At 58.0% G+C, this 57,239-nt stretch carries 54 protein-coding genes (1 of these 54 cut by a window edge); 29 read left to right on the top strand and 25 right to left on the bottom strand.

Features of this window, described 5'->3' with window-relative positions; genetic code table 11:
* The first annotated feature begins 51 nt into the window (after window positions 1–51).
* Both creD and AB6729_RS14100 read left to right on the top strand, forming a co-directional pair.
* Window positions 52–1,458, top strand: a complete 1,407-nt coding sequence (gene creD, locus AB6729_RS14105; RefSeq protein WP_371082262.1) for a cell envelope integrity protein CreD — start codon at window positions 52–54, stop codon at window positions 1,456–1,458.
* A gap of 89 nt (window positions 1,459–1,547) precedes the next feature.
* Window positions 1,548–2,042, top strand: a complete 495-nt coding sequence (locus tag AB6729_RS14100) for a hypothetical protein (RefSeq protein ID WP_371082261.1) — start codon at window positions 1,548–1,550, stop codon at window positions 2,040–2,042.
* Here the strand turns inward: AB6729_RS14100 and AB6729_RS14095 are convergent.
* From AB6729_RS14095 to AB6729_RS14085, 3 genes are read right to left on the bottom strand one after another with little or no spacing between them, the layout of a single operon-like run.
* Window positions 2,009–2,713: a hypothetical protein gene (locus tag AB6729_RS14095; protein WP_371082260.1), complete on the bottom strand. Its 705-nt coding sequence runs from the start codon at window positions 2,711–2,713 to the stop codon at window positions 2,009–2,011. The two genes, AB6729_RS14100 and AB6729_RS14095, sit on opposite strands and share 34 nt — an antisense overlap.
* The gene (locus AB6729_RS14090; RefSeq protein ID WP_371082259.1) at window positions 2,710–3,441 is read right to left on the bottom strand and encodes a hypothetical protein; all 732 of its coding nucleotides are present in this window, start codon (window positions 3,439–3,441) and stop codon (window positions 2,710–2,712) included. The genes AB6729_RS14095 and AB6729_RS14090 overlap by 4 nt, the downstream gene beginning before the upstream one ends.
* The gene (locus AB6729_RS14085) at window positions 3,438–3,998 is read right to left on the bottom strand and encodes an RNA polymerase sigma factor (protein WP_371082258.1); all 561 of its coding nucleotides are present in this window, start codon (window positions 3,996–3,998) and stop codon (window positions 3,438–3,440) included. The genes AB6729_RS14090 and AB6729_RS14085 overlap by 4 nt, the downstream gene beginning before the upstream one ends.
* 136 nt (window positions 3,999–4,134) lie before the next feature.
* Between AB6729_RS14085 and AB6729_RS14080 the strand changes: the two genes are divergently transcribed.
* On the top strand, window positions 4,135–5,532 hold the full coding sequence (locus tag AB6729_RS14080) for a hypothetical protein (protein ID WP_371082257.1): 1,398 nt from the start codon (window positions 4,135–4,137) through the stop codon (window positions 5,530–5,532).
* 73 nt (window positions 5,533–5,605) lie between these two features.
* On the opposite strand, the gene AB6729_RS14075 is transcribed toward AB6729_RS14080, so the two are convergent.
* From AB6729_RS14075 to AB6729_RS14055, 5 genes are all read right to left on the bottom strand, one after another.
* The gene (locus AB6729_RS14075) at window positions 5,606–5,830 is read right to left on the bottom strand and encodes a hypothetical protein (protein WP_156785143.1); all 225 of its coding nucleotides are present in this window, start codon (window positions 5,828–5,830) and stop codon (window positions 5,606–5,608) included.
* A 52-nt stretch (window positions 5,831–5,882) separates the two neighbouring features.
* The gene (rpsD, locus tag AB6729_RS14070) at window positions 5,883–6,506 is read right to left on the bottom strand and encodes a 30S ribosomal protein S4 (protein ID WP_371082256.1); all 624 of its coding nucleotides are present in this window, start codon (window positions 6,504–6,506) and stop codon (window positions 5,883–5,885) included.
* A 154-nt stretch (window positions 6,507–6,660) separates the two neighbouring features.
* The gene (plsX, locus tag AB6729_RS14065; RefSeq protein ID WP_371082255.1) at window positions 6,661–7,713 is read right to left on the bottom strand and encodes a phosphate acyltransferase PlsX; all 1,053 of its coding nucleotides are present in this window, start codon (window positions 7,711–7,713) and stop codon (window positions 6,661–6,663) included.
* A 27-nt stretch (window positions 7,714–7,740) separates the two neighbouring features.
* Window positions 7,741–7,926: a 50S ribosomal protein L32 gene (gene rpmF / locus AB6729_RS14060; protein WP_371082254.1), complete on the bottom strand. Its 186-nt coding sequence runs from the start codon at window positions 7,924–7,926 to the stop codon at window positions 7,741–7,743.
* Between the two features lie 121 nt (window positions 7,927–8,047).
* On the bottom strand, window positions 8,048–8,608 hold the full coding sequence (locus AB6729_RS14055) for a DUF177 domain-containing protein (RefSeq protein ID WP_371082253.1): 561 nt from the start codon (window positions 8,606–8,608) through the stop codon (window positions 8,048–8,050).
* A 955-nt stretch (window positions 8,609–9,563) separates the two neighbouring features.
* On the opposite strand from AB6729_RS14055, the gene AB6729_RS14050 reads away from it, so the two are divergent.
* From AB6729_RS14050 to dut, 11 genes are all read left to right on the top strand, one after another.
* On the top strand, window positions 9,564–10,610 hold the full coding sequence (locus tag AB6729_RS14050) for a response regulator (RefSeq protein WP_371082252.1): 1,047 nt from the start codon (window positions 9,564–9,566) through the stop codon (window positions 10,608–10,610).
* 73 nt (window positions 10,611–10,683) lie between these two features.
* Complete coding sequence (moaB, locus tag AB6729_RS14045; RefSeq protein WP_371082251.1) at window positions 10,684–11,202, top strand: molybdenum cofactor biosynthesis protein B; 519 nt, start codon at window positions 10,684–10,686, stop codon at window positions 11,200–11,202.
* A 14-nt stretch (window positions 11,203–11,216) separates the two neighbouring features.
* Window positions 11,217–11,498 (top strand): BrnT family toxin, encoded by a 282-nt coding sequence (locus AB6729_RS14040; protein ID WP_371082250.1) that lies wholly within the window; start codon window positions 11,217–11,219, stop codon window positions 11,496–11,498.
* A complete protein-coding gene (locus tag AB6729_RS14035; protein ID WP_371082249.1) occupies window positions 11,495–11,785 on the top strand; it encodes a hypothetical protein in 291 nt (96 codons plus the stop codon). The genes AB6729_RS14040 and AB6729_RS14035 overlap by 4 nt, the downstream gene beginning before the upstream one ends.
* Before the next feature lie 3 nt (window positions 11,786–11,788).
* The gene (locus AB6729_RS14030) at window positions 11,789–12,136 is read left to right on the top strand and encodes a cupin domain-containing protein (protein ID WP_371082248.1); all 348 of its coding nucleotides are present in this window, start codon (window positions 11,789–11,791) and stop codon (window positions 12,134–12,136) included.
* A 14-nt stretch (window positions 12,137–12,150) separates the two neighbouring features.
* Window positions 12,151–13,929 carry a DNA primase gene (gene dnaG / locus AB6729_RS14025; protein WP_371082247.1) on the top strand — a complete coding sequence of 593 codons (1,779 nt, stop codon included), beginning with the start codon at window positions 12,151–12,153 and terminating at the stop codon, window positions 13,927–13,929.
* A gap of 93 nt (window positions 13,930–14,022) precedes the next feature.
* A complete protein-coding gene (locus AB6729_RS14020) occupies window positions 14,023–14,454 on the top strand; it encodes a RidA family protein (RefSeq protein WP_371082246.1) in 432 nt (143 codons plus the stop codon).
* 23 nt (window positions 14,455–14,477) lie between these two features.
* On the top strand, window positions 14,478–14,852 hold the full coding sequence (locus AB6729_RS14015) for a RidA family protein (RefSeq protein WP_371082245.1): 375 nt from the start codon (window positions 14,478–14,480) through the stop codon (window positions 14,850–14,852).
* A gap of 18 nt (window positions 14,853–14,870) precedes the next feature.
* Window positions 14,871–15,458: a histidine phosphatase family protein gene (locus AB6729_RS14010; protein ID WP_371082244.1), complete on the top strand. Its 588-nt coding sequence runs from the start codon at window positions 14,871–14,873 to the stop codon at window positions 15,456–15,458.
* 35 nt (window positions 15,459–15,493) lie between these two features.
* On the top strand, window positions 15,494–15,721 hold the full coding sequence (locus tag AB6729_RS14005) for a hypothetical protein (protein ID WP_371082243.1): 228 nt from the start codon (window positions 15,494–15,496) through the stop codon (window positions 15,719–15,721).
* A 34-nt stretch (window positions 15,722–15,755) separates the two neighbouring features.
* Window positions 15,756–16,190, top strand: coding sequence for a dUTP diphosphatase (gene dut, locus AB6729_RS14000; RefSeq protein ID WP_371082242.1), 435 nt, complete (start codon window positions 15,756–15,758; stop codon window positions 16,188–16,190).
* A gap of 32 nt (window positions 16,191–16,222) precedes the next feature.
* On the opposite strand, the gene AB6729_RS13995 is transcribed toward dut, so the two are convergent.
* Window positions 16,223–16,792 carry a GrpB family protein gene (locus AB6729_RS13995; RefSeq protein WP_371082241.1) on the bottom strand — a complete coding sequence of 190 codons (570 nt, stop codon included), beginning with the start codon at window positions 16,790–16,792 and terminating at the stop codon, window positions 16,223–16,225.
* Between the two features lie 18 nt (window positions 16,793–16,810).
* Here AB6729_RS13995 and AB6729_RS13990 point away from each other — a divergent pair, with 18 nt between their 5' ends.
* The 7 genes from AB6729_RS13990 to AB6729_RS13960 are packed head-to-tail and all read left to right on the top strand — an operon-like array spanning window position 16,811 to window position 24,187.
* Entirely contained in the window at window positions 16,811–17,905 is a 1,095-nt protein-coding gene (locus AB6729_RS13990) for an aldo/keto reductase (protein WP_371082240.1), read from the top strand.
* A gap of 49 nt (window positions 17,906–17,954) precedes the next feature.
* Window positions 17,955–20,360 carry a phosphoribosylformylglycinamidine synthase subunit PurL gene (gene purL, locus AB6729_RS13985; protein ID WP_371082239.1) on the top strand — a complete coding sequence of 802 codons (2,406 nt, stop codon included), beginning with the start codon at window positions 17,955–17,957 and terminating at the stop codon, window positions 20,358–20,360.
* Window positions 20,357–20,794, top strand: coding sequence for an HI0074 family nucleotidyltransferase substrate-binding subunit (locus AB6729_RS13980; RefSeq protein ID WP_371082238.1), 438 nt, complete (start codon window positions 20,357–20,359; stop codon window positions 20,792–20,794). Before purL ends, AB6729_RS13980 begins: the two co-directional genes overlap by 4 nt.
* Window positions 20,787–21,131 (top strand): nucleotidyltransferase domain-containing protein, encoded by a 345-nt coding sequence (locus tag AB6729_RS13975; protein ID WP_371082237.1) that lies wholly within the window; start codon window positions 20,787–20,789, stop codon window positions 21,129–21,131. Before AB6729_RS13980 ends, AB6729_RS13975 begins: the two co-directional genes overlap by 8 nt.
* Entirely contained in the window at window positions 21,128–22,594 is a 1,467-nt protein-coding gene (purF, locus tag AB6729_RS13970) for an amidophosphoribosyltransferase (protein WP_371082236.1), read from the top strand. Before AB6729_RS13975 ends, purF begins: the two co-directional genes overlap by 4 nt.
* Window positions 22,595–22,596: 2 nt before the next feature.
* The gene (locus tag AB6729_RS13965; RefSeq protein ID WP_371082235.1) at window positions 22,597–23,010 is read left to right on the top strand and encodes a MerC domain-containing protein; all 414 of its coding nucleotides are present in this window, start codon (window positions 22,597–22,599) and stop codon (window positions 23,008–23,010) included.
* On the top strand, window positions 23,003–24,187 hold the full coding sequence (locus tag AB6729_RS13960) for an MFS transporter (protein WP_371082234.1): 1,185 nt from the start codon (window positions 23,003–23,005) through the stop codon (window positions 24,185–24,187). The genes AB6729_RS13965 and AB6729_RS13960 overlap by 8 nt, the downstream gene beginning before the upstream one ends.
* A gap of 9 nt (window positions 24,188–24,196) precedes the next feature.
* On the opposite strand, the gene AB6729_RS13955 is transcribed toward AB6729_RS13960, so the two are convergent.
* From AB6729_RS13955 to purD, 3 genes are all read right to left on the bottom strand, one after another.
* Complete coding sequence (locus AB6729_RS13955; RefSeq protein WP_371082233.1) at window positions 24,197–25,675, bottom strand: RNB domain-containing ribonuclease; 1,479 nt, start codon at window positions 25,673–25,675, stop codon at window positions 24,197–24,199.
* A 62-nt stretch (window positions 25,676–25,737) separates the two neighbouring features.
* Window positions 25,738–27,003, bottom strand: a complete 1,266-nt coding sequence (locus AB6729_RS13950) for an NAD(P)/FAD-dependent oxidoreductase (protein WP_371082232.1) — start codon at window positions 27,001–27,003, stop codon at window positions 25,738–25,740.
* Between the two features lie 70 nt (window positions 27,004–27,073).
* A complete protein-coding gene (gene purD / locus AB6729_RS13945) occupies window positions 27,074–28,330 on the bottom strand; it encodes a phosphoribosylamine--glycine ligase (RefSeq protein WP_371082231.1) in 1,257 nt (418 codons plus the stop codon).
* Between the two features lie 64 nt (window positions 28,331–28,394).
* Between purD and AB6729_RS13940 the strand changes: the two genes are divergently transcribed.
* Window positions 28,395–29,732: an Nramp family divalent metal transporter gene (locus AB6729_RS13940; RefSeq protein WP_371082230.1), complete on the top strand. Its 1,338-nt coding sequence runs from the start codon at window positions 28,395–28,397 to the stop codon at window positions 29,730–29,732.
* Between the two features lie 52 nt (window positions 29,733–29,784).
* On the opposite strand, the gene AB6729_RS13935 is transcribed toward AB6729_RS13940, so the two are convergent.
* Entirely contained in the window at window positions 29,785–31,707 is a 1,923-nt protein-coding gene (locus tag AB6729_RS13935) for a YXWGXW repeat-containing protein (protein WP_371082229.1), read from the bottom strand.
* 355 nt (window positions 31,708–32,062) lie between these two features.
* Here AB6729_RS13935 and AB6729_RS13930 point away from each other — a divergent pair, with 355 nt between their 5' ends.
* The gene (locus AB6729_RS13930) at window positions 32,063–34,876 is read left to right on the top strand and encodes an aconitate hydratase (protein ID WP_371082228.1); all 2,814 of its coding nucleotides are present in this window, start codon (window positions 32,063–32,065) and stop codon (window positions 34,874–34,876) included.
* A 48-nt stretch (window positions 34,877–34,924) separates the two neighbouring features.
* Here AB6729_RS13930 and AB6729_RS13925 read toward each other — a convergent pair whose 3' ends face one another.
* Window positions 34,925–35,152, bottom strand: coding sequence for a hypothetical protein (locus AB6729_RS13925; protein WP_371082227.1), 228 nt, complete (start codon window positions 35,150–35,152; stop codon window positions 34,925–34,927).
* A gap of 100 nt (window positions 35,153–35,252) precedes the next feature.
* Between AB6729_RS13925 and AB6729_RS13920 the strand changes: the two genes are divergently transcribed.
* Window positions 35,253–35,978: a hypothetical protein gene (locus AB6729_RS13920; RefSeq protein ID WP_371082226.1), complete on the top strand. Its 726-nt coding sequence runs from the start codon at window positions 35,253–35,255 to the stop codon at window positions 35,976–35,978.
* A gap of 30 nt (window positions 35,979–36,008) precedes the next feature.
* A complete protein-coding gene (locus AB6729_RS13915; RefSeq protein WP_371082225.1) occupies window positions 36,009–36,875 on the top strand; it encodes a Nif3-like dinuclear metal center hexameric protein in 867 nt (288 codons plus the stop codon).
* A gap of 4 nt (window positions 36,876–36,879) precedes the next feature.
* Here the strand turns inward: AB6729_RS13915 and AB6729_RS13910 are convergent, their stop codons facing one another.
* The 3 genes from AB6729_RS13910 to msrA form a co-directional block, all read right to left on the bottom strand.
* Window positions 36,880–37,515, bottom strand: a complete 636-nt coding sequence (locus tag AB6729_RS13910; RefSeq protein WP_371082224.1) for a hypothetical protein — start codon at window positions 37,513–37,515, stop codon at window positions 36,880–36,882.
* Between the two features lie 25 nt (window positions 37,516–37,540).
* Complete coding sequence (locus AB6729_RS13905) at window positions 37,541–39,310, bottom strand: VWA domain-containing protein (RefSeq protein WP_371082223.1); 1,770 nt, start codon at window positions 39,308–39,310, stop codon at window positions 37,541–37,543.
* A gap of 114 nt (window positions 39,311–39,424) precedes the next feature.
* Window positions 39,425–40,093 carry a peptide-methionine (S)-S-oxide reductase MsrA gene (gene msrA / locus AB6729_RS13900; RefSeq protein ID WP_371082222.1) on the bottom strand — a complete coding sequence of 223 codons (669 nt, stop codon included), beginning with the start codon at window positions 40,091–40,093 and terminating at the stop codon, window positions 39,425–39,427.
* A 548-nt stretch (window positions 40,094–40,641) separates the two neighbouring features.
* Between msrA and AB6729_RS13895 the strand changes: the two genes are divergently transcribed.
* Window positions 40,642–42,471 carry a 30S ribosomal protein S1 gene (locus AB6729_RS13895; RefSeq protein ID WP_371082221.1) on the top strand — a complete coding sequence of 610 codons (1,830 nt, stop codon included), beginning with the start codon at window positions 40,642–40,644 and terminating at the stop codon, window positions 42,469–42,471.
* A gap of 557 nt (window positions 42,472–43,028) precedes the next feature.
* Here AB6729_RS13895 and AB6729_RS13890 read toward each other — a convergent pair.
* The 4 genes from AB6729_RS13890 to AB6729_RS13875 form a co-directional block, all read right to left on the bottom strand.
* Window positions 43,029–43,913 (bottom strand): hypothetical protein, encoded by an 885-nt coding sequence (locus tag AB6729_RS13890; RefSeq protein ID WP_371082220.1) that lies wholly within the window; start codon window positions 43,911–43,913, stop codon window positions 43,029–43,031.
* Between the two features lie 61 nt (window positions 43,914–43,974).
* On the bottom strand, window positions 43,975–44,154 hold the full coding sequence (locus AB6729_RS13885; protein WP_371082219.1) for a hypothetical protein: 180 nt from the start codon (window positions 44,152–44,154) through the stop codon (window positions 43,975–43,977).
* 392 nt (window positions 44,155–44,546) lie between these two features.
* The gene (locus AB6729_RS13880) at window positions 44,547–45,164 is read right to left on the bottom strand and encodes an HNH endonuclease (RefSeq protein ID WP_371082218.1); all 618 of its coding nucleotides are present in this window, start codon (window positions 45,162–45,164) and stop codon (window positions 44,547–44,549) included.
* A gap of 82 nt (window positions 45,165–45,246) precedes the next feature.
* A complete protein-coding gene (locus AB6729_RS13875) occupies window positions 45,247–45,789 on the bottom strand; it encodes a ComF family protein (protein WP_371082217.1) in 543 nt (180 codons plus the stop codon).
* A gap of 728 nt (window positions 45,790–46,517) precedes the next feature.
* Here AB6729_RS13875 and egtB point away from each other — a divergent pair.
* Window positions 46,518–47,837: an ergothioneine biosynthesis protein EgtB gene (gene egtB / locus AB6729_RS13870; RefSeq protein ID WP_371082216.1), complete on the top strand. Its 1,320-nt coding sequence runs from the start codon at window positions 46,518–46,520 to the stop codon at window positions 47,835–47,837.
* An 8-nt stretch (window positions 47,838–47,845) separates the two neighbouring features.
* Window positions 47,846–48,868 (top strand): L-histidine N(alpha)-methyltransferase, encoded by a 1,023-nt coding sequence (egtD, locus tag AB6729_RS13865; RefSeq protein ID WP_371082215.1) that lies wholly within the window; start codon window positions 47,846–47,848, stop codon window positions 48,866–48,868.
* Window positions 48,869–48,917: 49 nt separating this feature from the next.
* Here egtD and AB6729_RS13860 read toward each other — a convergent pair whose 3' ends face one another.
* Window positions 48,918–49,319, bottom strand: coding sequence for a hypothetical protein (locus tag AB6729_RS13860; protein ID WP_371082214.1), 402 nt, complete (start codon window positions 49,317–49,319; stop codon window positions 48,918–48,920).
* Window positions 49,320–49,450: 131 nt separating this feature from the next.
* Here AB6729_RS13860 and AB6729_RS13855 point away from each other — a divergent pair, with 131 nt between their 5' ends.
* Window positions 49,451–51,766, top strand: a complete 2,316-nt coding sequence (locus AB6729_RS13855; RefSeq protein WP_371082213.1) for a GH92 family glycosyl hydrolase — start codon at window positions 49,451–49,453, stop codon at window positions 51,764–51,766.
* 143 nt (window positions 51,767–51,909) lie between these two features.
* Here the strand turns inward: AB6729_RS13855 and AB6729_RS13850 are convergent, their stop codons facing one another.
* From AB6729_RS13850 to AB6729_RS13840, 3 genes are all read right to left on the bottom strand, one after another.
* The gene (locus AB6729_RS13850; RefSeq protein WP_371082212.1) at window positions 51,910–55,191 is read right to left on the bottom strand and encodes a carboxypeptidase regulatory-like domain-containing protein; all 3,282 of its coding nucleotides are present in this window, start codon (window positions 55,189–55,191) and stop codon (window positions 51,910–51,912) included.
* Between the two features lie 168 nt (window positions 55,192–55,359).
* Window positions 55,360–56,268 (bottom strand): VOC family protein, encoded by a 909-nt coding sequence (locus AB6729_RS13845; protein WP_371082211.1) that lies wholly within the window; start codon window positions 56,266–56,268, stop codon window positions 55,360–55,362.
* Window positions 56,269–56,329: 61 nt separating this feature from the next.
* Window positions 56,330–57,239: the 3' portion of a glycerophosphodiester phosphodiesterase family protein gene (locus AB6729_RS13840; protein ID WP_371082210.1), read on the bottom strand. The gene runs 263 nt beyond the window's last position; only the last 910 of its 1,173 coding nucleotides appear in the window; the start codon falls outside the window, past its right edge; its stop codon occupies window positions 56,330–56,332.

Here is a 57,239-nt window from a genome sequence, read left to right as displayed (position 1 = left end):
TTTTTACTAGAAACTTTGTATTGCAAAGTAATTTATAGGAGAGAGTTTCATATGGCATCCACGTCCCCTGTATCACCTCTCAGTGCAACTGCTGGCCGTTTCTTCACCAGCGTATCGATGGGCATGAAACTTTTTGTCCTGACACTGCTCACACTTATCCTGAGCCTGTTCGCCATATGGATCAATGGTCTGGTGGAGGAACGAACGGATCGCAAAGGCGACGTTGTAAAGGAAATCAGCAGCAGTGTGGGTGGTGCACAAACACTGCTGGGGCCAACGCTGCTGATCCCGTATTCCATTCCCGCGGAAGAAAAGACGCCGGAGCGGCATGAGGTGTATTTCCTCTCCGCCACCGATGCCAATGCAACGGTGAAGACACAAACACAGGAACGGCGACGCTCGTTGTTTCGTGTGCCGGTATTCCAGGCAGACGCAGAGATGCACGCCACGTTTGATACGAGCCATGTAAGTTCGAATCTGCCGCAGAACGCACGCGTCGCATGGCAAAATGCAGAGATTGTCGTGGGCATGAGTGATGCGCGAGGCGCGCAGTCGGATGCCGTAGCGGAGTTTGATGGTGCGGCACACACGCTGCAGCCTTCGCGCATCTGGCCCCGCATGGCGCTTTCGTCAGAACAGAATGCGAAGTCCGTTGCACTGTTTGGCACGAGTGTCAGCAATGCGATGGAACGAGGTGCTGTCACGCCTGTAACGGTGAAGATGAAGTTGTCTGGCGCACAACACATCGCATTGCTTGCGTATGGACGATCAACACGCGTAACGCAAATGGGCGACTGGCCGAGCCCCGGATTTGATGGCGCGTTTGCGCCTATATCGCGCGAAGTAACACCACAGGGATTCCGCGCAACATGGAACATTCCCTTCACTGCGCGCGGAGTGGCTGCGGAAGGTATTGCGGGAAACATTAGCGGCCTGGACGGCACCACGATGGGGGTTTCGTTAGTGGAGGTGGCCGATCCCTATCAGTCCGTGACCCGCGCGCTGAAATATGCACCACTCTTTCTCGGCGTCATTTTTCTTTCCTACTTTGTGTTTGAAGCAACGACTGGGAGACGCGTACATGTGGCGCAGTATGTGCTGGTGGGCGTGGCACAGCTAATTTTCTATTTACTGTTGCTTTCATTCGCAGAACACATCGGTTTCAGCGGGGGCTTTGCACTAGGCGGTGGCGCTACCGTGTTGCTGCTGGCGACAAACGCGGGATTGATCTTCGCATCGCGAGTACAGGCGATACGTGCGCTAGGTGTATTTGGAGTGCTGTATTCCATGATCTATCTATTACTGCGGCTTGAAGACAATGCACTGATGGTGGGCGCGATTGGCAGCTTCCTGACCGTAGCCGCAGCGATGTACTTTACACGGAGCATGGATTGGTTTGGGAAGGTGAAGTCACCAGGAGAAACGGAAAATCCGGCACTGCGTGTGGGTGAATTGTGATCGCTGTCATGTAGGGCTTCCGTAGCAGTGTAAGGACAGCTAAGCTAGTTACGACTCTCATAAAAGAACATCTGCTGAAACGAATTCGCGTGTGGCTTACAGTGTTTATTGTTGGATTGGTGCTAAGTGGCGTCACGGCATTTCCGCTTGAGACAGAATTGCTCTGGCTTGTTCGCATACTGCATGGATCGCTGTTCTTCCCCGTGGCACAAGCAACACATTTGCTGCCTTGGGTTGAGTATGTTTCTGCAGCGTTGCACGCGACAAACACGAGCTATCCATTTCTTGCGTATGGCACGGACTGGCTCGCATTTGGGCATCTTGTAATTGCCGTGGCCTTCATCGGGCCATGGATTGATCCGGTGCGTAACAAGTGGTTCGTCACATTCGGATTGATCGCGTGTGCAGGTGTCATCCCTTTGGCAATGATTGCTGGCGCCGTGCGTGGCATTCCCTTTGGATGGCGGCTGATCGATTGTTCCTTCGGTGTGTTTGGATGTATCCCGCTGCTGCTGGTGCAGCGGGACATCCGAAAGCTTGAGGCGATGGGCTACTTCACAACTTCGACAAGCCCGTCGATCTGAAGCTGACGCGTGCTGCCGATGACATCGATGTTCCCGAGATGTTGCGGCTTGTTCAATGTCAGATTCACTACGCCATTGATCATACTTTGACGGATAAGTGGATCTGCTGCCAGCACACTTGTTTTTTCCTGTGCAATCGCAGAACGCTCTACTTTGGTTTGCAGGCGAACGCCTTCCGAACCGTAAGCAGTGACGGTTGCTTCGAAGCTAAAACCCACATCCACATAGCTGGTTTGCTTCGCGATGGGGTCAGTGCCAACCGTTCCCGTCATCACGGGAACACGGTCGCCCTCTTTCAATTGCATGCGTTGTGCGGGTGCGAGCACCATGCTGTACTGCTGGATGCCAATGCGCTTGCCGTTCTCAGTTTCCGTGAAGATATAGGTGAGGCGATAGAGCGGCGCGGGAACGTCAAGCATGCGGAGCAGTTGGCTTACCTGTTCGTTCTGTTCCGGCGATCCACTGACTACGATCTGGCTCTGGCTGGGGACCAGAAAAATTCTCATGCCCTGCGCACCGATGTTGCGGATGGCCGTGAGTATCTCGTTCTGTTCCGACTGCGATGTAGCGTAGTGGAGTTGATAGTTGTGGATGGCGTAGCTCTGTTGTGTGTTGGATTGTGCGATGGCCGCGGGCATTGCAATGGCCAGGACAAGGACTGCGAACTTCATTGGACTCCTCCGGAAATTTTCTGGTGATAGATGGGCTGCACGTAGATGGGTTGTCCATCGAGAGGCTGTGCGGCGAAGTAATCGTTGTAAGCCTGCGCGTCTTCGTGCAGATGGCGTGCACGTGCGTCGGGTGTGTATTCGGCAAGTTGCGGTGAGTTGTCACGATGCATCATGCGAATCACCAGGCGCTCCTGTTCGGTGAGTGGAAGAGGCGGTTCAGGAATGTATTCGTGCGTCAACACGGCCACTTGTTCATGCGTTGGCCGTGAGGGCATACTGCTCTGTTCTGCCGGCTTTGCAGTGTGACGTGCGAGGTGCGGCTCAGATGCTTTCGTTGCGTGAAGTGGGCTTGATGGTTGAAGTGACAATGCCTCTTCGTGTGCGACCGTCCGCATGCCTTGGGCCTTTGCAGGATGAACGTTTCGTGGAACGCGCACAGCAAGAGCAATGATCGCAATCACAGCGCAAGCAACCGCGCCTGTGGTTACCCAATGCATCTTCGTGAAGGGAAAAGAAAGCAGGTCCTTCGGCTTCGCTGCGCTTCGCTCAGGATGACGGATGCGGAGAGAGAGGTTTTGCTCACGATGGCGGTTGATGAAAAAGAAGCTTCGCTGTGGCTCCTGCGATGCGGCACGCAAAGCCTCTTGCATGCGCGTCTCATAACCCTGCGGTGGATCGCTGGTGCGAAGCGCGTTGAGTACAACGTCTATGGATTCATCAGGCTTCATGCGTTCCTCCTTTTCTGATCTCGGTGTTCCACGCGTGCACGAAGGCGTGTGCGTGCACGAAAGAGCAGCGCCCGCACTGCAGATTCCGATTTCTGCAAGACATCCGCTATCTCCGCGGTTCCCATCTCGTCGATTGCGTTGAGCAGCAGTACATGGCGCTCTGCCTTGGGCAATCGTTCCATCTCATCCAGCACAACGCGCAGATGCATGGACTGTGCGAGCGCTTTATCCGCAGGCACTGTGGCGGATGCGAGCGCTTCGGCAAAAGCATCATCCATCTGCGATGGCCGAATGCGGCGTCGGCGGTCCAGTGCCAGGTTCCATGCAATGCGCACCAGCCACACGCGCATGTCGCGTACTTCCTGCAGCGTGTGATGATGCTGCAACACCCGCACAAAGGTTTCCTGCACCACGTCTTCCGCTTCCGCGCGATTGCGCAATGCGGCATGTGCCACCCGGAATAGCAGCGTGCCATACCGCGGCACCAGGGCAGCAATCGCATCCGCCGCAGCGATGTGCGTGGTCTGCTGTGTACTGTCCGTAACTGCCAAGGTCAAACGGCACCCTTCCGCGGAGATCATCATGGCTCTCTAACGGTACAGACGGGGAAGCTCACTGTGCGCTCGATATTTTTTCGTTTAGGCAGGATTTTGCTGGTGCAAGCCGTCAATGCATTCAGGCAGAATGCGGAACATGAACAACGCAAAGACGCAGCAACACTGGCGGAGCTGGGTATTGCCCATGGTGGTGGGGTTCCTTTCCGCGTGGCTGGTGGTGGCATTCGTGTCCGTGCCTGCAGCGCATTCGCTTACGTGGCCGCGGCTGTTCTCGCGTTCGGCATGGCTCATGGCGCTGGCGGCAGGATGCGCTCTGTGCATGATCTGGGGCATCTGCCGTGTCTTTCGTGAAGAACTTGGCGGACCGACAGCGTCGCTGCGAGCGTATGCATGGAGCGCGGCCATCTGGCTGCCGCTGTTGACGCTGGTATGGAATGAACACGCTGTGTGGCTAATGCTGGCTCCCTTGCCCATCGCCGCGATTCTGACACACTTCTTCCGTCGCCAGCATTTAGCAGCATCTGCATGGGAACAGGACGACATGCCGTCGCTGCCCGTGCGTGAGCTGTTTGATTCGCTGCGAAAACTTCGACGCACACCACCGGCGCGTGAAGCCATGCTGCTTGCCGCCCTGATCCTGGGAACGATCGCAGCGGTTGCAGGCGGACGAGATACCACTGCGATTTCGCTGATGATTGTGCTGACAGCCGCAACGGTGTGGTTCTTCACCACGCGCGCACCTGCAAATGTTGGCGTTACAGGACACATTGGAACGCGTGGACGACGCGCCGCTGTGCTTCCCTGCTTCCTGCTGACGTGTCTTGCGCTGACGCCGTTTCTGCGGATGGGGCTTGGCTCTTCCAGGGTCAGCTCCGTGGTGTTGGCAGGCGTACGGCAAACCATTCAGCCGCCGCGTATACAAAGCATCTTCCGTGGCTATCGCGGTATCGTGCTGCTGGCGCCGCCGATGCCGAAGCAGAAACTGGTAAACATCACACCGAAGACCATCGCGGCGATGTCACAAACCATGCGTCCCACGCAGCCTTTGGTGATCGCGTTTGATGGCGCGTATCACTACTTTGAAGTTCGCCCTGTTTCGGGTGCTACCGGCATACGCACGCAGCGCGGGGATCCGATCAAAGCCAACGTACATTCCGCAGACCAATCGCCACTGACGATGGAGGCAGTGCAACCACTGGTGAACCGCGTAGACGCAGCCTGCTGTTCCGCAATGCACGTGGCGCTGACGAACGCGGATACGCGCCTGGGGCGTGTGGATGTGGAATTGATTCTGCGCAACCGGCTGGCAAACGGTCACACATTGGAACGCTCACTGGGCCGCGTACCTGTAGTCTCCAGTCTGCAGAGCCCCATTTCGATCTATCGCCCGGCGGTTCGCGAAGACCTGCGCTTCTCTATGAAGAACGCAAGCGACATGGCCTTCAACGAGGTGGTGGTGAAGTTCCACCTTGCCACGCAACGCAATCTTTCCGGCGCAAAGATGCAGCTTCGCCAGTTTGAGCTGGTTCCGTAGCCGATTCGGTTATTGAGAAGAAAAGGCGGGACGGGGCTTCTTACCTAAGCAAGAGGCCCCGGCGGGAATGCGGCTAGTGGAGGACGCGGGCGGAAGCTGGGAGCGGTGGAAAGCCGCCTTCCAGTAGGAGCTGCTGTGCAGCGTCCTGGCACATGGTGAGCATGGCATGGAATGCTTCCGGCGCGAGGCGGAGGGTAACTCCGCCTACGGAGAGGTGAAGCGTGCCACAGCCGCAGAGGGAGACACCGCCGAGGCCTTCGCGTTCGGCAAGGAGATGATTGCGTACGGGAATGCACATGGCGATGGTTCTCCTGTTCTGCTGCGGTTGTGAAAGGTTGAGGGGGAACGGTTTAGACGCCGCGCTGCGCGTAGTATTCGGCCACCTGCTTGGCGTTCAGCTCGAAGGGGACATGGTGCGATCCCGGCATGCTGAGCACACGACCGTGCGTGTTGGTGCCCGGCGTGGCGAACTGCAGATAACTGGGCAGATCCAGCCGCGGGTTGGTGCGCGCCGGCTCTGTCATATTTCCCGCGGCGTACTCGGTCAGGCGCACGAAGTCGCCCACGCGGACCACAACGCTGCCAATGTTGACCGCGCGGCCATTCAACAGAACGTGGCCGTGGGACACCAGTTGGCGGGCAGCCGCAATACTGCGCGCAAAACCGAGACGGAACACAACATTGTCCAGGCGGCGCTCCAGCAGGCTGAGTAACTGTTCAATCCAGTTACCGGAGTTGCTGCCTCGGCGTGCCTCGCGGACAAAGCGGCGAAGCTGCTCTTCGCGCAGGCCATAGTGGAACATGACCTTCTGCTTCTCACGAAGCTGAACGGCAAATTCCGACGGCTTGCCCCTGCGGCTGGCCCCGTGTTGTCCGGGGGGATAGTTCCGTTTTTCCAGAGCGCCAGGCTTCCCAAGACCGGGTAGCTCGATGCCTAAGGCGCGTTGAATCTTGAATTTGGTTTTATGGCTCATGCTGTTTGCACTCCTTCCGAAGAGTCTGGAAAGAGCAACGCCCCTCAACGCTGCTTTGAATCGAAGACTAAATAAGTCCGAGATGAAGCGGAGACGAGATTTCAGCGAATGGCTGAAAATAAGACTTGAACGGTCTTATTTAAACAGCGATCGCTTAGGAAGGAATTTTGGCTTCGACGGAAGCTGTGCCGTTCGCCGCTTCCAGGGCCGCTTCAATGTGGCGGCTGACATCCGCCTGGGCAAACTGGCTGGCGACGCGGATAGCATTCAGGATGGCCGTTTCGTTCGACGATCCATGCCCGATGATGCATGCGCCACGCACACCCAGCAGCGGTGCGCCGCCGTATTCCGAGTGATCGAGGCGGCGTTTGAAGTTCTTGAATGCCTTGCGCGAAAGCAGCGCACCCACCTGTGAGGTGATGGTGGCTTTCAGGGTTTGCTTCAGGCTTTCGGAGACCAGCTTGGCAATGCCTTCCGAGGTCTTCAGCGCGACGTTGCCGACAAAGCCATCGCAGACCACCACATCGCAGCGGCCATTGAACAGGTCACGGCCTTCCACATTGCCCAGAAACTGGTAGATCACGTTGCGCTGATGCAGGTCACGCAGCAGCGGCAGGGTCTCGCGGGTCAGCGTGTTGCCCTTGGAGTCTTCTTCGCCAATGGACAGCAGGCCGACGCGCGGTTTGGGGATACCGAGCACGTTCTGCGCATAGATCTGCCCCATCAGGGCGAATTGAACGAGGTTGTGGGGGTCGCTGTCGACGTTGGCGCCGGAATCGAGCATGACGCAGGGCGAACCTGTCTGCGTGGGCAGCATGGTTGCCAGTGCGGGGCGATCGACGCCCTGCAACGTACCCAGCACCATCTTGGCCGTGGCCATGGCAGCGCCGGTGTTACCCGCAGTCACAAAACCGCGAGCCTTGCCCTCGCGGACCAGCTTCAGGCCAACACGCATGCTGCTGTCCCGCTTTTGCCGGACAGCCTGCGCAGCCTTGTCGTCCATGCTGATCCATTCGGAGGCATGTACCACCTCAATGGGCAGGCGTTCGCCCATCAAGTGCTGTTCCAGCGCCGGTGCGATCCGGTCTTCTGGACCTACCAGGTGCACGCGCACAGGAAAATGGCGGCACGCCGCAATGGCGCCGCGAATCTCCGGCTCGGGCCCCTTCTCGGAGCCCATTGCGTCAAGGACGATGTCAGTCAGCATTCAGAATGAATACGAATGCAGGTCTGCTTAAGCTTCCTTGGTCGCGGCCACAATGGCCCGACCACGGTACTCGCCGCACTTGGGGCAGGCGTGGTGCGGCAGCTTGCGCTCGCCGCAGCTGGGGCAGTTCGCAGAGTTGGGTGCAGTCAAAAAATCATGCGAGCGGCGCTTGGCCGTACGCTGCTTGGAATGGCGACGCTTTGGATTCGGCATCGGTCTTACCTTTCAATACGAAAAATCAGCACAATCGCCCCCGTTCACGCACATTTCTTACGCGTGTTCGGAAGCGTTCGCTACGAACTGGTGCAACCTCGCAGTGCCAGTATTCAGCACGTCACTTGCCGGAAGACTTCTCCACACCCAAGCCCTGAAGCGCACCCCACCGTGGATCCACAATTTGCTCTCCACAGTTACAGGTTGTCTCGTTCAGGTTCGCTCCGCAGTGCGGGCAAAGTCCCTTGCAATCCTCCCGGCAGAGCGAGCGTTCGGGCAGGGAAAGGAGCACCTGCTCGCGCACCGCGTCTTCCAGCAGAAGGCCGCTCGTTTCATAATACCCGATTTCTGTCTCGGCTTCACTGATACTGCGTTCGCCTGGGTCAGAATCCGCACCCGCTGGCCGAAAAACCAGGTCAAAGGTCTGTTCCACGTGTCGCTGAAGCGGCTCCAGACAACGACCGCACAACAATTCGAAATCGCCCGCAAGCTGTGCGCGCAGCCGAATGTCTTCCACAATCTCGCGGGGACCGCGATATTCTTCGAGACGCTCCGCCCTGCCCTTCACGCGTAACGGGCCAATCTGGCGGACATCGTGCGCATAGTCCACGGAACCAGGCTCCAGGCGAAGGTCCAGTGTCATTGGGTCGGGAACGAGATCGGCGGGGGTAATACGAGTCACCCTTCTATTATCCTCCACAATCCGATTCTGCAAAGGGGACGCCACAATTCCATCTGCCGGAAAGCGACATTCAGGAAAATTCCAAATTTGGAATACCAGAAGACACCTCCACCCCGTATTTTGCGAATTTCCTGTAAAAAACTGAATTCGCTGTTTGGCACGCAACCTGCTCCAAGGACAGGCGGGAAGAGTGTGCGGATAGGTGCTGCTGGCAACGCTGGTAGCCCAATGCACCAGAAACCACCCCGGTTCGGTGATGCAGACCGCGCCAGATCCGAGACCCACAGCGGTACGGACTGAGCAGATGGCGCCCCGGCCCGGCAGCAAGACCCTTTTAGGAGGCCAGTGATGGCCATTAAGATCGACGTGAACGGCCACCCAGAGTGGCCGTTTTCCGTTGGAAGAAGTTTCATTGCACAAAAAATTGTGCAATTGCCACTTGCATCCCTCCTCCGATACGCGTAGAGTGGTGTTGCCTGATGAACCGGCTGAGCATGGCCCACGCATTTCGCCCGGGTAGCCGCTCGCTGAAGATCGCAGGCAGGAACGAAATCATTTAGACACTGAAAGTGAATTCTCTCCGTCCGGCCTGGATTTCGTGTGCCGAGGACAGAGAGCAGAAGATAAGGCGCAGAGAACAGCTCGGCCACATCCTTTATTTCGTTTGTGTGCCAGCCGCTTCCGGCGACCTTCAGATGCAAGCCGAAATACCAAACGCTGTCGCAACGCAGCGGCATGCATGGCAAATGAACTGCACAAGGATTCCGGGACGAAACAGGCAGAGATATCTGCCCTTCTCCCGCAGGATTTCGAGTTAACGCTTGAGACGCACTTCCCTTCTGAACGCATCCCGTGTCTGCCGGCTAACCCGGCACCCGTAACGAAGGCGGTTAAGAACCGCCGGAAGAGCCCTGCGCGCACAAAACACGCAGGGCCAGAGACAGAAAGAAGAAGAATGAACGCAGAGCAACTGAACTTCCCCGAGCCCAATGTTGCCGTTGTGGCTCCGACGTCTTCCTCCTCAGCCAGCGAAGAGGGCGCATCGAATGGTGCTCCCGGTGGAGCTGCCGGAAAGAGCCGCCGTCGTCGCCGCAAGCGCAAGAGCCGCCCCGCCGGCGCAACTGGCGAAGCAGGTGCAGCGCCGCAGGCAGCCGCCGGTGCAGAGGGCGAAGCAGCAGCCACACCAGCCGCTCCTGTGCAGAGCGCTAATCAGCAGCAGCCCCGCCAGAACAACGGCCAACAGCAGGGTCAAGGCCAGGGCCAGGGCAAGCGCTGGAAGAAGAAGAAACACGGCGGACGCGGCGATGGCCAGCCCCGCCCCGAACCGGGCAACAGCCTGCAGGGCAGCAACTCCGGCATGGGCAACCGTGGCCGCAACCGCAAGCAGCAACAGCGCGGACCGCGCTCGTTCGTGGGCCCCATGGATCACAGCTACCGCGAGGTAAATGGCAACTATGCCGATACCCCGGCCAGCACGATCGAGATTCATGGCAACCACAGGTCGCGGCAGAACAATCACCGCAACCACCACTTCAATGAAGACCGCCTGCCGCCCGAACTGATGCACAATCAGCGCGCGGTGGCCATCCCGGAAGACGCGCCGACACACATCTACTTCTTCATTGAAGACCTGTTCTTCACCGCGAAGATTCAGGAGACGGCACGTCTGCAGGGTGTGAAGGTGGCATTCATGAAGCCGGACAAGGACATCGTGGCTCATCTGGCGGATCTGCCGGAGCACGATCATCCGTCGCTGATTGTGTTTGACCTGAATAACGCCAACGCCAAACCGCTGACGCTGATCCCGAAGTTGAAAGCCAAGCTGAAGAAAGGCACGTCGATCATCGGCTTCCTTTCGCACCTGCAGGGCGACCTGAAGGCGAAGGCTGTGGAAGCAGGCTGCAACTCTGTGATGCCGCGTGCGGCCTTCTCGCAGAACCTGCCGAATCTGCTGCGCCGCTATGGCGTGGAAGACGAGCACGAGCCTAACTTCAACATGTAAGTAAGGCAGCGAAATACGCGAAGGGCATCCGAAACAGGATGCCCTTCGTTCTTTCCGAAGAAACGATCGATCTATGCCTGAAGTTATCTTTCAACCGATACGCATTGCTGTTCTGACTGTCAGCGATACGCGCAGTGCCACCGAGGATCGCTCGGGCGATGCATTGGTGCAACGGCTGACGGATGGAGGACATCTGATCGCAGCGCGCAGCGTGGTGCAGGACGAAATCACCAGCATTCAGGCATGTTTGCGTACATGGATAGCCGATGCGGCAGTCGACGTAATTCTTACTGTCGGCGGTACCGGCATCACTGGTCGCGATGTGACCCCGGAGGCATTGCGTCCGCTCTTTGACAAGGAGTTACCCGGCTTTGGCGAGTTATTCCGTATGCTTTCTTACTCGAAGATAGGAACAGCGGCGATATTATCGCGTGCGATGGGTGGAGTAAGTGGCGGCAAGTTACTCTTCGCGCTTCCCGGCTCAACCAATGCCGTACTTCAGGCGTGGGATGAGATACTTGTCCACCAGTTCGACCGCCGCACCCGCCCCGGAAATCTTGTGGCACTGATGCCTCGCCTGAAGGAGAAGTAAGCAAATTTCTGGGCATGGAGTATTTCCAATGGGACGAAGCCAATCGGGCGCATATTGCGAGGCATGATGTCACACCACAAGAGGTGGAAGAAGTTCTCATTGGTGGCGTCATCGAACTGGATGTACAGCACGCAGAGGAAGAAATTCGTTTCTTGTGGATTGGCGAGGCCTTGCGTGGAAGAATACTTGTAGTGGTCTTTACAGAACGTGACCACCTTATCCGGCCAATTACGGCCTACGATCCGGATCCGTATCTGAAGCGGCGATATCTTCAGGAGAAAGGTGCGACACAATGAGCGAAACGGTGAAAGTGCCAAAATTTGAAAATGAAGCCGACGAAGCTCGCTGGTGGTTTGAAAACCAGGATAAGGTCGCGCGCGCCTTTGATACAGCCGCATCTGAAGGAACGCTACGGCGCACCAGCCTGCGAGATCGCTTTACTCCGCCACCACCCGCATCGGTCGTGCTTGATGCAGAGGATGCAGCATTGGCGAATGAGCTTGCGCAGCGGCACGGTGAATCGTTTGAAGGCTTTGTAAAACGCGTGATGCACCAAGCTCTTCTTCTGGAAAAGAGCGCCTGACACATGCCCACTCGCATCGTCGATACCAGTAACGCAGAGCATTACCTATGGGGCGTCGACTGCGACGGATGGCATCTGGTCAAAGGCGAAGGCCTCAGCGTGATTGAAGAACGCATGCCGCCGGGGCGCAGCGAGGAGCGCCATGCCCACGCGAAGTCTCGGCAGTTTTTCTTTGTGCTGGAGGGCGAACTGACGCTGGAAGTGGAGCACCATGACTTTGTCATCACGCCCGGCAAGGGCGTTGAGGTGTCACCGGGACAGGCGCATACCGCCATCAACCGCAGCCAGGCCGATGTGCGGATGCTCGTCATCAGCCAGCCGCCCAGCCACGGCGACCGCACGCCAGCGTAACCTGTAAAGCAGCAGTGGCAGACGACTTCAAAGAACAGGTAAAAGCCGCCACCGACATCGTCAAGGTGATCGGCGAATATGTGCGCCTGCGTAAAAGCGGCGCGCAGAACTTCAGCGGTCTCTGCCCTTTTCACCAGGAGAAGTCGCCGTCGTTCAGCGTGAATGCGGCGCATGGATACTTCTACTGCTTCGGCTGCCACGCCAAAGGCGATGTATTCACCTTTGTGCAGAAGATTGAGAACATCTCGTTTCCTGAGGCTGTTCGCGCGGTTGCGCAGAAGATGGGCATTCCACTACCGAAGCGGGAGTGGAACTCGCCGGAAGAAGCTGCGCAGGCGGGTTTGCGGCGGCAGCTCATCGACATTCATGAAGCCGCGACGCAGTATTTTCAGCAGGCGCTGCAATCGACGGAAGCGGCGCGAGCGCGTGAGTATCTCTCCAGCCGAGCGGTCAGTGCGGACACGATTACCATGTTCCGCATCGGCTATGCGCCGGACGATTTCAATCACATGCGTGAGGCGCTCTCAAAACACTTCAACGACGAGGTGATGCGCTCCAGCGGCCTGTTCTCTTCACGCGAGCAGAGCGATGAAGGACGCCCCGTAGGGCCGCTGTATGCGCGTTTTCGCAAACGCGTGACCTTCCCCATCTGTAATGAAGCAGGCAAGACCATCGCCTTCACGGCGCGCGCGCTGGACAGCGATGAGAAGAGCGGGCCGAAGTATCTGAACTCGCCGGAGACACCGCTGTATACGAAGGGGCATGTTCTCTTCAACCTCGACAAAGCCAAAGCCGCGATCCGTTCGCAGGATTACGCGCTGCTGGTCGAAGGACAGATGGACTGCATCCGTGTGTTCACTTCCGGGTTGCAACCCGTCATCGCCACCAGCGGAACCGCGTTTACTGAGCATCAGGTACGACTGCTGTCGCGATTCACCAAGCGCGTCGTCGTAAACTTTGACCCCGATACCGCAGGCGCAAATGCCGCGGAGAAATCGTTAGCTTTGTTAACTGAGGCGGAATTTGAAGTCCGCATTATGACGCTGGAAGGTGGCCTCGATCCCGACCGCTATGTTCTGGAACACGGCATTGCCGCATACGCAGAAGCGCTGCGCAATGCGAAGCCCCATGCGGAATACCTGATTGATCGCGCGCGCACGCTGTTTCCGCAGCGCACGGCTGAGGCAAAGGTAAAAGCAGTGAACTTCCTTCTGCCGCACGTGCGGCGTTTGCCCTCTGCCATTCAGCGCACACAGTTTGTAGATGATGCCGCGCAGAAACTCGGCATTGACTCTTCGCTGATGCGGCAGGAGCTGCAACATGCGGCAACGCATCGCCTGGAAAGCGTTCGCAGCACCTCTGCCATGCAATTAAACGAGACAGAACGCATCCTGCTGCGAGCCCTGGTACAACCGGAAACAGATCGCGCGCGCCAACGCGCTGCAAGCGAACTCATCGCGCATCCGGAGTGGCTGGATGGCCTTGCTGCCGCTGAGCTCATCGAAGCGCTTGCCGGTGCTCCCCTGACGGACAATCCGCTGGAAGCAGCGCCCGACGACCGCAGCCGCGAGATACTGGCGCGCCTGCTGCATGAAGATGCCATTGGCGACCCTGCCATGCTGGCCAACGAAGTGGGCAATGTGCTGCATACACTGGAACGACGCAGGCTGGAGCGTCGCAAGGGGGAACTACGCAGCCTCATCGCAGAGGCCGAACGACGCAGCGACACCGACATGGTGACGCAGTTGCAAATGGAAGCCGTGGAGATAAACCGCGCACTGAGAATGCTGTAGCAGCGCTTTGCAGGATGTCGCAAACAAATGACCGCCATCGTAAGTGGCCAGTCGGTTCGAGTTCCGCTAAAACATCGTATAAACGAAGGCATCATGTCCATGACACGACGCAGCTTTGCCACGCGCGCACTCGCGCTTGCATCCGTTCCTAACGTAGATGCCGCGCCGCGTAAGCGTATTCATCGCATCGGGCCAGCGACGACTGCGGTGTATTCGCCCGCAGTACAGTGGGGTAATCTGCTGTTTCTTTCCGGCAAGGGATCAGGCACCGCACCCGATCCAACCGACATTCGCAGTTGCACGAACCATGTTCTGGACGCTTTTGCGAAGGAGCTTGCCAATGCAGGCTCGTCCATGGAGAACGTGTTGAAAGTCACGGTCTATCTGCAACGCCCGGAAGATGTGCCTGCGATGAACGAAGTATTTGCACAGCACTTCCCGAAAGATCCGCCTGCACGCACCACCATCATCACGCGCACACCGCATCCCACGCTGGTGGAGATGGATCTGATAGCGGGCCTCTGACACCTTGCGAGAGAATAAGAGACATGAGCACCGAAGAAGCAAAGTATCTTGCCATCAATCCGAACCATCCGAACGCGGGCATTTACACGCCTGCGGTTGTCTTCGGCAACGTGGTGTATCTGTCGGCAAAGACATCATGGATCGCGCCGGAGCCGGACGACATTCGCGCCGCAACGGCCTATCTGCTGGACCAGGTGGAGAAGGAACTTCTGAATGCCGGTTCGTCCATGCACAAGGTATTGAAGGTGATTGTGTATCTGCGGGACATGAATGACTACACCGCGATGAACGAGGTGTACACCGGACGCTTTGGCAAGAACGCACCCGCACGGACCACCATTGAATCGAAGCTGCCGAAGAACAGCATTGTGGGCTTTGATGTAACCGCCTACCTCTAACCGCATCCAAAGAGAGCAATGACAGAACAAAAGAAAAAGCAGGCGGAGCTGTGGCTCTTTCGTCACGGTGAAACAGAGTGGTCGTTGAACGGCAAGCACACCAGCTACACCGATCTCCCGCTGACCGAACACGGACGCGAGCAGGCAACCGCGCTGGCTCCCGTGATTGCAAAGACACCGTTCGACCTGGTGCTGACCAGCCCGCGACAGCGTGCACGCGATACCGCAGCACTTGCAGGATTGGGTGATCGTGCGGAAGTCGAGCCGAATCTGCAGGAATGGAATTATGGTGTGTATGAAGGCAAGAGCACACCGGAGATTCAGGCGACGGAACCGGGCTGGAGCGTCTGGGCCGATCCCATTACCGGCGGCGAGTCCATCGACCAGGTGGCCGCGCGTGCGCAGCAGGTGATTGACCGCTGCCTGCAGCATGGCGGACGCTGTGCGCTGTTTGCCCATGCCCACATCTTCCGCATCCTGGCGGCGGTGTGGGTGCAGCAGCCGGGCGTCTTCGGGCAGCGGCTGACGCTGTCCACGGCGACTGTCAGTGTTCTCGGATGGGAGCACGGCACCCGCGTCATCACACGCTGGAATGCGGCTCCGTGATTGTTTTCGCGCGGTGACAGGCGCACAATAAACGTATGTGCAACTGCGGTTGTGATCCATCGACACAGGACGAAGCGAACAAGCTGCGGACGAAGGCGGCTGTCACCGGCGGAACAGTCGCCTGCCTGGCAGCCATCCCGGTCGTGGTGAATTCTTCGCAGCATCCCGCGGTCATGTGGGCGGTAATCGCTGTGCAGGTCGTCCTGCTGGTGAGGGCCGTATTGCTGCTGCGCAAGCGGAAGCAGTTACTGGCTGGCGCCTAGGATTCCCTCAGCCTGAGGCTCTAAGCTGGTAGGCATGCCGCATATTCCAACCAAGCGCCTGCACCCCGATGCCAAGCTGCCCAAGTATGCCCATGAGGGCGCATGGGGCGACCTGGCCGCCGACCTCTACAGCGTTCACGAAGCCACGGTGGAACCGCGCAAGACAGCGCTGGTTGCAACAGGGTTGTCCATGGCCTTCCCCGAAGAGTACGGCGCATTAGTTGAGGACCGCAGCGGTCTGGCCGTGAAAGGCATCACCACACTGGCAGGTGTCATTGACCCCGGTTATCGCGGTGAGATCAAAGTTGTCCTGACGAACGTGACCGACGTGCCCATTACGCTGAGCGCAGGTGACCGCATTGCGCAGCTACGCATTGTGAAGAAGCTGCAGGCAACGTTTGAAGAAGTGGACGATCTGGACGCGACCCATCGCGGCGAAGGCGGCTTCGGATCAACCGGACATAACTAAGCAACCCGTTACATCAAACAATCTGTCAGGGCCTACTCCTCCCAATCGTGTTCGATCGGGAGACCTCGGCTTTGGCGTGCCTGATTGGTGATGTGGCGCAGGAAAGGCGTCTTTGCGGCTGTGTATCGCGGCATATCGTCGCCATACGCAGTCGCAAGGTCCTGCTTCAACGCCTCATAGGTTCGTGCAGTATCCGGATTTTGGATGAGCCAGTCGCGTAACAGCAGCTCATTTTTGATTGGCCATCCCGGGCAGACCGCCAGATGCAGATGATAGGCGGGCTGCGAACCTTCCGGTTCTCTGCGAAAGAAACGCCGTTTGAAAAATCCCGCGTCAATCTTGTTGTATCCAGCTCCAGCCAGGATGGGTACCAGTGCATCGGCATCCTCCAGCGACGGCACAGGAGCCATCATGTCGATGATTGGCTTCGCACTGAGCCCGGGCACCGCTGTGCTGCCGTAGTGTTCCAACTGATCCGCAACGTTGCCAAGAAATGTCTTCAGGCGTTCCCGCTCGTGCCAAAACTTCTCTGGCCATGAGGCATCCGGCGGTATGACACGGACGGTGCCCAGAATACGCCGCGCATTTTTGGCATCATGCATTGCAAAGACAGTGTAACGATGCGGCGGTATGCTGGTTCTGCTATGACGCTTACCAGCTATCGCACACTTGGCCGCTCCGGACTTGTTGTTTCCCCGCTTTGCCTTGGCACCATGACCATGGGAACGCCGCGCTGGGGTTCGCCGGACGAAGTTTCCGAGGCCATCTTCAACGCGTACGTGGACGCGGGTGGCAACTTCATTGACACCGCCGACACCTATGCCAATGGGCGCAGCGAAGAGTTGATTGGCGGCTACATTGCCGCACGTAATCTGCGCGACCGCGTGGTGCTGGCGACGAAGTTCACCATGACCTGCGATGCGCAGAAGGGCAACCCCAAAGGCAGCGCGAACGGGCGCAAGAACATGTATCGCGCGCTGGACGCGTCGCTGAAACGGCTGCAAATGGACTACCTTGACCTGTACTGGATGCACGCCTGGGACACCGTCACGCCAGCGGAGGAAGTTCTTCAATCGCTGGGTGATCTGGTGCGTGCGGGAAAGATTCGTTACTTCGGTTTCAGCGACGTTCCCGCCTGGTACGCCGCAAAAGTCGCCACGCTGGCACAGGTGCATGGCGTTCCGGGGCCAATCGGCCTGCAATTGGAGTATTCGCTGGTGGAACGTGCCATTGAGCGCGAACATGTAGACTGCGCGCGCGAATTAGGTATCGGCATCACGCCGTGGAGCCCCCTCGCCAGCGGCTTTCTGGCCGGAAAATACAAGCGCGAGGACGACGGCAAAGGCAGCGGCGAAGGCCGCCTGAGCGTGTTGGGCGGGGGCGCGAACCCCGTCTTTCACAAGTACACAGAGAAGAACTGGGCCACGCTGGATGCCCTGCGCAAAGTGGCTGCGGAAGTCGACAGGCCGATGGCGCAGGTCGCCTTGGCATGGGCGCTGGCACGTCCGGCCATCTCCTCGCTGATCATCGGCGCCACCAGGGTCGCGCAGTTGCAGGACAACATCGCCTCGCTGGAAGTGAACCTGACTGCGGATCAGATGGCCGAGCTGAACGCCGCAGGCGCGCTGGACCTGCTGCATCCGTACATGTTTTTCACAGGAATGCTGCACCGGGACCGTGTTTTCGGCGGCACGGACGTGGAAGGCTGGCGCTAACCGGCTTCCCGGGTGCAAACCGGGGCGTCGTTCATGCGACACTAGAAAGGTGAGCGAGCCCACAGCCATCCCACACGAGGCGGAGGCGGTAGCCACCCCGACCGCCACAGTCCAGTCTTACGAAGTTCCGACGCCGTGTAACGTTACGCCGGAGCTGTTGAAAATACACAACATCACCGACGAGGAATACGCCAAAATCCTCGCCACGATGGGTCGTACGCCATCGCTGACGGAGCTTGGTATTTACTCCGTCATGTGGAGCGAACATTGCTCGTACAAGAGCAGCCGTGTCCACCTGAAGCGCCTGCCCACCAAAGGCACGCGTGAGAGCGGCCCCGGCGCTGTGATGCAGGGTCCCGGCGAGAATGCCGGCATCATCGACGTGGGTGACGGCTGGGCCTGCGCCTTCAAGATCGAGAGCCACAATCACCCCAGCTACATTGAGCCGTATCAGGGCGCAGCGACGGGTGTCGGCGGCATCCTGCGCGACATCTTCACCATGGGCGCGCGCCCCTATGCGGTGATGGATTCCCTGCGATTTGGCCCGCTGAGCGGCAACGACAAGGACACGGATTACGCCAAGAACCGCAGTGTGATGGAAGGCGTCGTCCACGGCGTCGCCGGTTACGGCAACTGCTTCGGCGTTCCCAACGTAGGCGGCGAAACGCGCTTTGAAGAGTGCTACAGCACCAATCCCCTGCTGAATGCGTTTGCACTGGGCCTGGTGCGCCACGACGAAATCTTTTACGCCAAGGCCACTGGCGTCGGCAATCCAGTCATTTACGTGGGTGCAAAAACAGGCCGCGACGGCATCCACGGAGCCACCATGGCCTCTGAGGAATTTAAAGAAGGATCAGAACAGAAGCGCCCCAATGTGCAGATGGGCGATCCGTTCCTGGAAAAACTCCTCCTCGAAGCCTGCTTGGAAGCCATGAAGACCGGAGCTGTCTCGGGTATTCAGGATATGGGCGCGGCTGGCCTCACTTGCTCCACCTGCGAGATGGGCGGACGTGGCGGCGTTGGTCTTGAGATTGAACTCGACCTGGTGCCGCAGCGCGACAGCGGCATGACCAGCTACGAAATCATGCTCTCCGAATCGCAGGAACGTATGTTGCTCGTGGCCCATGCAGGCCGCGAACAGGAAGTGCTGGACGTATTCGATAAGTGGGGCCTGGACGCTTCGGTGGTCGGCACGGTCATCCCGGAAAACCGCATGAAGGTGCGCCACCACGGCGAACTGGTCGCGGACCTCTCGAATGAATCCCTGACAGACGACGCTCCGGTCTATCACCGTCCCGTAGGCGAGTGGAAAGCTCCCGTATCGCTCGACCCTCCGGCATGGGTGCTGGAAGAGTTGCAGAAGCCACGCGACTACACCGCGGACCTGAAGAAGCTGCTTGGCAGCCCGAACATCTGCGACAAGAGCCACATCTACGAGCAGTACGACAGCATGGTGCAGACCAATACCGTGCAGGGCCCCGGCTGCGAGGCAGGCGTGATCCGCATCAAGGGCACCGGCGGCAACGGCAAACCCGAACGCGGCCTCGCGATGGCCCTTGCAGGCAACGGCCGCTGGACATGGCTCGATCCGAAGCTCGGTGCGATGCACGCAGTTGCAGAAGCCGCGCGCAAAGTAGCCTGCACCGGCGCAACACCTGTATCGGCGACGAACTGCCTGAACTTCGGCAACCCGCAGAAGCCGGAGATCATGGCACAGCTTTCCCAGGCCATCGACGGCATCAGCGAAGCCTGCACAGCACTCGGCACGCCCATCACCGGCGGCAACGTCTCGCTCTACAACGAAACGAAGGGCGAAGGCATCTTCCCCACACCGGTACTCGGCATTGTTGGCATTCTGGATGATGTGACGAAAGCCGTGCCCAACGCGTTCCAGAACGTCGGCGACGAAGTTATCTTCCTCTCTGCCTATCGCGGCGCAGGTCGCGAGTGGAAGCACGATCTGGGTTCCTCTGCATTTGCGCAGACGGTCCTGGGCGAAGTATGGGGTAAGCCTCCCGTCCTGGACGTGCAGGAAGAAGCCGCGCTGCACAAGGCATTGATCACACTCGCGGATCAGCGCCTGCTCAACAGTGCCTCTGACCTCACAGACGGTGGCTGCGCCACAACCTTCGCTCGCTCCGCATTCCCCAACAACCTGGGTGTACGCGTGGCAATGAACGTGGGCAACGATCCCCTGATGCGTATCGAGCGTCTCTTCAGCGAAATTGGCTCCTCCGTCATCGCAACCATCACCCCGGGAACATTCGAGCAGGTACGCGCTGCCGTCGCGGGCATCGAAGGCGTCTTTGTCGCGCCGCTCGGCGAAGTCATCGCGGATCGCGTGCAAATCACGCTTGATGGCGAAGCCGTGATCAACGCAGCAACATCGAATTTGGCAAGCGCTTTCACCGGCGCGCTGGAAGAAGAACTGGAAGCTGAGGTGGTACTCGCGTGATCGACCTGGATGCGCCTTTGCGCCCAACCGATCTCGAACTGTACGAACGCATTCTCACCCGTCTGCGTGAGGCTCTTGACGCTCACGTACGCGAACCGGAAAACCTGTTCATTCTTGATTCTGTCATCAAGCGTTTTGAACTAACCTTTGAATTGTCGAATCGCAATCTGAATCGTTTCCTGCTGGATGCTATGCCGGTCCCACCGGAGATTCGAACCATGTCCTACCAGAGCATCATCCGATTGGGAGATGAGATGGGGATGTTGAAATCCGGTTGGCCTCATTGGAAGCGGTACCGCAACGCACGCAATCGCACGGTGCATGAATATTACGAGGAGAGCGCCCGCGAAGTGGCAAAAGATGCTGCCGCCTTCGTCGAGGAAGCTGCCTATCTTCTGGAGCAATTGAAGACAAGGGTTATCGGCAATGGGTAAGCAAGGCGAACTCGATCTCACCACGGAAGATTTCGCGATTGTTCGCGCGATTCTGAATCAGTTTGTGCCCTCGCGCCCGGTCTTTGTCTTTGGATCACGTGTCACAGGCCGTGCGCGCAGGCGCTCGGATTTGGACCTCGCTATTGGTGGCGATACGCCGTTGGGTTCTTCTCTGCGAGCAGACCTGATGGAAGCATTTGATGAGTCTGATCTTCCCATCCGTGTGGATGTGGTTGATCTGGCAGAAGCGCGTGGTGTCTTTCGCCAGCGCATGGAGAGCGAGTGGCTTCCACTCGAAGCAGCAGCGAAGCAACTCGCTTTGGGGAACGCAGCATGACGAACACAGAGGCCATTTTGCAGGATCACGAAGCCGAAGAACACTTCGACAAACTCCGCGAAGAGTGCGGCGTCATGGCCATCTACAACCATGACGATGCAGCTCGCCTCACCTACTGGGGCCTGTATTCGCTGCAGCATCGCGGACAGGAATCCGGCGGCATTGCCACCGCCGATGGCGAAGAGATTCACGACCTGAAGGGCATGGGTCTGGTCAGCGAAATCTTCACCGATCCGGTACTCGAAAAGCTGCCCGGCCGCATGGCCATTGGTCACACGCGTTACAGCACCACGGGCGACTCCGCGCTGCTGAATGCGCAGCCCATCAAGGTGGAATCCACCAAGGGCCTCATTGCCATTGCGCACAACGGCAACCTGGTGAACCTGGGCACAGCGCGCGAACGCCTCGAACGCGACGGCGCCATCTTCCAGACCACCAGCGACTCCGAGATCATCGTGCAGCTCATCGCGCACTCCAAAGAGAACACGCTGGTGGATTGCATCGCCGATTCGCTCGGACAGGTGGACGGCGCGTTCTCCATCGTCATGATGACGCGCAACCGCATTTTTGCCGCGCGCGATCCGCATGGTTTCCGCCCACTCTCTATGGGCCGCATCGTCGGCAAGGACGGCGCTCCTGATACCTTCGTCTTCGCCAGCGAGACATGCGCATTCGATCTGCTGCACGCGAAGTACGAGCGTGATGTGGAACCCGGCGAACTCGTGATGGTAAGCGAAGACGGCGTCACCTCCCGCTACTTCAATCGCGACACCAAACAGGCAAGCTGCATCTTCGAACACGTCTACTTCGCTCGGCCTGATTCGAAGATCTTTGGCCGCTGGGTACAGAAGAGCCGCGAAGAAATGGGCCGCACACTTGCTCGCGAGAGCAGCGTCCCTGCGGACCTGATCGTTCCTGTACCGGACAGCGGCGTGACCGCTGCAATCGGCTACGCAAACGAAAGCGGTATCCCGTTCAACTTCGGCCTCATCCGCAACCACTACGTGGGCCGCACCTTCATCCAGCCGGAACAGCGCGTGCGCGACTTCGGCGTCCGTATGAAGCTGAACCCCGTGCGTGCACTGCTGGAAGGCAAACGAGTCATCCTCATCGACGACTCGATCATCCGTGGCACCACGTCGCGCAAGATCGTCCGCATGGTGCGTGCCGCCGGGGCGAAAGAGGTGCACATGCGCATCTCGTGTCCTCCAACCATCTCACCCTGCTTCTACGGCGTGGACACACCCAGCACGCGCGACCTGATCGCCGCAAACAACTCGCTTGAAGAGATTCGCAAGTTCATTGAAGCCGATTCGTTAGCTTACCTATCTCTCGATGGCGTGATTCACAGCTGCACCACCGGCGACGAAAAGCCCAACGGCTACTGCACCGCCTGCTACACCGGCAACTACCCCACGCAGTGGGTGGATGTGGAAGATATTCTGCCAGCGGTTACAGCCTGAACATGATCGCCGAAAGACAGACTTCAACTGCATCCCTCGCAGATCGCCTTGGTATCTGGGTATCAGGACTGTGTGTGGTGCATTGCCTGATGACTCCGGTTCTGCTTTCGTTTTTCGCAACATTGGCTCATTGCTTGCCGGGTGAAGAAAGCACACACCGGACACTTGCCGCCATTGTGGCGACACTGGGTGCCGTTGCACTGGTACGTGGCTTCCGGGTACATGGCAAGCGCCGCGTGCTCGTCTGGATGGCAGCCGGACTTGGGTGCATCTTTTTGGCCGCGTGGTTCGGAGAACGATTACCTTCGCATCTTTGGGAAGTTAGCCTGACGATGATGGGCAGTTCGCTGATGATCCTGGCGCACCGCCGCAACCATACCTTCTGCCGCGATTGCAAAGCCTGCACACATGCGTAAACCGCTACTTGCACTGGCCGTTGCCGCCTTCGGCATTGGCACAACAGAATTCATCATCATGGGTCTGCTGCCGGACCTGGCACGCGACTTCAGCGTGTCCATCCCGAAGGCAGGCACACTGGTCAGCGCGTATGCCCTGGCCGTCACACTTGGCTCGCCGCTGGTCGTACTGGCATTAGCAAAGGTTGATCGCAAACGCGCACTCATCGTCCTGATGAGCATCTTCATCCTTGGCAATGCGGCCTGCGCAGCCGCGCCCAACTTCCATCTGCTGCTACTCGCCCGTATCTGCACGGCGCTTTCCCACGGATCGTTCTTTGGCATCGGCAGCATCGTTGCTGCAAACGTGGTGCCGCGCGAGCAACGCGCCCGCGCCGTGGCCATCATGTTCAGTGGACTCACGCTGGCCAATGTTCTCGGCGTGCCCGCTGGTACAGCGCTCGGTCAGGCCTTCGGTTGGCGAGCAGCCTTCTGGGCCATCGTTCCCATCGGCATTCTCGCCGGTGCAGGCGTGTGGGCTCTCGTCCCGCACCAGCACTCGGAACCGGTCCATCTCAAGCACGAACTCAAGTCCGTCATGCGTCGCGGCGTGCTCACCACACTGCTCATCAGCACCATGTCTTCCGCGGCCATGTTCTGCGTGCTGACCTACATCACGCCCATTCTGGAAGACATCACTCACATCACACCGCACGGCGTCACCGGAGTACTCGTACTCTTCGGCGTTGCCATCACCGTCGGAAACCTGCTTGGCGGCATCATGGCAGATTCGCAGGGCTTCCGCGCCGTCGCAATGGGCTTCATCGTCCTGGCCGTACTCTTCGTGCTGATGCCCATTGCAGAAGAGCACGTCATCCCCGCACTCATCACCATCGCATTGTGGGGCATGCTGCACTTCGCCGTAGGAGCCCCGCTGCAAACACGCGTGGTCGATCAGGCGCGCGGCGCGCAGAACCTCGCCTCCACACTCAATCAGGGCGCGTTCAACCTTGGCAACGCACTCGGAGCAGCGCTGGGGGCACTTGTGCTCACCCACGGCTTCGGCTATCGCACCTTGTCTCTCGTAAGCGCCGTCATCGCCGCACTCACCGCAGCGTTAACCGTGATGGCCATCGCGTGGGAGCGCGAAGACAAGAAGAAGAGCGACGAACGCCTCCGCTTCTCCATGCGCCACTAAAAACCAGCACTAAATCCGTACAAAATCGATGAACGCGCGCACCGGATCGGTGTGAACCAGTTTCACATTCAGGCGGTCGCCCACATCCAGTCCCTCAGCACCGTGCACCAGCATGCCTTCCACCGCTGGTTTCAGGACGCGGACAAACGTGCCGCTCCTCCCTGCCCCGGCGACCACCGCGCGATAGTGCTGCCCAATCTGCGAAGCCAGCGCCAGAGCCTGTGCGCGCTTCAGCATGGCGCGTTCCACCTTGCGGCCAGCCTTCTCACGCTCATTGCAATGGTCTGCAATGGCTGCTAACTCATCGTCTGTGTAAGGCGGTAGAGCATTGTCCAGCATGGCGTGCACAACACGCTGCGTCACCATATCGGGGAAACGGCGATTCGGCGCTGTGGAGTGCGAATAATCATTCGCTGCCAGTGCAAAGTGCGCAGGCGGATAGGGATCATTCGCATGCACCACCACGTACTCGCCCGCGCCCATCAGTTTAATGATGGCAAGCGCCAGGTCCGGATAATGATCCGGATCATGCTCTCGCTGCTTCGTAAGAAATTCATTCAACGGCTTGGCGTCAGGTTCCGAAGGCAACGTGACACGCTGCGAAAGATTCGCGCTGGTGACATACACCAGATCCACAATGCGCTGCCAGCGCTCCGGCGACTTCACCACGCGACGCAGCCCACTGCGATGCGCCAGCGACAGCAGATGCGCTGCTGTTTCATTCGCCGCCACCATCAAATCTTCGATAAGGTCCATCGCGCGATTGCGGCCCACATCTTCCAGCGAAAGCACACGCCCGTCGGCAACCACGGGCATGGACTCCATACGACGGAAATCAAGCGCGCCTGCTTCCTGCCGATGCCTGCGCAAACGCTGCGCTGCCTCATCCTGCAAACGAAGCTGATCCAGGATCGCAGGATCCATCGCAGGCGGCACGGCGTGTTCGGGGTTCACAAGCCACGGCCCCACATGGCTGTAAGCAAGCTGCGCGGCATTGCGCACCAACGCCGGAAAGATGCGCTGCTCACGCATGGAACCATCGGCATCCACAATAAATTCCGCCACCATGGCCTGGCGTTCTTCACCGGGATTCAGGCTCGTCAGACCGGTCGATAGCTCCGCAGGCAACATCGAAAAGTTACGAGCCGCGGTATAAATCGTGGCGCACTGACGCGCCGCAAACTTATCCAGCGGCGTGTCCCTGGCAATGGTTGCGGTAACATCGGCCACTCCCACGCGAACCAGGATGCCATCATCCTCAAGCCGCTCTGCCCACTCAATCTGATCCAGGTCGCGCGAAGTATCGTTATCAATCGACGACCACGCAAGCTCACGCAGATCCGAACGCTTACGATGGTCCTTCACATTGCCAGCAAGAATGTCTGCAAGCTGCTGCTGTTGCCCGGGGAAAGGTGTCAGCTCAAATCCCTGCAGCTTCATCTCTTCTGCCGCAGCGTTCGCAAGGTTAAACGGAGTATGGTTATGCATTCCAATCCATAGGATGCCCAATGACTCACGAAGTCAATTCCATTTTTTTGAAACGAAACGAATCAGCGTGTGAGACGCACGGCGGACTTCACCTTATTCCAGACCCACGTTGGCACCGTGCTGCGCATCATGTGATTGCGAAGCTGTTCATAGGTGGATGCGCCCATGCTGTAACCAATGATCAGGTGCAGCAACTCCGGGTCTTCTTTCGCCTTGCGCACCAGCGCATCCATGCGCCCGCTGCCGTTGAAAAGGCAATGTTGAATATCCACGGCATGCGATAGCTCGTCGCCTATCTCGCGCTTCCAAGCCTTCTCATACGCTGACAGCGTACGCTCGTCATACTGCTGTGCGCGAATCGCGTTCAGCGCCGTATCCGCGGCAAGCGCACCACTGGTCATCGCATAGAAGATGCCTTCTGCGGTGAATGCATTCACAAAGCCGCCCGCATCCCCCGCCAGCAACACTCGATCGGCGCAGGTCTTTGCAAGCGGGCCGCTGACCGGAATAGGAAACGCCTTGTAACCGCTGCGATTCGTCTCGCCGGTCACATCGCCCTGCTGCTTAAGCGTCTCCACCCACTGCGCATGATGCTCCGCCCCTTTGCCACGCAGTGCCTTCAGATACCAGTCCAGCTTGCATCCAAAGCCAAGGTTCAGATGATGCGTTTTGGGAAAGATGTATCCGTAGCCGAAGGTCTCAGTCAACGTCAGGAAGAGATAGATGGCATCGCGATCCTTCACATCCAATCGCGAATAGTCCGTCTCTTCCATCATGTCCACGGCATATTCCTTATGTGCCGCTTCACTGCGGAGTCCCGTATGCCGCGCGATGACAGAGTTGGCGGAATCCGCACCGATGATGATTGGCGCGGTGATGAGTTCGCCTTCCGTTGTCTCCAACTCCACATGCGTCGGCTTCACTTCGCATTTGCGAATCATCGTTCCCAGTCGCACCGTGCAGACAGACGCGGCACGCCGGAAGAGTGCTTCATCAAACTGCCAGCGACGCACCAGGTACAGAATGGGTTCACCCTGCTGATACGTCACCCGTGTGCCATCCGGCGACTCCAGGTGCACGCGACTCACAGGATGGACTGGCACCTCACCTGCATCGAAGAAATCACGCACATAAGGAAAGCGTTCCAGCAGACGCGCGGAGAGGCCACCACCACACGGCTTGTCCCGCGGAAATTCTCCGGCCTTGTCAATGAGAAGAACCTTTACCCCGGCCAGGCCGAGTTGATAAGCAGCCGTAGAACCAGCGGGACCACCGCCCACAACGATGACGTCAAATGGCGAACTCATGGCAGGTGTCCATTGTGCCATCTCCCGCCACGGGATCGTCTGCATCCCGGTCGAGACGCGCTGTGGATACCTGTAGATGCAGTCGCGCTGGCTATTCCCGCTGCAGTGCACGCCAGCCGATGTCGCGGCGCATCTGCATGCCCTTGAAAGAGATTGCGGAGACCGCGTCGTAGGCTTTTCCGGCGGCACGGCGCAGGTTTTCAGCCTCGGCAGCAATGGCCAGAACGCGGCCGCCTGCCGTCACGACTTCTCCTGCTTCGTTGTGTGCGGTTCCGGCGTGGAAGACCTCAACGCTGGCGGGCAGGGCGACATCCAGGCCGTGGATGACCACGCCCTTTTCTGCACTGGCCGGATAACCCGCGCTGGCGAGAATAACGCTGATGGCCGCTCCCGGTTTCAGGCGGATATCGAGCTTGTCAGCCGTTCCATCAATCGAGGCATCGACAAGATCGAGGAAGTCTGTTTCCAACCGGAGGAGAATGGCCTCGGTCTCTGGATCACCCCAGCGGGTGTTGAATTCAAGAACCTTAGGTCCGTTGGGCGTCATCATCAGGCCAATGAACAGGATGCCGCGGAAGGGATATCCCTCTGCCTTCATGCCGTCCACAGTGGGCTGAGCGACGTGCTCCAGCACCCATGTTTTGAGGTCGTCGGGCAGCAGCAGGTCGGTGGAGTAAGCGCCCATGCCGCCGGTGTTGGGGCCGGTGTCGCCTTCGCCGATGCGTTTGTGGTCCTGCGCGGCGGCAATGATGGCAGCTTGCTCCCCGTCGCAGAGGGCGAAGACGCTGAGTTCGTCGCCGGTGAGGAACTCCTCGATGACGAGCGAGCCGTTCATGGGCAGCAGTTCCTGCACGGCGGCGTCGGCTTCGGCGTTGGTGGTGGCGATGATGACGCCTTTGCCCGCAGCCAGGCCGTCAGCCTTCAGCACCACAGGGAGCGAAAATTCCGGCAGTGCCGTGCGCGCTTCATCCAGCGTGTGGACTGTGACGTAACGGGCGGTGGGAATGTTGTGGCGCTGGAGAAAGTCCTTGGTGAAGGCTTTGCTGCTTTCCAGTTGCGCCGCCGCCTGCGTGGGGCCAAAGACGCGGATGCCGCGTTCCTGCAGTGCATCCACAATGCCTACGGCGAGCGGGACTTCCGGTCCAATGATGACCAGGTCTGGCTGCACAGCGTCGGTGACGTGCAGCATGTCTGCCACGTTGTCCTGCTGTACCGGCAGGCATTTTGCAATGCTTTCAATACCTGCATTGCCCGGTGCGCACACCAGTTCCTTTACACGCGCAGACTTCCGTAGCGCCCAGCAGATGGCATGTTCACGGCCACCTGCGCCAATCACCAGAACCTTCATGGTTTCTAGTATCTCGCGGTATTCGCGTGGAAGGGTGGCGCAGAAGCTGCTATGCTTCTTTTAGGTGAGCCTAAATACCGCCATTTCGCCAGAGAAGGCTGAGCCGCGTATCACGCTGCGCGAGCTGTGGACGTTCTTTGGTCCGGCGTTTGTCGCGTCCGTCGCTTATATCGATCCCGGCAATTTTGCTTCGAACATCGTAGGCGGGGCCAAGTATGGCTACACGTTGCTGTGGGTGCTGCTGTGGTCCAATGCGATGGCCATGCTGGTGCAATACCTGTCGGCGAAGCTGGGCATTGCCACGGGGAGTACGTTACCGGAGTGTTGCCGCGAACATTTCTCACGGCCTGTGGTTTGGCTGTTGTGGGTTGGGGCGGAGATCAGCGCGATTGCTACAGACCTGGCGGAGTTCCTGGGCGCGGCGCTTGGCTTTTACCTGCTGGTGGGGCCGTATTTCCTGGCACATGGCATGAGCCGCACCACCGTCATGTTTCTGGCTGCGCTTGCGACCACGGTGTTTGTATTTCTACTGCTGGCGCTGAATCAGCGCGGCTTTCGTCACTTTGAAGGCATCATCATTGCGTTGGTCAGTGCCATCGGTTTCTGCTACGCGATTGAGATATTCCTGGTGCATCCGGACTGGTCGCAGGCGGTGCGTGGAACGCTGGTGCCACACCTGAATCACGAAACGCTGTACATTGCCGTGGCCATGCTGGGCGCAACGGTGATGCCGCATGTGATCTATCTGCACTCGTCGCTGATGCAGCCGCGCCTGTCGACGTTCGTGGAACGCGGCATTAGCGGTGGCGCCAGTCGTGCGCAGGAAGCCAGCCGTTTGCGTAACTTCCGTCGCCGTTATCTTCGCTTTGAGCGCATCGACATCCTCTTTGCCATGAATGGTGCGTGGCTCATCAATTCCGCCATGTTGGTTATGGCTGCGGCAGCGCTGGGTGGCGTGGGAGAAGGCGCCATCAGCAAGCTGGAAGGCGCGCACCAGACGCTGGGACCATTGCTGGGACCAATGGCGCAGGTCGCATTTGCCGTGGCATTGCTATGCAGCGGTCTGTCCTCGTCCACCATTGGCGTGCTGGCCGGGCAGGTGGTGATTGAGGGCTTTCTGCATGTTAAGTTTCCTATCTATCTGCGCCGCCTGATCACGATCATTCCCGCGCTGGTGGTAATTGCCCTGGGGCTGGATGAATTGAAAGTGCTGCTGCTGTCGCAGGCCGTGCTGTCCTTCGGGATTCCATTTGCACTGGTGCCCCTGTTGTTGCTGACAGGAAAGAAGAACGTGATGGGCGAATTCTGTAATAACCGCGCAACAGCAATTGCAGGATGGATCGTGGCAATCCTCATCATCGGATTAAACTGCGTGCTGCTCTGGCAGATGTTCACGGCATAGCCGTAAAAGATGGGGCCGCACATATCTGTGCGGCCCCGTTTCCATCTTCCGTTTAGTGACGCTGCTCATGCGGTGCCTGTGGTGGCGCCGCGTGCATTTGCTGCGGTTGCGGCCGCTGCATTTGCGGGGGTGCCGGCCGTTGTTGTTGCGGAGGTGCCTGGCGCTGTTGTTGCTGCACACGCTGCTGCATCTGCTGACGCTGCTGGTCCTGCACCTGGCGCTGCTGTTGTTGACGCTGTTGTTCCTGCTGCTGCACGCGCTGTTGCTGCTCCTGCGCCTGACGCTGCTGCTGTTGTTGCTGCACCTGCTGTCGTTGCTGCTCCTGCACACGCTGTTGTTGCTGTTGTTGATCGCGCTGCTGTTGCTGCACCTGCTGCTGACGCTGTTGGTCCTGCTGCCGTTGCTGTTCCTGCTGATGCTGCTGGTTTTGTTGATTCAACTGCAACTGACGCTGCTGCTCCTGCTGGCGCTGCTGCTCCTGCTGGCGCTGCGGGTTCTGCTGATTTGCCTGTTGTTGGCGCTGTTGCTCCACCTGCTGGCGCTGTTGATTCTGCAGGTTCAGTTGCTGCTGCCGCTGTTGTTCCTGCTGCTGATTCTGCTGTTGCCCGCGCTGTTGCTGTTCAAACTGCTGACGCTGCTGCGGGTTCATGTTCTGCTGTATGCGTTGCTGGTTCTGCTGATTCTGCTGTTGCACCCGCTGCTGCTGTTCAAGCTGCTGGCGCTGTTGTGGGTTCGCATTCTGCATATTCTGCTGTATGCGTTGCTGGGTATTGAACTGCTGGCGTTGCTGCTCAAACTGCTGACGCTGCTGCGGCGTGGCGTTAGCAGGCAGTGTGCCGTTGAAGCCGTTCTGTCCGGGATGCAGATTGTTGCCCGGCATCGGGGACATCGTACGGGGAGGTGCGACGATGCCGCGTTGTGCCGGCAGAGGCTGTGCTGTCGTCACCATGTTGGGCCGACCGCGGTTCTGCTGGAAGAACTGGCCACGGTTCTGCATGGCCGCCTGGCGATTCTGAATTTGTGACTGCATGGGAGGCACGCGCTGTTCACGCACCGCGGCAAACTCCTGCGGTGCCGGGCCGCGGCGCAGACCGCCGTTGCCGCCGAAGTAGGAGACACGCGAGTTGTTGATGTACGTGTTGTTGATGACCTCCACGCGGCGGTTGTAGACGTAGTTGTTTACCCTGCCGGGCTGCACGCGATTGACAGCGGTGTTGTACCAGAAGTGGTTGTTATTCCAGTAGCCACCCTGGTAGCCATAGCCGATGTAGCCAAAGCCATAGTTGATACCGCCGTAGAAGCCGATGTGGCGACCCCAATAGCCGTGGTGCCAGCGATAGTGTCCGCCGTACCAGCCCCACCACCCGGGTGTCCACAGACCTCCGATGAATGGCGGCGCAACCCATGCTCCGGGAACGTAGTAATAGCCGACTGGCGCGTAATTCCAGTAGCCCGGTGTCCACATGTAGTCCGGGCCGGGAGCCATGGGCTGCTCATAATCCTGCGGCAACGGTGGGGGAGGTTCAGGCGCGGGTGGCACGTCGGGGTCCAGCAGAGCGTTGTATTCGTCGTATTCCGCGGCGTTGGCGGCCTGCTGATCGGTGTAGGGCTGCTGCTGTTGCTGCGAGTTGTCGTAGACCGGCTGCTGCTGCTGTGGCTGCTGCTCTTCACCCTGATAGGCAGGCGGCGTGGTGTTGTATTGCAAAGCTTCATTCTGCGTGTTCCGACCTGTTTGGGGAGCCGTTTGGGGAGCTGCCTGGGGTGCGTAGCTGGTGCCGTTGCTCTGCGGCGTAGCGGCGTAACTTACACCGGCCACCTGGGTCGGCAGCATATTCGCATTGGCAGGATCGGTGGCGGCGGCGTTGCCGTCCACAATAGGCGCGGGAGAGTTCGCCGCGTTGCTCCTGCATCCCGTCAGGACGAGCCCGAGCGACGAAATAAGTACTGCAGACCGGTAGAGCGATACGTTCTTCATAAAAATCCTCAGAGATGGTCAGATGCTGCGAAACTGTCTGCCGTTGATCCACCCTGCACGAATCAAACCCCGTCCGGGCAAAAGGGTTGCGATGAATCTTTCCAGCGACTTCCGGGCACTGTTGAAGTTACTCCATTCCGCGTTACGATAGAGGTATGGACCGCTCCCTGATGAGGTTGAGGCGTTTCCGCCGCGGCAGGCATGATCGCGGTCGTATCTCGCTGTAATTCTGTATCGCTCCCGTTTTGCTACTCTTGATTGCCACAGCCGCCCGGGCCAGGCTTCGCGCTGCGAATGCCATATGGCCTGCGGCCAGACCTCGCGCCTTTGCACAGGCGCGATTGAGGACTGAACCATGAGCACTTCGCTGAATACCTTCGCAAGCCGCGCCACCCTTACCTCCGGCGGCAAAAGCTACACCTACTACCGTCTGGATTCGCTCGCAGAAAAGGGCGTTGAACTGGCGCGCCTGCCCTTCTCGCTGCGTGTTCTGCTGGAAAATCTGCTGCGCCGCGAAGACGGCGTGACTGTGACCGCCGACGATATCGAGTTTCTGGCCAAGTGGCAGCCCAACGCAGAGCCTTCGCGCGAAATTGCATACATGCCTGCGCGCGTGCTGATGCAGGACTTCACCGGCGTTCCGGCAATTGTCGACCTCGGCGCCATGCGCGACGCCATGAAGGCGCTGGGCGGCGATGCGGAAAAGATCAATCCGCTGATCCCGGCGGAGCTGGTCATCGACCATTCGGTGCAGGTGGATGAGTACGGCTTGAAGAACGCGTATGACATCAACTCGCTATTGGAGTTTCAGCGCAACCGCGAGCGATACGCCTTTCTGAAGTGGGGACAGAGCGCATTCAACAATTTCAGCGCGGTGCCGCCGGGCATGGGTATCTGCCATCAGGTCAATCTCGAATATCTCGCTCGTGTGGTGTTCACCACGCCGGGCGATGAAGCGTATCCCGACACCTGCGTCGGCACCGATTCGCACACGACAATGGTCAACGGCCTGGGCGTTCTGGGTTGGGGTGTTGGCGGCATTGAAGCCGAGGCCGCGATGCTGGGCCAGCCTGTGTCCATGCTGGTGCCGCAGGTGGTTGGCTTCCGCCTGACGGGCAAGCTGAAGCAGGGCACCACGGCCACCGACCTTGTTCTGACTGTGACCGAAATGCTGCGCAAGCATGGTGTCGTCGGCAAGTTTGTGGAGTTCTTCGGCAGCGGCATCAGCGAGCTGCCACTGGCGGATCGCGCAACGATTGCGAACATGGCTCCGGAGTATGGCGCAACGTGCGGCATCTTCCCCGTCGATGCGGAAACGCTGGCGTATCTGCGCCTGACCGGCCGCACGGATGAGCAGGTGAAGCTGGTTGAGGACTACTACCGCGCACAGGGCATGTTCCACACTGCGGACGCGCCGGAAGCGCAGTACAGCAGCACGCTTGAGTTGGACCTGGCAACCGTGGAACCGAGCGTTGCCGGACCGAAGCGTCCGCAGGATCGCGTGGCTCTGTCGCAGACTGCGGCATCGTTCACGAAGCAACTGCCGTCGCTCTATGGCCCCAATGCGAACACGAAGGGCGATCGCCAGATTGTGCGTTGGCAGGGTGAGGGCGGCCACGTTTCCGCGGACGGTTCCCTTGAATCCACAGTCGGTGCAGCAGAGCCGGGCAAGGAGGGCAGCGAGCCGATTCCGTCGATCAAGGATCGCTTTGGTATCGACGTCGATCCGTATCTGCACCACGGCAGCATCGTGATTGCTGCGATCACGTCCTGCACCAACACATCGAATCCGTACGTGATGCTGGCCGCTGGTTTGCTGGCAAAGAAGGCTGTCGAAAAGGGCCTGAAGACGCCGCCCTGGGTGAAGACATCGCTCGCGCCAGGCTCACGTGTTGTCACGGATTACTACAACAAGGCCGATCTGCAGAAGTACCTGGACGCGTTACGCTTCAACACCGTGGGCTATGGCTGCACCACCTGCATCGGCAACTCCGGCCCGCTGCCTGCCGATGTTTCGAAGTCCATTGAAGAACATGGGCTGGTTGCGGTCAGCGTACTCTCCGGCAATCGTAACTTTGAAGGCCGCATCAACTCGGATGTGCGTGCGAATTACCTCATGTCGCCACCGCTGGTGGTTGCGTATGCGCTGGCTGGCCGCATTGATTTCGATTTCGATAACGAACCCATCGGCAAGGGCAAGGATGGCAGCGATGTCTTCCTCAAGGACATCTGGCCAACGCAGGAAGAAGTCAACAAAACCGTGAACGACAGCATCGATGCGGAGATGTTCCGCAAGCAGTACGCGACTGTCAGTGACGGCGATCATAATTGGCAGGCGCTGAAGTTCCCGCTGGGCGATGTGTATGGATGGGAGGCGGACTCCACCTACATTCGCAAGGCGCCGTACTTTGACGGTATGCCTGCCACGCCCGCGCCGGTAACGGATATTCACGATGCGCGCGTGCTTGCGGTGCTGGGTGATTCGGTCACCACAGACCACATCTCACCCGCTGGCTCCATCAAGCTGAACGGCCCCGCAGGCAAGTATCTGACGGAGAACGGTGTGAAGCCTGCGGACTTCAACAGCTACGGTTCGCGTCGCGGCAATCATGAGGTGATGGTGCGTGGCACCTTTGCCAACGTTCGTCTGCGCAACAAGCTGGCGCCGGGAACAGAAGGCGGCGTAACGCGTCTGCTGCCGGAAGGCACCGGCATGAGCATCTATGATGCGTCGGTCGAATACGCAAAGCGCAACACGCCGCTGGCCATCCTTGCTGGCAAGGAATACGGCTCTGGCTCCAGCCGCGATTGGGCTGCGAAGGGACCGCGTCTGCTGGGCATTCGCTTTGTCCTTGCGGAAAGCTACGAGCGCATCCACCGCTCCAACCTGGTAGGCATGGGCATCCTGCCGCTGCAGTTCCAGGACGGTGACAACGTGGAATCGCTGGGCCTGACCGGCGAAGAAGTCTACAGCGTACCCGGATTGAAGAACATGCTGGACGCAAAGTTTGCCAACGGCAAACAGATCACCGTGGAAGCGAAGACGGCTGACGGCACTGTGCTGCACATTCCGGCAACCGTCCGCATCGACACGCCGCAGGAAATCCTTTACTACCAGCACGGCGGCATCCTGCAGTATGTGCTGCGTCAGTTGGCAGGCAAGGCATAAACAAAGCATCGCAAACAGCAGAAGGCCCGGAGCGATCCGGGCCTTCTGCTATTCATGGTTCTTTTGCGCCAGATCACTGCACATGGGCAGCGCGGGCGCTCCCGTGAAGTTTCCACTGATCGTGTAGCAGAGTTGTCCGGTTCGCGTATCCAGGGCCAATGCGCCGTTGGGAATCTTGTCTGAAATTCCAGAGGGATCGTTCACCAATGTAAATCGCTGGCCCGCAACAACACTTGTTGCACTGCATCCCCCAAGAGCCAGAAGCGCACATGACATAGCGCCGATGAGTCTACTTTTCATACACGGGAGTGTATCGGAAACGCCATCGCGTATCTTGAATCTGAGAATCCCCGTTTCATGAGGAGCCCGCAAGCAAATGGAAGTGCATGTGCCGGAAGAGCCGGTGATGACCTGGCGACAGTTTTTCATTCACATGGGTATTGTTGTGCTTGGCCTGCTGATTGCTCTTTCGTTTGAGCAGAGCGCGGAGTGGCTGCACCGTCGGCATCAGCGGCATGAAGTGCGCGAAGGCATTCAGCGCGATCTGGAGATCATCGCGACAAACGCTGAAGGTGCGCAGCGTTATTACGAGGCGATGGTCATGCGCGACGCTCGCGTGATTCGGCAGACGCAGGATGCGTTTCTGCGCCACACTGCAATACCGGAATTGCCGGCGGTGCCGGGCGTGGCGGATTGGGATCAGCCGAACGATCCCTCCTATCAGGCGGCAAAGGCAAGTGGCCGACTGGCGCTGCTGTCCGAGGATGAGATTCGTGTCTTTTCCGAGGTGGATGGTCCTATTCAGAATCTGACGACAGCGTTTAACGTGCTGGATGAGGCGGGCAGCAGCCTGAATGAATTCTCGGCACGCTTCGGTATGCCGGGCGCAACTGAAAATACATGGAAGGATGCAACGCCGGATGATGTGCGTCGTTACATGGCCGCGTTGGCGGCGCAGCAGAATCAGGCGCGCAGCATTGCGCTTAACTTTGCCACGATTCACGCGATTGCAGAGCAGGCGGTGCACGGCGAGCGTGATCTGCAGACCATCTACAAGGCGGAAAACGAAGCGTACCTGAAAGCGCTGCAGCATATGCAGTAACATGCTTCCGGCAATGGGAGACACGTAGTGATGCATTCACTGAGAAAACAATCGTGGTTAGTGGCGCTGTTATTGGCTTCCACGGGCATGTATGCGCAGCAGTCGCTCACCGCGGAACAGTTCATCGCAAAGATGCGCGAAGCCGCGGGGATTGTGCCGGGACCCAATACTGTGGACACCATCAAGGCGGGTGATCCGCAGACGATAGTCACCGGTGTTGCGACGACCATCACGCCCACGATGGATGTGTTGCGCAAGGCAGTTGCCGCGCACGACAACCTTGTCATCACGCATGAACCCACGTTTTACAACCACCTGGATCAGGACACGCTGGTCAAGAACGACCCCGTGTACCAGGAGAAGCTGAAGTACATCCAGGATCATAAGCTGGTGGTCTTCCGCTGGCATGATGGCGCGCATATGCATCAGCCCGACTTCATCATGGAAGGCTGGAAGCAGAAGGCGGGATGGACATCTGCGCAGCGCAATCCGCGTGAGCCAATGCTGTACACGACAACACCCACAACGGTGCGTGCGCTCGCCGATGCGTTGCGTGCGAAGACGGGCGCAAAGGTGGTGCGTGTGATTGGTGATCCGAATCTGAAGGTGACGAAGATTGCCTATGCACCGGGAGCTCCCGGCCCCGCACCGCAGATTGCGGCCCTGGAACGCGATGATGTGGAGGTGCTCATTGGCGGCGAGATTCCCGAGTGGGAGACAATCGCATACGCGTGGGATGCACAGCAGCAGGGACGACACAAGGCGTTGATCCTGATGGGGCATTACACCAGCGAAGAACCTGGCATGGATAACTTTGCGAACTGGTTGCGCAAGACCATGCCCGGCATGCGCGTGGATTTCATCCCGGCAGGCGAACCTTACTGGCTGGCTCGGTAGCTGCTTATTTTTCTTTCAGGGCTTCGTTGTAGATCTTATTCACGTCGTTGGCCAGCCCCTTGGTTGCGTACAGATGGGCCATGGCCAGGTGGACGTCTTTCAGTGCATCTTCCGCCTGCCTTGGTGTCATGGTTTCCGGCTTGTCTGTGGTGGCAAGCGAGGCCATGATGCCCAGGATGGGTGACAAGGATGCATCTTCAAAGCGTTCGAACTTCGCCTGCAATTCATATGCTGAAGAAAAGCGCTGAACCTCGTCGTAATCCATGAAACTGAGGGCTCCGGTGGCGGATGCCGTCTGCCATGCTGCATTCTGCGGTGTTGCCTGCATCATGCCGGTCTGCAGGCTATGTACTTCCGGTGTCTTGCCGGCGACGCGCGCCTGTAAGAAGGCCTCAATCTGCTTGAGCGATTCCTGTTCGTGCGGAATGGCGGCAACCACTTCCTGAAGATCTTTCTGATTGGCTCGGATCTCCAGGCGCATGGTTTCTTCCGCCTGATGCTTCAGATGGACGTGATGTCGCCACTCCACCATGTTCTCAAGCCCAAGCGCGATGAGCAGGCCCACGGTGATGGTGAACAGATGGATCAGGAACTCTCGCACTCCGTGGATGGGGTGCTCCGGGGCATGGACATCAAGCATGGCAGCAGAGTAGCAGAGGTTGCGGCTACGGTTTGGATTTCACGCCGGATTCGCGCAGGTTGGCCATACTGATCTGTACCGTGCCCAGCTTGTCTGTCGTGGCATCATGCACGGCAACGCGCACATAGCCATCACCCTTGTCCGGCAGCGCAATCACCTGGTGATAACGCATGCCGGTCTTCCGCATGGCCTGATAACGCGCGTCGTCCAGTGCAAGCGTGGCACGGTCGCTGCGAGAGTCCAGCACCTTACCGTTCTTGTCATAGATCACAGTGGCAACATCCACCACGCCGTGCATTTTTCCATCGGTATCGGGTGAGAACTGCAAGGTCGAAAAGTCCACCAGCGCATTCAACTGATACATGCCATGCGGCAGCGCTTCAAAGACCGGCGCACCAATCACCTTTGCGCTTTCAACATTCACCGCAGGTTTTGATACTTCAAGCTGAAAGAGCACTTCGCTGCTTTGCGGCGCCATGGGCTGCATGGCGCGTGAGGTCTTTGCGGTATTGAGAGCAACTGGTTTACCGTCGGTGGACTTTAGAGCATAGTAACCACGGCGATAAGCCAGATGAAGACCTTTGCCTTTGACAGTGACGGCAATATCGCGGAACTGGTCCGGCTTTACGCCGGACGGCGGCGTATAGCTCAAGGTGTAGAAGCGTGAACCGTCATCCACTGCCTGGTGCATGGCGCCAGCGATATCGTTTGTGTTGAAGAAGGCTTTGCCTCCGGTGGCATCTGCCAACTCTTCCATGGCGGCGTGTTCCGCAAACTGGCTTTGGTAATAGTCCGTGTTTTTGGGCGAGGCGCTATTGCTGCCCGTCATACGCCGTTGTGCGGCCAGACTGGTGGTGATGTCGTCAGAGTCAGGCAGTTGCGACGGGGGTACCGGAACGCCCCTGGGATCTATGGGATACAGGGCAATCTGGCCGCTTGCCAACAGGTTTTGTGTGGCTCGCATCTCGCGGTCCATCGATTCATTTCCAACGAAGGGATTGCCGGTTGTCTGCACGTCGCGCTGGATGAATGCGGGGAACGAACCGGAAACCCAGAGAAGGTTCTTGCGTCCATTTACGCCGGTAAGATACTGCGCCACGTCGTGCAGGCACTGCATGGTGTAGAGCGCGTTATTGCGCGTGACGACGGAGGACTGGCGTGTGTTTCTATCGTTGGCCACCTGCATCAGACCCGCAATGATGGCCTGTATGGAGGGATCGCTGGCCGACTCATACAGGGTTTCCATCGCAACCATATTCTGGTTGGCCGGGCTGGTGTACTTCGATATCAGGGGCGAAAACTTCGTCCCCAACGTTCTGAGCGCTTCCTGCAGCACACGCGGGTCGGCGGTGAAATCCTGCAGCAGCGTTACCTTCGTGCCCATGGAAAAAATTGCGGTGCGCGTTCCGGCTGGCTGTGTCATTACAAACTTCACAAGCTGGTCGCGCATGAACTGCTGATCTGCAGGCGGCGTATTCAGCCAGTCGATCAGCAGCACATTGCTGACTCCTCCGCGCGCGGCTGTCGCGTTGGTAAACACACCGGGGCGAGGAGCATCGTAGACCGTAGGACCTCCCACATGCTCTTCAAAGTTGCGGATGGTCTGCGGCTGCTTGTTCTCGAGGACAGCGAAATCCTCCTTCGTCAAGCCGGAGACGGGCACACCTTTTTTGTCCAGCACCACAACATCGACAGTGGTCAGGCGCACTTCTGTCCGCAGCGTGATCGGGCTCTCCTGTGCGCCGGCAGCAAAAGGGATCAGGGCGGAGAAAAGCACTGCAAGAGAAAGTCGCATGGTGGGAAGGCTCTCCTTTACGGCTACAAAATGTAGCTCGCATGGTGTGGGAAGAGCCTATCACCATGTATGTCTGCGCGACCGAGAAAATGACTCGCTGGTCAGAGGAATCGCTTACTGCCCGTGATATTCCACGAACAGGTCTGGATACTGCTTCTTCAACGCGCTGATCTTAGGACGGTCACACACCAGGATGTACGGGTTGTTGGGGTTCTTCAGCGCGTAATCCTGGTGATAATCCTCTCCGCGGTAGAAGCCTTTCAGCGGTGTCACTTCGGTGACAATCTTCGCTTTGAAGATATGCGCAGCGTCCAGTTGCGCAATATATGCCTGGGCAATCTGCTGCTGTTCCGGCGTCATGAAAAAGATGGCAGAACGATAGGACGTCCCCACATCCGGCCCTTGCCGGTTGAGTTCCGTTGGGTCATGTGCGACGGAGAAGAAGATGCGTAACAGCTCGCCGTAGGTGATCACGGCGGGATCGTACTGCACCTCCACGCTTTCGGCATGCCCCGTGGTCTCAGTCGTCACCTGATCGTAGGTTGCGGTGGATGCCTTACCGCCGGCATACCCCACAACCGTTTTCTTCACGCCCTTCACACGCTCAAACACACTCTGCGTTCCCCAGAAGCAGCCGCCTGCAAAGACTGCGGTCTGCAGCTTGCCCGGTGCCCGGGTTGCATCCACCTTGGGCACCGGGAATGTGCCGCGATCCACCGCGAAACAGGCGGTCGTAACAGAAAGCAGGGCAGCAGCCAGGACAACACGGATGAATCGACGCATGGCGAACCTCACAACGGATTGGACGTGCATGGTGCCGCGAAGGCCTCTTTTATGTGGTTCTTCCCGGACCCCCCCCGGCCCGCAGCAAGTTGCGTCGATGCCGATGGAGAGTGTTTTTCCAGTAAATTCTGCCCCGGCGACGGGAAAACGCGAATCGGTGGGGGATGACAGCTCCCTGCCAGACCCCCCTGATTTCTCTGGCAATCCGGCCTCCTCTCCCCACGTTATCCTCTCTGGCAGTTTCTGGCGCTTGTCTTGAGAGGCTTGATTTCATTGACCCACAGGCTTTCTGAGTCCTATACTTATAGCAAGCTCTGGCGCCTCAGGATTGCGCGGGCTACCTTGGACAATTCGCTCTTGCGGTTTCAACCAGCCGGCGCTCCCGCGTCGTCTACTCACACGTCGAAACACGTTTCAGCGCACTGCCGGTAGTGGCCCCTGAATCCTAAAGGCACTGCGGAGCGTCAATAGCTGAGTGGCTACCCGAACGCCACTCCTCGCTAAATTCTGAAACTGAGAGCAAACCCCTGAGCACCCAACTGGAAACCATGCCGACCGAAACCACCACTCCTGACAACCAGAACGAAGAAACCGTAGGCGCAACCCACCTGGTTACGCCCGCTCCCGAAACCACCACTCCCGCTGAAGACGGTCCTGACGACATCGATTACGATGCAGCCGACTTTGCGGCAGCGCTCGAAAATTTTGACCGTGAGCAGGCCGAAGAGAAGGCCGCTGCCAGTTCCGCTATGGAAGAGGACAAGGTCATCACCGGCACCGTGGTGAAGATCACCGACAAGCATGTTGTTGTCGACATCGGACTCAAGTCCGAGGGTCTCATTCCGAAGGAGCAGGTACTGGATCACACCGGCGAGCCGAAGCTGGCCGTAGGCGATGCAGTGGAAGTTGTTGTGGAGCGCGAGGAGTCCGAAGGTGGATATCTCGTTTCTTACGAGAAGGCACAGCGCCATCGTCTGTGGGATCAGCTCGAGAAGGCCGCCGCAGACAAGACCCCGGTAACCGGCACGGTCCTGTCCCGCGTTAAGGGTGGCCTCACCGTCGACATCGGCGTAAAGGCGTTCCTCCCCGGCTCTCAGGTGGAGATTCGCCCCGTCCGCAACCTGGACACCTACCTCGGCCAGCAGCTCGACGTTCGCGTCATCAAGCTGAACAAGAAGCGCGGCAACGTGGTCATCTCCCGCAAGGAAATCCTTGAGGAAGAGCAGAACGCCAAGAAGTCCGTTACGCTGGAGACCCTCGAAGAGGGCACCGTGCTGACCGGCGTGGTGAAGAACCTGACCGACTACGGCGCATTCGTTGAGCTGGGCGGCCTTGACGGCCTGCTCCACATCACCGACATGAGCTGGGGTCGACTCACCCATCCGCGCGATCTCGTGCAGGTTGGTGACGAGATTCAGGTGAAGGTCCTCAAGTTCGACAAGGATAAGCACCGCGTTTCCCTCGGCTTCAAGCAGCTCACGCCTGATCCGTGGCTGGACGCCACCGAGCGTTACCCCATCGGCGCACAGGTGAAGGGCCGCGTTCTGTCCGTGACCGACTACGGCGCATTCGTCGAGCTGGAGCAGGGCATCGAAGGCCTGGTCCACGTCTCGGAGATGACCTGGTCCAAGCGCATGAAGCACCCGTCGAAGATGGTCAAGCCCGGCGACGAGGTCGACACCATCATCCTCCAGGTAAACCCGAACGATCGCCGCATCTCGCTTGGCATGAAGCAGCTGCAGGACAATCCGTGGGAGCAGCTGGAGAACAAGTACCCCACCGGCGCAACGGTTGAAGGTCGCGTACGCAACCTGACCGACTTCGGCGCGTTCATCGAGATCGAAGACGGCATCGACGGTCTGGTGCACGTTTCGAACCTGAGCTGGACCAAGCGCATCAAGCACCCCTCGGAAGTCCTGAAGAAGGGCGAGAAGGTCAAGGCTGTTGTTCTCGGTGTTGAGCCGGAGAACCGTCGCCTGAGCCTCGGCGTCAAGCAGCTCGAGCCCGATGTATGGGATACCTTCTTCGCGCAGCACCGCGTGGGCGATGTGGTCAAGGGCAAGGTACTCCGTACGGCACAGTTCGGCGCCTTCGTTGAGATCGCTGAGGGTGTTGAGGGTCTGTGCCACGTCTCCGAAGCAGTGGACGAGACCGGCAAGCAGGCGGAACTCCAGGTTGGTTCTGAGCACGAGTTCAAGATCGTGAAGATGAGCCCCGACGAGAAGAAGGTTGGCCTCAGCCTCCGCGGCATCGGCGAAGAAGCCAGCCGCGAAGAGGTGGAGAGCTACAAGACTCCTTCCTCCAACACCTCCAGCAACTCGTCCTCCAGCACCACGCTGGGCGACCTCATCAACTGGAAGCGCTCGGAGCGCGAGTAACTCTCGTCTCCACGCAACATCAGCAAGGGCCACCCGCAAAGGGTGGCCCTTCTGCTTACACGATCTGTTCCGACGATCACCACAGACTTGCCTGTCGTTGGCAGGCTACACAAACCTCTTATCAAGAAAGCAACGCACCAGCGAAGCTCCTACGGTCGAAGACCGTCATCCAGCGAAGCTCATACGAACGAAGTTCGTCATCCTGAACGAAGCGAAGCGGAGCTGAAGGACCTGCATTCCTCTCAACCCTCTACAACGCACCAGGAAACCCAAAACAAACCAGCACCCAAAAACCGGGTGCCCCAGGTTCGCGAAGCTAACCTGGGCCGAGCGGCAAAGCCGCTCCATTCACGCGAAAGCGTGAACCAGCGAAGCTCCTACAGTCGAAGACCGTCATCCAGCGAAGCTCAAACGGTCGAAGTTCGTCATCCTGAACGAAGCGAAGCGAAGCTGAAGGACCTGCATTCTTCTCCCTCGCTACAATTCACCGGAAAGCCACTTCTCATCCAGCGGCAGAAGTAGCCCGTAGATCCATCCGCAGGAAACAAGTCCGCAGCTTATTTTTCCTTCTCCTCCGAAGTATTCATCTTCGCCGACGCGCGATGAAATATCTCGATCTCAGCCGCGGCAAAGGCATCCGGCGGAACTCCCCCAATGGCAACATAACCCGGCTCCGCACCAAACTGCTCCGCGATGCGGTTCCACGCATGGAACGGCGAAGTCGTGGAAAGCAGCACAAACTTACGCTTCGGCTCGGGGTGGCTGAAATACCAGATCCAGATCAACTCTGCCACACAGTTGGATACAATTTGCACGATTGCGTAGGGACGATACAGATAGTGAGTCTGGAAGAAGTAAGGGGCCTGCAGCGTATTCATCAGCGACGTCAGCGCCAGGCCGAAGCTCGTGCCAAAGACTCGGCTACGTAGGGAAAGCCCCATGGGACGAATGGCAAGACAAACGAAGATTACCAGGCTGATGGTAATCGTTCCGCTGATACGCTGCAGCTCGCTCACCAGCCCCACCATAACGTGTTCGCCATGCACATAGGTCGTATGGGATGCGTCAAATGCCAAAAATATAGTGATGGCAAGAATCCATAGATACACGATGTTGCCAAGCTGTTGAAGCCCTTTCAAAGGGCGCATGGCCTCACGCAACACGAAATAGGTCATCAGCACCGCAAACAGAGCCTGCAGAGCAAAGCATATCCAGAAGGAATAGAAATAGATAATGTAGGCGATTTTTGCGCTGATGCCATGCTCACGCCCGTGTGCCCGCAGCCACTCAAACGTAAAAAAGGGAATCGTCTGCCAGTTGCTGACGATCAGCATGGGCCAATAGGTCTTCAATTCCCGCGCGCGAATCAGGAACACTAAAGCAACAACGCTCAGCGCAATTTCGATCGCGCTGAGCGTGTTGTAGAGCGGGAACGTGGACACCGGGAAATCTCCTTGAGCAAGAGCATATCAAGGAGCAGCGTACCGGCTGGCCCAAGAAAACTTAGTCGTAGATACCGCAGCCGTTCGGGTCTCCCGGAGGGCAGGTCGGCGGCGGGATCGACGCGGCGGTCGCGGTCACCTTCTTTTTGGTGGTGGTCTGCGCGTTTGCAGATCCGGTAGAAGCAGCGCCCAGCATCAGCAAAAGCGACATCACGGCAGAGGTAACAACGGTCTTTTTCATTTGGCAGTCCTCCAAGACTCTTGCCGGAAAATCATCCGGGCAAGAGTTACCCTAAGTGACAGGGGATGGGACGTCCATTCATTCCGAAGACATAACAATGCCTACAATATGCGCAGTTACCGAAGTCATTTCACAACACAGAGGGGAAAACACACACGATAAAACACTATGTAATAACGGAGTAATCCCTGCGCACATCCACAACCTCTTAGTGACCGGTGCACACCCGGCGAAGCTCGCGACTCAGAAATCAAAGAGAAGAAGCTTGCTGCTCTTATCGGCAGTGTCGTGCAAGTCTTTAGGTGAAGACAGGGAGATATTAGAAAGAACTTACCAAAAAGATCAGCACTCCTCCACAAAGAAGCGCTGTCTGGTATCACTTTCGATACTTTTTATGCCTCAAAGTACAAATATTTTCGCCACGCTGCATCGCCGGATCCCAACATCCGCATAATGTGACGCGAAGTATGCAATGAGAACGGCCTTGGCTCGCGCATCAGCTTCATGTCCTGCAACTCATGCAGGAGCTGGTTCCCCTTGCGGCGATTGCAGTCATGGCAGCAAGCCACCAGGTTCTCCCACGTCGAAGTACCTCCGCGCGAACGTGGCAATACATGATCCAGCGTAAGTTCACTGGCAGTTAGAATACAGCCGCAGTACTGGCATGTATTCCGGTCACGCAGAAGAATGTTCTTACGTGACAGCGCACGCGTCTGGTGTGGAATACGACGATACTCCAGCAGCCGAATCACAGATGGCATGGGTATGCGGATGCACGCGGCGTGCAGCGTGTGTCCCTGTTCCTCTTCGGTGCGGGCCACACCTTTCAGCACCAGCACCAGCGCACGACGTGCACCACAGATATTGATGGGTTCATAGGAGGCGTTCAATACCAGCACCGGTGTCTGCAACGTGGTTCCTCCACGGCGCGGACGCGGATCCTCACCGGGCGGAGTAAGGGTGTGGCACTTGGCGAGCGACTTCTGCTTACGGGCTTTGGCGGAATGCATCTCGAGCACTGCTCCTTGCGAAGGGGTGAATTCGATCTGTTCGTGCTTGCCTGTCGTTCTTACGTCTCTTTACACTCGGCGATCAACCAGCGGGCCGAGTGTGGATAAATCGGTTCTCAAAACGATTGTGCGACTCGTACATCGTGCTATCGATAGCTGCTGTCGGTGCGGTCCACAGCACAGGAATCTGGCTACCGGCACGCGCAAGCGTAACCACACGCACACTCTCTGCTCCTGCGGCCAACAACACTTCCGTACATTCCGTTACGGTGGCGCCGGTGGTATACACATCGTCCACCAGCAGGACATGGCGTCCGCGAACAGCGCCCCGCACCCGAAACGCACCCCGCACATTCTCGCGACGCTCGTCGGGCGACAAACGATACTGCGACTCCTTGTGATGCACGCGCTTCATGCGCCCAGGAGCCAGCTCCATCTTCCAGTGCGGGTGATGACGGCGAACCACACGCATCGCAGCATGTGCCAGCAGGTGGCTCTGGTTATACAAACGTCGACGCCTGAAGAGCGGCACCGGAATCACCAGCAGTGATGCCGGCATCCCCTCTGCCTGGGCCAGGATCGCCTCTGCCAGCAACGCTCCCATGGGCCGCGCCAGCGAACGCACGTTTCCAAATTTGAAGAGCCGCAGCGTACCCCGCATCAGTTCGTAAGAACCAAAAGCCGTAGCCCGAACGAAAACAGGGGCTGTCACCCTGCACGGAGCACACAGAGTTCCGGTTAAGGTCGCCGCATAGGAAGGCTCATACCCCAGCGGCTCCGCACAAAAATAGCAGCTAAGGCCAAGCCGGGAATCTTCCAGGAACCCCCTGCACCCGTCGCATAGCGGCGCCAGCCGTCCGTCCGCCAGCGGCTGAACACGGCACAGCCGGCATCGCGCAGGTGCAAGGAAAGCGATCGCAGAATGAAGAGCGGAGCGGAACAGCGAACGGGGCGAGACGAAATCTATGGCGCAGGAAGGACTATCAGCTGCCATTGTCACTTCGGATTCATGACCTGCGTACAACGTCTCAGGGAAGACGCACCTCGCTGATACTATCCCCTCCGAATCCCTGAAAAAACCGGAACGCCCGGCCCCGGGACGGCATGGGATGTATTTGACCGAAGTATATGCCGCTTTGCGCCTCTGGCGATAGAGCCACACCGCCTGAGAATCCGAAAAGATTCCGCCTACCCTGCCTCCGAATCTCGCCCACTCCGACTTTTTTCTGGCGCAAGCTCCACGGAAAGGGAGAACATGGTGCGCCAAATCTGCATCCAAACCACCTGCGGCAACATCTTCCTCTCTACCCAATGTGTGTACGTACCCCATCCCTTCCCTGAGGTTCATGCGAAATGGCCGCCACTGTTGTCTCAAACGCGAACGCCGTGCAAACCACGCTGCTGCAACGGTTTCTGGCCGCGCGGAAGGCAACGGAAGATGCCTGCCGCACGCTGACCACAGAGGACCAGATGGTGCAGTCCTGCCCGGAAGCCAGCCCCACCAAGTGGCATCAGGCCCATACAAGCTGGTTCTTTGAAACCTTCGTGCTGACGCAGTTTCTCCGTGGCTATCAGCCCTTCCATCCGGATTTTCATTGGCTGTTCAACAGTTATTACCGCAGCCTGGGCAATGAAATTCCTGAGAAAAAACTGCGTGCATCGTTCTCGCGCCCGTCTCTGGAAACCATCGTCGCCTTCCGCGCGCATGTAAACCGCCACATCGAGCAACTGCTGCAGCAGGACAACGTCCCTGACGATGCACTGCGCCGCATCGTGCTCGGCATTCAGCATGAACAGCAGCATCTGGAGTTGTTGCTGACCGACATCAAGCACGCCTTCTTCACCAATCCGCTGCACCCCATCTATCGCGAAACAAAAAACACCACAGACGCAAAAGCGATCCCCTCGCGCTGGATTGAGTTCAAAGGTGGCCTGCACGAAATCGGATACGCCCTCAACGAAGCAGACCCGCTTGACTTCTGCTTTGACAACGAAACCCCGCGACATCGCGTGTATCTGCAGCCCTACGCGCTGGAAAACCGCCTCGTCACCTGCGGTGAATATCTCGCCTTCATGAATGACAACGCCTATACGCGCGCCGAACTCTGGCTCAGCGAAGGTCTCGACATCATTGAGCATGAGCGATGGGAAGCTCCGCTGTACTGGCAACGATGTACCGACGACAGCACGGGCTGGCGCATCTTCACCCTGGGTGGATGGCGTGGTCTTTCCACCATGCTCGCCACGCCGGTGTGCCACGTAAGCCTGTTTGAAGCCGATGCCTACGCGCGCTGGCGTGGTTGTCGACTCCCAACCGAAGCCGAATGGGAACACGCAGCAAACGAAGCCCCTATGGAAACAACTGGCTTGCTCGAACAAGGCAGGCTCCATCCCTCGGTCGCCACCTCCAATGACCTGACGCAAATGATGGGCGACGCATGGGAATGGACCGCATCTGCCTACACCGGCTATCCCGGCTACGCCCCACTACCCGGTGCGCTCGGCGAATACAACGGCAAATTCATGTCCAGCCAGATGGTGCTTCGCGGAGGCTCCGTCGCCACACCCGCAAGCCACATCCGCTCCGCCTATCGCAACTTTTTCATGCCGGGCACACGCTGGCAGTTCTCCGGCATCCGCCTCGCACGCCCTTTTTCTTCACGAAACGAATAGGACCATCGGTGAGCACATCTCTTCCCTCCCCTGAGCGCTTCGCGCCACCCCTTGTTAACCCCGCGCTCGATGCCGTGGCCACAGCCGTACGTGAGGGCCTGTCCTGCGCACCAAAGTGGCTGCCCGCTTGGCTGTTTTACGATGCGGAAGGTTCACGCCTGTTTGAACGCATCACCACGCTGCCGGAGTACTACCCCACGCGCACCGAACGCGCCATCTTCACGGGTTACGCCGACGGCATCATCGACACCGCCATCCGCACATGGCAACAAATTCATCCCGGTCGCAGTGGTCGTCTCCGCGTCCTCGAACTCGGCGCAGGAACGGCAACCAAAACAGGCATCCTGCTCGATGCCGCAGTGCGTCGGCAGGGCCAGACGGAATATCTTCCCATTGACGTATCCGAATCGGCGATGGCCGAAGCATGCGCCTCCATGGAACGCGTGCAAAGCGGTGTCACGGTAGCGCCACAGGTAGCCAACTACGTCACCGATGCGCTTGAGATCCCGCAGCACAACGGTCCAACCATGGCGCTCTACATCGGCAGCAGCATCGGCAACTTCGATCCGGAAGAAGCCGCTACCATCCTTTGTAATCTGCGCAGTCAATTACAGCCGGGCGACACGCTATTGCTGGGCACAGACATGGTGAAGGACCGCCGCAGGCTCGAAGCTGCATACAACGATCACGATGGCATCACTGAAGCCTTCAATCTCAATCTGCTGCGCCGCATCAACCGCGACCTGCGCGCCAACTTTGACCTCGCACGTTATCGCCACGTAGCACTGTGGAATGAAGAACAGTCACGCATTGAAATGCACCTGCAATCGCTGCGCGAACAAACGGTACGTATCCCCGCGCTGAATGCAGCATTCCACTTCGCCAAGGGCGAAACCATCCATACGGAAAACAGCTATAAGTTCACCGGCACATCCATCGCCTCGCTGCTACACAACGCAAGCTATGCGCCGGTGGAACAATGGACAGACGAGCAACATTGGTTTGCCGTCACATTAGCCACACCCGAATAAGAATGGGCTGCCCCGAAAGACAGCCCAAACATTTGCAACAAATATCCTGTTAGTGCGCGAAGGCTGTCACCAGATCCATCACGTCCGCGATGATGCGCGTGGTCGGATCATAGGCAACCATGTAGCCGTCATAGTAGCCATACTGGTATCCCCTCGGCGGTGGTGGCATCCCGCGCCAATACGACGAAGGAACCGGACGAATCGAATAATTGCGCGGAATCGCATACCCCGGCGCAAACGCAGGACGCTTGCGATTATTCCACCGTTGCGCATCGGAACGATAGTGCCGCGCAACCTGATCGCGATAGTTCCGATCCATGCGAAAATCCTGGCGACCTGGACCGCCCTGCCCCGGCGGCGGATAATTTCCTTTTTTCGCCTGTCCCGGCGGCGGCCCCCCGTGTCCAGGCTGTGCATTCATCTGTGAAGGCGCAACGATTACAGCAGCCAAGGCAAATGCACAAAACAAATGCTTTCGATCAAAGGTCATGTTCTTACTCCCGTTGGTTGGATGCAGAACCATCTCTCCTGACTGCCTCTGCCATGTTCCATTTATGACCCACAGGTTTACCCTGTAGCGGCATGCGTTTCTCATCTCTTCGCACATTCGTCGCGTGCAGCCTGTTTCTTCTGGCTGCGGCTCACGCTCAGCAATCGCCCGTTGTTGCGGTCGATCCCTTCATCGGCACCGGCACCGAAGGCCATACCTTCCCCGGCGCCGCTGTGCCCTTCGGCATGGTGCAGCTCTCACCCGACACGCAGATTCGCCCCTTCAAACAGAGTTACAAGTGGGCCGCGGGCTATCGCTATGAAGACACCACCATCCTCGGCTTCTCGCACACGCACTTCTCCGGCGCGGGCCACTCGGATTTAGGTGATGTCCTGCTGCAACCCATCAGCGGCGATAATGTAAACCTCGAACCCGGCGATGCAGATCATCCCGGCTATCGCTCGAAGTTCAGCCACACATCAGAAAAAGCCTCGCCCGGCTACTACGCTGTAACGCTCGAAGACTACGGCATCCGCGCAGAACTCACGGCCACCACGCGCGTTGGGGTGCATCGCTATGCCTTCCCTTCCGGCAGGCGTCACATCCTCATCGACCTGCGCTCCAGCATCTACAACTATCCCGGCAAAGTACTGTGGTCACGCATCCGCGTACGCAACGACGGCACCATCACGGGTATGCGTGAAACACGAGGCTGGGCGCCTGGACGCCAACTCTACTTCGCCATCCGCTTCTCGGCACCGATCAAGGGGCATCATCTCTACAACCGCGAACCGATGCCCATCGATTACAAAGGCTTCAAAACTCCCGGCAACACACCGGAAGACACGCAGAGTATAGAGGGCCGCGGTCTCATCGGCGTCTTCGACTTCGGCCAGGCAACGCATTCCAACGTGCTGGTCAAAGTCGCTATCTCGCCCGTCAGCGAAGACAACGCCATCGCCAACATGGACGCAGAAGTTCCCGCATTCGACTTCGAAGCCGCACATCGCGCAGCCACCGCGCAGTGGGAAAAAGCTCTGGGCGCGCTTGAAATCACCGCACCAGAAGCCACACGTAAAAGCCTGTACACCGCGCTGTATCACACGCTGCTTGCACCCTCCATCAGCATGGATGTCGACGGTAGTTATCGCGGCCCCGACAATCAGGTCCACAAAGCAAATGGTTTCAACTTCGTCAGCAGCCTCTCGTTGTGGGACACCTATCGCGCAGAACAGCCGTTGATGACGCTGCTGCAACCAGCATCGCGCACCAGCGATTTCGCCAACTCCATGCTCGCTTCGCAGCGGGAAAGCCCCTTCGGCATCCTGCCCGTGTGGCAGTTCCAGGGCATTGAAACCTGGTGCATGATCGGCTATCACGCAGTGCCCATCCTCGCCGATGCCATCGCAAAAGACATTCCCGGCTTCGACAAAAACGCCGCACTCGATGCAATGGTCGCATCCGCAAAGTACGCGCCCTACGGCAACCTGGGCGCATACATGAAGCTCGCCTATGTCCCCGTGGACAACGATCAGGAAGCCGCATCCAAGACCGTGGAATACGCCTTCGACGACTGGACCATCGCAAAGACCGCAGAAAAACTCGGCCGCAAAGACATCGCCACCGAGTTCTACAAGCGCGCACAATACTGGCGCAATAACTTCAACACGAAAGACGGATTCGTCGAACCGCGCCTCGCTAACGGTGACTACCGCACGCCCTTCGACCCCACCAGGGCAGGCGCAAACAGCGGCTTCACCGAAGGCAACGCATGGCAATACTCCTGGTATCAGCCGCAGGATGAACTCGGCCTCGTTAAGTTACTCGGCGGCCCGGATAAGTTAGTCGAAAAGCTCGACGACATGTTCGACCAGAAAGTAGACCCCGCAAAGTACGCCGACGTAGAAGATATCTCCGGCATGATCGGCCAGTACATCCACGGCAACGAGCCAAGCCATCACCTTCCCTATCTCTACATGTATGCCGGCCAGCCCTGGCGCACACAAGCGCGCCTCAAGCAGATCGTCGACTCACAATACAAACCCACACCTGACGGTCTCGTCGGCAACGACGACCTCGGCCAAATGTCGGCATGGCTACTCTTCACATCGCTCGGCTTCTATCCCATAGCACCCGCCAGCAACGAATACGTCCTCGGCAAACCGTTTGTTGATCACGCAGTCATGCATCTTCCCAACGGCAAAACATTCACCATCACCGCCGAAAACCTGAACGACACCAACGCCTTCGTACAAAGCATCACGCTCAACGGCAAGTCATTCGATCGCAGCTTCCTCACCCACGAAGAACTGATGGCCGGAGGCGAACTCCACTTCGTGATGAGCACCAAGGAAAAAGCAGCATGGTCCATGAAGAACCACACCGCACCCTACTCCATGACCCACTGACAAACAAAACAGACCTTGTCATCCTGAGCGAAGCGAAGGACCCCAACGCACTCTGACGCAGCGACAAATGCAAATGCCTTCCGAACAGGATTTCTCCCCTGGGAAGGCATTTACATTTGTCACAGTAAGCAGTAATAAGTGACTTAGAAAATCACCTTCAGGCCAAACTGCACAATACGCGGATCGAGTGTTGAAGTAATGGTTCCACCCGTCTGCGTGTTGCCGCTGTTTGCAACGCCACCCGCAGTCGTGAAGTTAGTGTGATTCAAAATGTTGTACAACTCGCTGCGGAACTCAATGTTCGCGCGTTCCGTCACAGCGAACCGTTTATTGATAGCAAGGTTCAGGAAGTTGATCGCAGGCGACCGTCCAGCATTGCGGGCAAGGTTACCGAACGGCGTGGTCGTTGGGATCGCCAGCACAGGCCCGCTTGCAGGCGTGTAAGCACCCACATTCAGATACTGCAACGACGTTCCAGTCGAGCGTTTCTTATCCAGCGTGTACAACGGAGCCGAACGATTGATGCGATTCGGGCGATAGATATTGCCACCGCGATACGTCGGCACACTGCTCGCCGTCACCTGCAGGTTCGCTGCGGGCGTATCCGTAATGTTGAACTGGTAACCGCTGGCAGCGGAGTTGATTGCGGAAATCTGCCATCCACCCACCAGCTCATTCGTAAGTCCACCACCACTCATGTAGCGCTTCCCTTTACCAAACGGCAGTTCATACACAAGGCTGGTAACGTTGTACAGCGGCTGGTTGTAATCGCTGTTGCCATAGTCAGCGGCTAGATTACGGATATCCTGCGGCGCGGGCGTGTTGCTCTCCAGCGACGCACCTGCATTATCCAGCGCATGGCCATACGTGAAGCTGTTCAACAGCGTCAGCCCCGCCACCATCTGCTGCTCATACTTCACCTGGATCGAATCGTAGTGAGAATAAGCTTCGCGGATGGGATACGTGATATCGCCAAACGCAGGCAGTGGACGCGCAAAGTTGTTGTTCGGGTCCTTTTGGTTAAAGTTCGCAAGCTGCAACAACTTCAGACCATGATTGCCGACATACGCAATATCCAGCAGTGTGTTCTTTGCAAGCTGGCGCTGCACGCTCAGGTAGTAGCTCTCCACATAGCTATCGCGATAGCGCTTGCCATCGATATAACTCGGGTTCGCCGTAATCGGGTTAAAGGTAAGTGTCGTCGACGGGAAACCTTGATCGAAGCGAACATAGGTTGCAGCACTTCCACCTGCCGCCGGCGCCGCTTGCGAAGCGTTGGTAAACAACGCATTCGGCGGGTTAATGGCCAGTACGTTACCCGAACCTGCGCGGTCGTAGTGAGCAAAGCTGATGCCAAAGCCACCACGCACCGTCGTGTTCGCATCCGGTGCGTATGAGAAGCCAACACGTGGTCCAAAGTTGTTGAAGTCCGGGCTGAAGCCGTACTTATTACCATTGGTCGCAGGAACAAATGCCGAGATAGAACCCGTAGCAGCACCAGCTGATGTCGGATCGAAGTTTGTCAAACGGTTCTGCGCATCCGAGTAAGGCGAAACATACTCATAACGCACACCCACGTTAATGGTCAGGTTAGGCGAAACCTTCCAGTCATCCTGCACATACGCAAAGCTTCCATTGGTGCGCAGCTTTGCAACAAAGTAGCTGGACAGCGAATACACGCTGGTTGCCCCAAAGAGGAAATCCGCAAAGTAGTTATCGCTGTTCGCTGTACCTTGCGCAACACCATTCTGATAACGCGAGTAACCGCCACCAAAAGTGAAGCCGCCATACAGGGGATTGGTATCCTGCACATCCATCCAAACCTTCTGATACTCATAACCAAACTTCAGCGAGTGATTGCCGCGCAGCCACGAGTAATTCACCTTTGGATTAAATACTGCGGGATTCTGGAACTGCGGATTCGTCGTCTGACGTCCCAGTGCAGCAAAGCCAGTAATACCGATACCCGGGATACCACCCGCAACCGTAGGATCCGTCGGAAGCCCAGGAAATGTGAATCCCGGATTGGTCCCGATAGAAGTAGAGTACTTACCGGCCTTCGTCTTTGAGATGCCCACACGCACATCCAGCAACTGGTTCGCACCAATCACACGCGTGTAACCCGCGGCTAATTGCTGATCCATAATGCGCTGGTTACCGTTTGACTGGCCATCCAGAGGCAGGCCGAACACAGGTGCATCCAGCGCATTTGTCTTCAACTGCGAAAGTCGCACGAACATCGAGTTGCGTTGATTAAACGCGTAATCCAGACGAAGGTCGCCTTTGTCGGTACGGTTATTCGAACGCTGCAGCGTCGTGAAGTTAGACGCAGCGGCAGTGCCCGGATTCAGGTTCCTGATATAGCCCGCAATCGTGCGCGCAATGGGCGAGATATTCGACGAAGTAAGAATCGACGTACCCGCAGCATAGGCTGTGCTGTTATAGGGGTCATATACGGTCTTGCTGAACACGCCATTCAACTGCGTAGGCGTGGGAAGCGTGGCAGAGCTCACCTGCTTACGCACCTGGCGCAGTCCCTCGTAATCCAGGAAGAAGAACGCGTGGTCACGAACAATGCGGCCGCCAACATTACCACCAAACTGGTTGCGGTTAAACTGCGGCTTCTTACCACCCGGAGGCGCGAAGAACCCAATCGCATTCAGATCGGTATTACGGATGAACTCATACACGCGACCGTGATACGTATTCGTACCCTGCGCCGAAGCCACATTGATGGTGGCCCCACTCGCACGTCCATACTCCGCACTCTCATTGTTGGTCACCACCTGGAAGGCAGCAACGGAATCCGGCGGCGTCTGAATAATCTGGTTACTGAAACCCTGGTTGGATTCGCCGTAAGCGTTGTTATCCATGCCGTCCAGCAGATAGTTATTAAACATGGAACGCTGACCGTTCACATTGAATGAGCCTTCGCGTACAAGCCCCGTGTTACTCGTGGTGGAAATCGCATTGCCCGTCTGACGAACACCAGGAGCCAATCCCACAAGGTCAGAGTAGTTACGGCCCACCAGTGGCAGGCTCGCCGTCTGATGCTGCGTCACAATTTCGCCACGCTGGCTCGTATCCGTCTCCACGCGCAATGCAACGTCACTCACTTCCACTGTCGTGCTGGTGGAACCTACCCCTAAAGTCAGGTCAACGCGCTGGCGTGCCGCAACCGAGACGGTGATGTTCGTGGCATTCGCCACGGCGAACCCTTCCTTGGTCACCTGCACGTCGTACTGGCCCACACGTAAAGCAGGAACTTCATAAGCACCGTGATCGTCCGACTGACGCGTGCTTACAACGCCCGTGGCACGATTCGTCACCGTGATCGTGGCGTTCGCAATCACCGCACCCGATGCATCACGAACCGTTCCAACCACGCTGCCGTTTTCATACTGCGCAAGGGAGGCAACCGGCATGCTGAAACACACTGCGGCCAGGCAGAGAGAAGAAATCTTTTGGGATCGCATGCCAGCTACGCTAGGGCAGACTAGTAAACGTCTTGTGAAACACGTGTGAACACAACGTAACAGACGAAGGATGCCGTTTGAGATATCGCGACTCCTCATGCATCGGCCCCCACTGCTTCAACGGTTCTCAACCGCGGTGGGTTGCGGCCCCATAAACTCTGAGCAACATGGCTTTTCCCGCGGTGTAAATTCCATATATTCCAGCCGGCTCAGGTCCGGGTCATACAGGTTTAACTGCATCTTGCCGTCAAGGCCGATCTGCGTTTTGCTGCACTGCGCCTCCGTGCAGCCGTTCGCCTTCAACTGCGCCAGTACGGTATCCATCTTTGCAGTGCCAAGCGAAAAATGGTCCTGTACTCCCACGGACTTCAGGCTCGCGTCCGGCGGGATGTTCAGCATGTATTCAATCCAGTCGGTCCCATCCGGAACCTGTAAGCTCACCCAGTCCGCGCGCTCCGGATGACGGCCTCCATGCCAGTACGGACGGAAACCAAGCAACTCGCGATAAAACTTGTCTTCGGCCGCCTGGTCTTTCACCACGTGCCCCACATGGATAATGCGAGAGGCAGTAGCATTCGAAGACAACGAAGCCTTCGCAACGGCACGATTCGATCCGGTCTGGACAAAATAGACAAGGTAGCCATCAGGATCATGCACGGCAAACGCGCCGTCTTTCAGCGGCTCGGCGATGGCCACACCTTTTTCTGTGAGGTAGCGCTGCAGTCCCTTCGCGTCACGGGTGGTAAAGCCGATCGCCGCCATGCGGGAATGTAGCGATGGATCGGTCAGCGGAATCCATTCCACCCATTGCAGCGCATTCACGGGATACACCGAACGTGAATCTTCCGTCACCCGTTTCAAGCCCAGCGTGTCGCCGTAGAAATGCTGTGCGGCACTCGCATCCGATGCATAGAAACGAGCGAATGCAATACCCGTGATGGCGGGGCGCTTTGTCTCTGCGGCAGATACCCGCATTCCGGCAAATGCCAATGCAATACACAACAGCGAAGCGGCCAGGGTTTTCATCGCAAGCACTGTAGGCCGCCTCGCCTGCCATGTCAAAGGCAGCTTTGCGCCATCCGTGGATTTAAGGCTTCACCCGCAATGCCTCAGGCACAAAGTCCGAACTAAGTGTTTTCGGGCTCTCTGTCAGATAGAACGTCTGAATCTTCGGATACTGTTCTTCGATCAGTTGCAGCGTACGGAAGTCAAAGCTCTGAATGGCCGCGCGGCCTTCCATGTGCTCCTTCGCAATCGTTCCCGCAAGCGCATCCACAAACGCCTGCGGCGGTTTCGTATGATTCTCAAAACCCTTTGGCACCGGACGTCCCTGGCTGCTGATGCTCACATCCGGAACGATCTTCGTCTCAATGTTGAAGTGCACGGTGCGAGCATTCGCGGCGCGCTCTTTCGCATGAGGATCGCTCTTCCCTGCACCGGTCGTGTAGTAATCCACATAAAACTTCACAAAGCGGAAAAGCTGCGGCACATTTGTCGGCGCATAGATCGACGGCATACCATCCTTCTTCGCAAACGCCACCGTCACCGGCGACAGCGCAGCATCGTTCTTCTGCATATCGCCAAAATGGATCTTGTCGCAGATCAGTGTCTTCGCCGCATCGGTTGAAGAGATATCGCGGAGGTAGATACGGTTCTCCATCGTGTAAGCCGAACCATCGGCCTTGCGGCACGCCTGCGGGTTATAGAACTGGTCATGCCAGATGGTGGAAATGCCATCTGTAGAAACACCTGTATCTGTCTCCAGTTCGGTTGCAAGCTGATCAAGCCCACTTTCAAAACTAGGCAACGTATTTTCCGGACGCAGCCCACGTCCGCCGCGATGCGCACTCACGACAAACCGCTCCAACGTTTCGTTATCAGGATTCGCAGCACGCTCTTCCTTCAACACCTGCTGCAACAGGTCTGGACGATCGCTGATCAATCCATCCACACCCGTGCGAATCACCGCGCGTATCTGTTCCGGATCATTCGTCGTC

The sequence above is a fragment of the Terriglobus sp. RCC_193 genome (genome assembly GCF_041355105.1).
Lineage (GTDB): Bacteria > Acidobacteriota > Terriglobia > Terriglobales > Acidobacteriaceae > Terriglobus.
This window is presented reverse-complemented; position numbering and strand designations above follow the sequence as displayed.

What these genes read in the sequence shown, in the direction of transcription:
- creD (WP_371082262.1), top strand. Translation starts at nt 52, where the DNA reads ATGGCATCCACGTCCCCTGTATCACCTCTCAGTGCAACTGCTGGCCGT.
- AB6729_RS14095 (WP_371082260.1), bottom strand. Translation starts at nt 2,713, where the DNA reads ATGAAGTTCGCAGTCCTTGTCCTGGCCATTGCAATGCCCGCGGCCATC.
- AB6729_RS14090 (WP_371082259.1), bottom strand. Translation starts at nt 3,441, where the DNA reads ATGAAGCCTGATGAATCCATAGACGTTGTACTCAACGCGCTTCGCACC.
- AB6729_RS14080 (WP_371082257.1), top strand. Translation starts at nt 4,135, where the DNA reads ATGAACAACGCAAAGACGCAGCAACACTGGCGGAGCTGGGTATTGCCC.
- AB6729_RS14075 (WP_156785143.1), bottom strand. Translation starts at nt 5,830, where the DNA reads ATGTGCATTCCCGTACGCAATCATCTCCTTGCCGAACGCGAAGGCCTC.
- rpsD (WP_371082256.1), bottom strand. Translation starts at nt 6,506, where the DNA reads ATGAGCCATAAAACCAAATTCAAGATTCAACGCGCCTTAGGCATCGAG.
- plsX (WP_371082255.1), bottom strand. Translation starts at nt 7,713, where the DNA reads ATGCTGACTGACATCGTCCTTGACGCAATGGGCTCCGAGAAGGGGCCC.
- rpmF (WP_371082254.1), bottom strand. Translation starts at nt 7,926, where the DNA reads ATGCCGAATCCAAAGCGTCGCCATTCCAAGCAGCGTACGGCCAAGCGC.
- AB6729_RS14050 (WP_371082252.1), top strand. Translation starts at nt 9,564, where the DNA reads ATGAACGCAGAGCAACTGAACTTCCCCGAGCCCAATGTTGCCGTTGTG.
- moaB (WP_371082251.1), top strand. Translation starts at nt 10,684, where the DNA reads ATGCCTGAAGTTATCTTTCAACCGATACGCATTGCTGTTCTGACTGTC.
- AB6729_RS14040 (WP_371082250.1), top strand. Translation starts at nt 11,217, where the DNA reads ATGGAGTATTTCCAATGGGACGAAGCCAATCGGGCGCATATTGCGAGG.
- AB6729_RS14035 (WP_371082249.1), top strand. Translation starts at nt 11,495, where the DNA reads ATGAGCGAAACGGTGAAAGTGCCAAAATTTGAAAATGAAGCCGACGAA.
- AB6729_RS14030 (WP_371082248.1), top strand. Translation starts at nt 11,789, where the DNA reads ATGCCCACTCGCATCGTCGATACCAGTAACGCAGAGCATTACCTATGG.
- AB6729_RS14020 (WP_371082246.1), top strand. Translation starts at nt 14,023, where the DNA reads ATGTCCATGACACGACGCAGCTTTGCCACGCGCGCACTCGCGCTTGCA.
- AB6729_RS14015 (WP_371082245.1), top strand. Translation starts at nt 14,478, where the DNA reads ATGAGCACCGAAGAAGCAAAGTATCTTGCCATCAATCCGAACCATCCG.
- AB6729_RS14010 (WP_371082244.1), top strand. Translation starts at nt 14,871, where the DNA reads ATGACAGAACAAAAGAAAAAGCAGGCGGAGCTGTGGCTCTTTCGTCAC.
- AB6729_RS14005 (WP_371082243.1), top strand. Translation starts at nt 15,494, where the DNA reads ATGTGCAACTGCGGTTGTGATCCATCGACACAGGACGAAGCGAACAAG.
- dut (WP_371082242.1), top strand. Translation starts at nt 15,756, where the DNA reads ATGCCGCATATTCCAACCAAGCGCCTGCACCCCGATGCCAAGCTGCCC.
- AB6729_RS13995 (WP_371082241.1), bottom strand. Translation starts at nt 16,792, where the DNA reads ATGCATGATGCCAAAAATGCGCGGCGTATTCTGGGCACCGTCCGTGTC.
- AB6729_RS13990 (WP_371082240.1), top strand. Translation starts at nt 16,811, where the DNA reads ATGCGGCGGTATGCTGGTTCTGCTATGACGCTTACCAGCTATCGCACA.
- AB6729_RS13975 (WP_371082237.1), top strand. Translation starts at nt 20,787, where the DNA reads ATGGGTAAGCAAGGCGAACTCGATCTCACCACGGAAGATTTCGCGATT.
- purF (WP_371082236.1), top strand. Translation starts at nt 21,128, where the DNA reads ATGACGAACACAGAGGCCATTTTGCAGGATCACGAAGCCGAAGAACAC.
- AB6729_RS13965 (WP_371082235.1), top strand. Translation starts at nt 22,597, where the DNA reads ATGATCGCCGAAAGACAGACTTCAACTGCATCCCTCGCAGATCGCCTT.
- AB6729_RS13960 (WP_371082234.1), top strand. Translation starts at nt 23,003, where the DNA reads ATGCGTAAACCGCTACTTGCACTGGCCGTTGCCGCCTTCGGCATTGGC.
- AB6729_RS13955 (WP_371082233.1), bottom strand. Translation starts at nt 25,675, where the DNA reads ATGCATAACCATACTCCGTTTAACCTTGCGAACGCTGCGGCAGAAGAG.
- AB6729_RS13950 (WP_371082232.1), bottom strand. Translation starts at nt 27,003, where the DNA reads ATGGCACAATGGACACCTGCCATGAGTTCGCCATTTGACGTCATCGTT.
- purD (WP_371082231.1), bottom strand. Translation starts at nt 28,330, where the DNA reads ATGAAGGTTCTGGTGATTGGCGCAGGTGGCCGTGAACATGCCATCTGC.
- AB6729_RS13935 (WP_371082229.1), bottom strand. Translation starts at nt 31,707, where the DNA reads ATGAAGAACGTATCGCTCTACCGGTCTGCAGTACTTATTTCGTCGCTC.
- AB6729_RS13930 (WP_371082228.1), top strand. Translation starts at nt 32,063, where the DNA reads ATGAGCACTTCGCTGAATACCTTCGCAAGCCGCGCCACCCTTACCTCC.
- AB6729_RS13925 (WP_371082227.1), bottom strand. Translation starts at nt 35,152, where the DNA reads ATGTCATGTGCGCTTCTGGCTCTTGGGGGATGCAGTGCAACAAGTGTT.
- AB6729_RS13920 (WP_371082226.1), top strand. Translation starts at nt 35,253, where the DNA reads ATGGAAGTGCATGTGCCGGAAGAGCCGGTGATGACCTGGCGACAGTTT.
- AB6729_RS13915 (WP_371082225.1), top strand. Translation starts at nt 36,009, where the DNA reads ATGCATTCACTGAGAAAACAATCGTGGTTAGTGGCGCTGTTATTGGCT.
- AB6729_RS13910 (WP_371082224.1), bottom strand. Translation starts at nt 37,515, where the DNA reads ATGCTTGATGTCCATGCCCCGGAGCACCCCATCCACGGAGTGCGAGAG.
- AB6729_RS13905 (WP_371082223.1), bottom strand. Translation starts at nt 39,310, where the DNA reads ATGCGACTTTCTCTTGCAGTGCTTTTCTCCGCCCTGATCCCTTTTGCT.
- msrA (WP_371082222.1), bottom strand. Translation starts at nt 40,093, where the DNA reads ATGCGTCGATTCATCCGTGTTGTCCTGGCTGCTGCCCTGCTTTCTGTT.
- AB6729_RS13895 (WP_371082221.1), top strand. Translation starts at nt 40,642, where the DNA reads ATGCCGACCGAAACCACCACTCCTGACAACCAGAACGAAGAAACCGTA.
- AB6729_RS13885 (WP_371082219.1), bottom strand. Translation starts at nt 44,154, where the DNA reads ATGAAAAAGACCGTTGTTACCTCTGCCGTGATGTCGCTTTTGCTGATG.
- AB6729_RS13880 (WP_371082218.1), bottom strand. Translation starts at nt 45,164, where the DNA reads ATGCATTCCGCCAAAGCCCGTAAGCAGAAGTCGCTCGCCAAGTGCCAC.
- egtB (WP_371082216.1), top strand. Translation starts at nt 46,518, where the DNA reads ATGGCCGCCACTGTTGTCTCAAACGCGAACGCCGTGCAAACCACGCTG.
- AB6729_RS13855 (WP_371082213.1), top strand. Translation starts at nt 49,451, where the DNA reads ATGCGTTTCTCATCTCTTCGCACATTCGTCGCGTGCAGCCTGTTTCTT.
- AB6729_RS13850 (WP_371082212.1), bottom strand. Translation starts at nt 55,191, where the DNA reads ATGCCGGTTGCCTCCCTTGCGCAGTATGAAAACGGCAGCGTGGTTGGA.
- AB6729_RS13845 (WP_371082211.1), bottom strand. Translation starts at nt 56,268, where the DNA reads ATGAAAACCCTGGCCGCTTCGCTGTTGTGTATTGCATTGGCATTTGCC.